Origin of the sequence: Streptomyces sp. NPDC006140 (assembly GCF_040628815.1) — a bacterium.
In the GTDB taxonomy this organism is placed as follows: Bacteria; Actinomycetota; Actinomycetes; order Streptomycetales; family Streptomycetaceae; genus Streptomyces.
The window spans coordinates 512,868-569,859 of the sequence record NZ_JBEXTS010000002.1; the positions used below are offsets into that span (position 1 = coordinate 512,868).

The 56,992-nt window shown below is 72.1% G+C and carries 50 protein-coding genes and 1 pseudogene (1 of these 51 running past the window's edge); 30 read left to right on the forward strand and 21 right to left on the reverse strand.

The window, feature by feature from the left end:
* The 3 genes and pseudogenes from ABZ386_RS07570 to htpG form a co-directional block, all read left to right on the forward strand.
* Positions 1–387, forward strand: a pseudogene (locus ABZ386_RS07570) (hypothetical protein); the annotation flags it as partial.
* Between the two features lie 216 nt (positions 388–603).
* Positions 604–1,323: a class F sortase gene (locus tag ABZ386_RS07575; RefSeq protein WP_358964122.1), complete on the forward strand. Its 720-nt coding sequence runs from the start codon at positions 604–606 to the stop codon at positions 1,321–1,323.
* A 104-nt stretch (positions 1,324–1,427) separates the two neighbouring features.
* Positions 1,428–3,326 (forward strand): molecular chaperone HtpG, encoded by a 1,899-nt coding sequence (htpG, locus tag ABZ386_RS07580; RefSeq protein WP_356670665.1) that lies wholly within the window; start codon positions 1,428–1,430, stop codon positions 3,324–3,326.
* A gap of 247 nt (positions 3,327–3,573) precedes the next feature.
* On the opposite strand, the gene ABZ386_RS07585 is transcribed toward htpG, so the two are convergent.
* From ABZ386_RS07585 to ABZ386_RS07595, 3 genes are all read right to left on the reverse strand, one after another.
* Complete coding sequence (locus ABZ386_RS07585) at positions 3,574–3,825, reverse strand: twin-arginine translocase TatA/TatE family subunit (protein WP_351336549.1); 252 nt, start codon at positions 3,823–3,825, stop codon at positions 3,574–3,576.
* On the reverse strand, positions 3,813–4,478 hold the full coding sequence (locus tag ABZ386_RS07590) for a hypothetical protein (RefSeq protein ID WP_356670667.1): 666 nt from the start codon (positions 4,476–4,478) through the stop codon (positions 3,813–3,815). Before ABZ386_RS07590 ends, ABZ386_RS07585 begins: the two co-directional genes overlap by 13 nt.
* Positions 4,479–4,576: 98 nt before the next feature.
* Entirely contained in the window at positions 4,577–5,152 is a 576-nt protein-coding gene (locus ABZ386_RS07595; RefSeq protein WP_114250436.1) for a TerD family protein, read from the reverse strand.
* Positions 5,153–5,280: 128 nt separating this feature from the next.
* Between ABZ386_RS07595 and ABZ386_RS07600 the strand changes: the two genes are divergently transcribed.
* Both ABZ386_RS07600 and ABZ386_RS07605 read left to right on the forward strand, forming a co-directional pair.
* Complete coding sequence (locus ABZ386_RS07600; RefSeq protein ID WP_351336544.1) at positions 5,281–5,667, forward strand: BlaI/MecI/CopY family transcriptional regulator; 387 nt, start codon at positions 5,281–5,283, stop codon at positions 5,665–5,667.
* Between the two features lie 12 nt (positions 5,668–5,679).
* A complete protein-coding gene (locus ABZ386_RS07605) occupies positions 5,680–6,849 on the forward strand; it encodes a M56 family metallopeptidase (protein ID WP_358964125.1) in 1,170 nt (389 codons plus the stop codon).
* A 19-nt stretch (positions 6,850–6,868) separates the two neighbouring features.
* Here ABZ386_RS07605 and ABZ386_RS07610 read toward each other — a convergent pair whose 3' ends face one another.
* The 7 genes from ABZ386_RS07610 to ABZ386_RS07640 form a co-directional block, all read right to left on the reverse strand.
* Positions 6,869–7,888 (reverse strand): sporulation protein, encoded by a 1,020-nt coding sequence (locus ABZ386_RS07610; protein ID WP_355722958.1) that lies wholly within the window; start codon positions 7,886–7,888, stop codon positions 6,869–6,871.
* Between the two features lie 190 nt (positions 7,889–8,078).
* Positions 8,079–8,441 (reverse strand): hypothetical protein, encoded by a 363-nt coding sequence (locus ABZ386_RS07615; RefSeq protein ID WP_351336536.1) that lies wholly within the window; start codon positions 8,439–8,441, stop codon positions 8,079–8,081.
* A 51-nt stretch (positions 8,442–8,492) separates the two neighbouring features.
* Positions 8,493–10,961 (reverse strand): CBM35 domain-containing protein, encoded by a 2,469-nt coding sequence (locus tag ABZ386_RS07620; protein WP_358964128.1) that lies wholly within the window; start codon positions 10,959–10,961, stop codon positions 8,493–8,495.
* A gap of 100 nt (positions 10,962–11,061) precedes the next feature.
* Positions 11,062–11,886 (reverse strand): carbohydrate ABC transporter permease, encoded by an 825-nt coding sequence (locus tag ABZ386_RS07625; RefSeq protein ID WP_351336532.1) that lies wholly within the window; start codon positions 11,884–11,886, stop codon positions 11,062–11,064.
* Complete coding sequence (locus tag ABZ386_RS07630; RefSeq protein WP_351336530.1) at positions 11,883–12,809, reverse strand: sugar ABC transporter permease; 927 nt, start codon at positions 12,807–12,809, stop codon at positions 11,883–11,885. Before ABZ386_RS07630 ends, ABZ386_RS07625 begins: the two co-directional genes overlap by 4 nt.
* 2 nt (positions 12,810–12,811) lie before the next feature.
* Entirely contained in the window at positions 12,812–14,137 is a 1,326-nt protein-coding gene (locus tag ABZ386_RS07635; RefSeq protein ID WP_358964131.1) for an ABC transporter substrate-binding protein, read from the reverse strand.
* 54 nt (positions 14,138–14,191) lie between these two features.
* The gene (locus ABZ386_RS07640; protein ID WP_351336523.1) at positions 14,192–15,238 is read right to left on the reverse strand and encodes a LacI family DNA-binding transcriptional regulator; all 1,047 of its coding nucleotides are present in this window, start codon (positions 15,236–15,238) and stop codon (positions 14,192–14,194) included.
* A gap of 105 nt (positions 15,239–15,343) precedes the next feature.
* Between ABZ386_RS07640 and ABZ386_RS07645 the strand changes: the two genes are divergently transcribed.
* The 3 genes from ABZ386_RS07645 to ABZ386_RS07655 all read left to right on the forward strand — a co-directional run bounded on the left by ABZ386_RS07645 (position 15,344) and on the right by ABZ386_RS07655 (position 19,528).
* Complete coding sequence (locus ABZ386_RS07645) at positions 15,344–17,476, forward strand: alpha-galactosidase (protein WP_358964134.1); 2,133 nt, start codon at positions 15,344–15,346, stop codon at positions 17,474–17,476.
* A 103-nt stretch (positions 17,477–17,579) separates the two neighbouring features.
* Entirely contained in the window at positions 17,580–18,242 is a 663-nt protein-coding gene (locus tag ABZ386_RS07650; RefSeq protein WP_355725108.1) for a methyltransferase domain-containing protein, read from the forward strand.
* A 47-nt stretch (positions 18,243–18,289) separates the two neighbouring features.
* On the forward strand, positions 18,290–19,528 hold the full coding sequence (locus ABZ386_RS07655) for a SpoIIE family protein phosphatase (RefSeq protein WP_356504856.1): 1,239 nt from the start codon (positions 18,290–18,292) through the stop codon (positions 19,526–19,528).
* Here the strand turns inward: ABZ386_RS07655 and ABZ386_RS07660 are convergent.
* The 3 genes from ABZ386_RS07660 to ABZ386_RS07670 all read right to left on the reverse strand — a co-directional run bounded on the left by ABZ386_RS07660 (position 19,515) and on the right by ABZ386_RS07670 (position 23,676).
* On the reverse strand, positions 19,515–20,630 hold the full coding sequence (locus ABZ386_RS07660) for an acyltransferase family protein (protein WP_351337143.1): 1,116 nt from the start codon (positions 20,628–20,630) through the stop codon (positions 19,515–19,517). The two genes, ABZ386_RS07655 and ABZ386_RS07660, sit on opposite strands and share 14 nt — an antisense overlap.
* Before the next feature lie 238 nt (positions 20,631–20,868).
* Positions 20,869–22,503 carry a cellulase family glycosylhydrolase gene (locus ABZ386_RS07665; protein WP_355725102.1) on the reverse strand — a complete coding sequence of 545 codons (1,635 nt, stop codon included), beginning with the start codon at positions 22,501–22,503 and terminating at the stop codon, positions 20,869–20,871.
* A 72-nt stretch (positions 22,504–22,575) separates the two neighbouring features.
* Positions 22,576–23,676 (reverse strand): GDSL-type esterase/lipase family protein, encoded by a 1,101-nt coding sequence (locus ABZ386_RS07670; RefSeq protein WP_356504854.1) that lies wholly within the window; start codon positions 23,674–23,676, stop codon positions 22,576–22,578.
* Between the two features lie 244 nt (positions 23,677–23,920).
* Between ABZ386_RS07670 and efeU the strand changes: the two genes are divergently transcribed.
* The 7 genes from efeU (at position 23,921) to ABZ386_RS07705 (ending at position 34,149) form a co-directional block, all read left to right on the forward strand.
* Entirely contained in the window at positions 23,921–26,134 is a 2,214-nt protein-coding gene (efeU, locus tag ABZ386_RS07675; protein ID WP_358964140.1) for an iron uptake transporter permease EfeU, read from the forward strand.
* 50 nt (positions 26,135–26,184) lie between these two features.
* Positions 26,185–27,459 (forward strand): iron uptake transporter deferrochelatase/peroxidase subunit, encoded by a 1,275-nt coding sequence (gene efeB, locus ABZ386_RS07680; RefSeq protein WP_358964447.1) that lies wholly within the window; start codon positions 26,185–26,187, stop codon positions 27,457–27,459.
* Positions 27,460–27,681: 222 nt separating this feature from the next.
* Entirely contained in the window at positions 27,682–28,536 is an 855-nt protein-coding gene (locus ABZ386_RS07685) for an ABC transporter permease subunit (protein ID WP_351336508.1), read from the forward strand.
* Entirely contained in the window at positions 28,533–29,420 is an 888-nt protein-coding gene (locus ABZ386_RS07690) for a carbohydrate ABC transporter permease (protein ID WP_351336505.1), read from the forward strand. The genes ABZ386_RS07685 and ABZ386_RS07690 overlap by 4 nt, the downstream gene beginning before the upstream one ends.
* A gap of 17 nt (positions 29,421–29,437) precedes the next feature.
* A complete protein-coding gene (locus ABZ386_RS07695; RefSeq protein ID WP_351336503.1) occupies positions 29,438–31,087 on the forward strand; it encodes an extracellular solute-binding protein in 1,650 nt (549 codons plus the stop codon).
* Positions 31,088–31,130: 43 nt separating this feature from the next.
* Positions 31,131–32,186: a LacI family DNA-binding transcriptional regulator gene (locus ABZ386_RS07700; protein ID WP_358964448.1), complete on the forward strand. Its 1,056-nt coding sequence runs from the start codon at positions 31,131–31,133 to the stop codon at positions 32,184–32,186.
* Between the two features lie 22 nt (positions 32,187–32,208).
* Entirely contained in the window at positions 32,209–34,149 is a 1,941-nt protein-coding gene (locus ABZ386_RS07705) for a DUF2264 domain-containing protein (RefSeq protein ID WP_358964143.1), read from the forward strand.
* 5 nt (positions 34,150–34,154) lie between these two features.
* Here ABZ386_RS07705 and ABZ386_RS07710 read toward each other — a convergent pair whose 3' ends face one another.
* From ABZ386_RS07710 to ABZ386_RS07720, 3 genes are read right to left on the reverse strand one after another with little or no spacing between them, the layout of a single operon-like run.
* Entirely contained in the window at positions 34,155–35,648 is a 1,494-nt protein-coding gene (locus ABZ386_RS07710; protein WP_351336498.1) for a tripartite tricarboxylate transporter permease, read from the reverse strand.
* Between the two features lies 1 nt (position 35,649).
* Positions 35,650–36,189: a tripartite tricarboxylate transporter TctB family protein gene (locus tag ABZ386_RS07715; RefSeq protein WP_356504844.1), complete on the reverse strand. Its 540-nt coding sequence runs from the start codon at positions 36,187–36,189 to the stop codon at positions 35,650–35,652.
* A complete protein-coding gene (locus ABZ386_RS07720) occupies positions 36,186–37,169 on the reverse strand; it encodes a tripartite tricarboxylate transporter substrate binding protein (protein WP_358964449.1) in 984 nt (327 codons plus the stop codon). Before ABZ386_RS07720 ends, ABZ386_RS07715 begins: the two co-directional genes overlap by 4 nt.
* Before the next feature lie 745 nt (positions 37,170–37,914).
* Between ABZ386_RS07720 and ABZ386_RS07725 the strand changes: the two genes are divergently transcribed.
* From ABZ386_RS07725 to ABZ386_RS07760, 8 genes are all read left to right on the forward strand, one after another.
* Positions 37,915–39,261, forward strand: coding sequence for a hypothetical protein (locus ABZ386_RS07725; RefSeq protein WP_358964146.1), 1,347 nt, complete (start codon positions 37,915–37,917; stop codon positions 39,259–39,261).
* A complete protein-coding gene (locus tag ABZ386_RS07730; RefSeq protein ID WP_358964149.1) occupies positions 39,258–40,784 on the forward strand; it encodes a hypothetical protein in 1,527 nt (508 codons plus the stop codon). The genes ABZ386_RS07725 and ABZ386_RS07730 overlap by 4 nt, the downstream gene beginning before the upstream one ends.
* A gap of 325 nt (positions 40,785–41,109) precedes the next feature.
* Complete coding sequence (locus tag ABZ386_RS07735) at positions 41,110–41,361, forward strand: hypothetical protein (protein WP_351336488.1); 252 nt, start codon at positions 41,110–41,112, stop codon at positions 41,359–41,361.
* On the forward strand, positions 41,358–41,729 hold the full coding sequence (locus tag ABZ386_RS07740; protein WP_356614873.1) for a fic family toxin-antitoxin system, toxin component: 372 nt from the start codon (positions 41,358–41,360) through the stop codon (positions 41,727–41,729). Before ABZ386_RS07735 ends, ABZ386_RS07740 begins: the two co-directional genes overlap by 4 nt.
* 244 nt (positions 41,730–41,973) lie before the next feature.
* Entirely contained in the window at positions 41,974–42,495 is a 522-nt protein-coding gene (locus ABZ386_RS07745) for a hypothetical protein (RefSeq protein WP_358964152.1), read from the forward strand.
* A gap of 565 nt (positions 42,496–43,060) precedes the next feature.
* Complete coding sequence (locus tag ABZ386_RS07750) at positions 43,061–43,378, forward strand: hypothetical protein (RefSeq protein WP_356673859.1); 318 nt, start codon at positions 43,061–43,063, stop codon at positions 43,376–43,378.
* Positions 43,379–43,565: 187 nt separating this feature from the next.
* Positions 43,566–43,736 carry a DUF5670 family protein gene (locus ABZ386_RS07755; RefSeq protein ID WP_358964154.1) on the forward strand — a complete coding sequence of 57 codons (171 nt, stop codon included), beginning with the start codon at positions 43,566–43,568 and terminating at the stop codon, positions 43,734–43,736.
* Between the two features lie 85 nt (positions 43,737–43,821).
* Complete coding sequence (locus tag ABZ386_RS07760; protein WP_351336478.1) at positions 43,822–44,313, forward strand: hemerythrin domain-containing protein; 492 nt, start codon at positions 43,822–43,824, stop codon at positions 44,311–44,313.
* 78 nt (positions 44,314–44,391) lie between these two features.
* Here the strand turns inward: ABZ386_RS07760 and ABZ386_RS07765 are convergent, their stop codons facing one another.
* Positions 44,392–45,945 carry an alpha/beta hydrolase gene (locus ABZ386_RS07765; RefSeq protein WP_356672089.1) on the reverse strand — a complete coding sequence of 518 codons (1,554 nt, stop codon included), beginning with the start codon at positions 45,943–45,945 and terminating at the stop codon, positions 44,392–44,394.
* Between the two features lie 342 nt (positions 45,946–46,287).
* Here ABZ386_RS07765 and ABZ386_RS07770 point away from each other — a divergent pair, with 342 nt between their 5' ends.
* The 7 genes from ABZ386_RS07770 (at position 46,288) to ABZ386_RS07800 (ending at position 52,838) form a co-directional block, all read left to right on the forward strand.
* Positions 46,288–47,412, forward strand: a complete 1,125-nt coding sequence (locus tag ABZ386_RS07770; RefSeq protein ID WP_351336473.1) for a Gfo/Idh/MocA family oxidoreductase — start codon at positions 46,288–46,290, stop codon at positions 47,410–47,412.
* Positions 47,409–48,335, forward strand: a complete 927-nt coding sequence (locus ABZ386_RS07775) for a PmoA family protein (protein WP_351336470.1) — start codon at positions 47,409–47,411, stop codon at positions 48,333–48,335. Before ABZ386_RS07770 ends, ABZ386_RS07775 begins: the two co-directional genes overlap by 4 nt.
* Positions 48,329–49,090, forward strand: a complete 762-nt coding sequence (locus ABZ386_RS07780; protein ID WP_358964157.1) for a cupin — start codon at positions 48,329–48,331, stop codon at positions 49,088–49,090. Before ABZ386_RS07775 ends, ABZ386_RS07780 begins: the two co-directional genes overlap by 7 nt.
* Positions 49,091–49,157: 67 nt before the next feature.
* On the forward strand, positions 49,158–50,441 hold the full coding sequence (locus ABZ386_RS07785; protein ID WP_358964159.1) for an ABC transporter substrate-binding protein: 1,284 nt from the start codon (positions 49,158–49,160) through the stop codon (positions 50,439–50,441).
* Entirely contained in the window at positions 50,438–51,376 is a 939-nt protein-coding gene (locus ABZ386_RS07790) for a sugar ABC transporter permease (protein ID WP_358964162.1), read from the forward strand. The genes ABZ386_RS07785 and ABZ386_RS07790 overlap by 4 nt, the downstream gene beginning before the upstream one ends.
* Entirely contained in the window at positions 51,373–52,239 is an 867-nt protein-coding gene (locus ABZ386_RS07795) for a carbohydrate ABC transporter permease (RefSeq protein WP_351336459.1), read from the forward strand. Before ABZ386_RS07790 ends, ABZ386_RS07795 begins: the two co-directional genes overlap by 4 nt.
* 5 nt (positions 52,240–52,244) lie before the next feature.
* Positions 52,245–52,838 (forward strand): hypothetical protein, encoded by a 594-nt coding sequence (locus tag ABZ386_RS07800; RefSeq protein ID WP_351336457.1) that lies wholly within the window; start codon positions 52,245–52,247, stop codon positions 52,836–52,838.
* Between the two features lie 326 nt (positions 52,839–53,164).
* Here the strand turns inward: ABZ386_RS07800 and ABZ386_RS07805 are convergent, their stop codons facing one another.
* The 4 genes from ABZ386_RS07805 to ABZ386_RS07820 form a co-directional block, all read right to left on the reverse strand.
* Positions 53,165–53,866, reverse strand: coding sequence for a phosphatase PAP2 family protein (locus ABZ386_RS07805; RefSeq protein ID WP_351336454.1), 702 nt, complete (start codon positions 53,864–53,866; stop codon positions 53,165–53,167).
* 133 nt (positions 53,867–53,999) lie between these two features.
* A complete protein-coding gene (locus tag ABZ386_RS07810; RefSeq protein ID WP_358964164.1) occupies positions 54,000–55,073 on the reverse strand; it encodes an iron chelate uptake ABC transporter family permease subunit in 1,074 nt (357 codons plus the stop codon).
* The gene (locus tag ABZ386_RS07815) at positions 55,070–56,131 is read right to left on the reverse strand and encodes an iron chelate uptake ABC transporter family permease subunit (RefSeq protein ID WP_358964166.1); all 1,062 of its coding nucleotides are present in this window, start codon (positions 56,129–56,131) and stop codon (positions 55,070–55,072) included. Before ABZ386_RS07815 ends, ABZ386_RS07810 begins: the two co-directional genes overlap by 4 nt.
* On the reverse strand, positions 56,121–56,992 hold the 3' portion of the coding sequence (locus tag ABZ386_RS07820) for an AMP-binding protein (protein WP_358964169.1). 760 nt of this gene lie beyond the right edge of the window; 872 of the gene's 1,632 nt are visible here — the last part of the coding sequence; its start codon lies beyond the right edge, outside the window; the stop codon is at positions 56,121–56,123. Before ABZ386_RS07820 ends, ABZ386_RS07815 begins: the two co-directional genes overlap by 11 nt.

Sequence of the window (56,992 nt, forward strand, 5' to 3'; positions counted from 1 at the left end):
CACAAGCCGCGCGGCGGTGTCCACACGGGTGGCGGAGCCCTGGCCGCCGTGAACGCGGACGACGAGTGGGACAACCCCAAGCACGACCCGGACTCCCTCAAGGACGGCGAGCGCGGCGACGACACCTGGAACGACAAGCACGAAGAGGACCCCTTCGGGGACAAGCGCGACGAGCAGGGCAAGCACGACGACCACGGCAAGCGCGACGACCACGAGAAGGGCTTCGGACACGGCAAGCACGACAAGCCGCACGGCGGCATGCACACCGGTGGCGGCGGGCTGGCCGGCACGCCGGGCGTCACCGCCGGCGGGCTGGCGATGCTGGCGGTGGCCGGCACCGGCCTGTACGCGCTGCGGCGCCAGAAGGCCTCGCGGGGCACCGCGTGACCGATGCCTGACCTCATAACCGCCGCGGCCGCCGCACGTGTCCCTCGCGTCGCGGCGGTCCGGCTCGTCCGCCCGCGTGCCACGCCATGTCTGTGCCCGCGTGCCGCGTCCGTGCCCGTGGCAGTGCCCCCCGTGCCGTGCGGCCTGCCGCGTCCGTGCCCCGCGTTCCGCGTCCGCGTCCGTTCCCGCTGCCGTGCCCGAGTGAGGTGGTCTTCGATGGCAGCCAGCCCTCCTTCCCCCGACGCACCCGACCCCGCCCCGTCGAGGCGGCGGCTGCGCACCGCCGTGTCGGTGGTGTGGGCCGTGGCCGCCCTGGCCCTGGCCGTGGGCCTGCTCACCGGCCGCGGCGGGTCGACCGACGCCGGCGGCCCGCCGCTCGCCCCGCCGGCCGTCGCGCCCGCCGCCTCGGCCGCGCCCGCCGTCCCCGAGGCGCCGCCCGCGTCCGCGGCTCCGCCGCGGTCCGCCGCGTCCGAGGCCGGCGGTCTGCCGCGGTCCCGGCCGGTCCGCCTGCACATCCCCAAGATCGCGGTCGACGCGCCCTTCACGGATCTCGCCATCGGCCGTTCCGGCCAGCTCGACCCCCCTCCCGCCGACGACACCAACCTCGTCGGCTGGTACGCCGAGGGCCACTCGCCCGGCGAGACCGGGACCGCGATCATCGCCGGCCACGTCGACACCAAGACGTCCCCGGCCGTGTTCGCCCGGCTCGGCGAGCTGCGGAAGGGGGACCGGTTCCACGTGACGCGGGCCGACGGAAGCAGGGCGACCTTCGTGGTCGACGACGCGCGGTCCTTCCCCAAGGACGACTTCCCGAGCGAGCGCGTCTACGGCGACACCCCCGACCCCCAGGTCCGCCTCATCACCTGCTCGGGTGCCTACGACCGCCAGGCCCGGGACTACACCGAGAACCTGGTGGTCTTCGCCCACCTCGCCTGATTCCCGGTCTGCGGCCTGACTTGGTGTTTTACAGTGACTGCCACCAGTTCAAGTGACTGCCACCAGTTCAGGCGACTGTGGGACCTGTGAGGTATTCGCGAACCATGACGACCGAAACGTTTGAGTTCCAGGTAGAGGCCCGTCAGCTGCTCCAGCTGATGATCCACTCGGTCTACTCGAACAAGGATGTCTTCCTGCGCGAGCTCGTCTCCAACGCCTCCGACGCGCTCGACAAGCTGCGTCTGGAGAAGCTGCGGGACGACTCGCTCGACGCCGACGTCTCGGACCTGCACATCGAGATCGACGTCGACAAGGAGGCCCGTACCCTCACGGTGCGGGACAACGGCGTCGGGATGTCGTACGACGAGGTCGGACAGCTCATCGGCACCATCGCCAAGTCGGGTACGGCCACCCTCCTGAAGGAGCTGAAGGAGGCCAAGGACGCGGCCGGGGCCGAGGGGCTCATCGGCCAGTTCGGTGTCGGCTTCTACTCCGCCTTCATGGTGGCGGACGAGGTCACGCTGGTCACCCGGCGCGCCGGCGAGGGCCAGGGCACCCGCTGGAGCTCCCGCGGCGAGGCCACGTACACCCTGGAGACCGTCGACGACGCCCCGCAGGGCACCTCGGTGACGCTGCACCTCAAGCCCGCCGACCCCGAGAACCAGCTCCACGACTACACCTCGCCGTGGACGATCCGGGAGATCGTCAAGCGGTACTCGGACTTCATCACCTGGCCGATCCGGATGGTCCCGGAGGCGGGCGAGGGCGACAGCGCGCCCGAGCCCGAGACGCTGAACTCGATGAAGGCCCTGTGGGCGCGCTCGCGCGAGGAGGTGTCCGACGACGAGTACCACGAGCTGTACAAGCACATCAGCCACGACTGGCGCGAGCCGCTGGAGACGATCCGGCTGCAGGCGGAGGGCACCTTCGAGTACCAGGCCCTGCTCTTCGTCCCCTCGCACGCCCCGCACGACCTGTTCACGCGGGACTTCCGGCGCGGGGTGCAGCTGTATGTGAAGCGCGTCTTCATCATGGACGACTGCGAGGCGCTGCTGCCGCCGTACCTGCGCTTCGTCAAGGGTGTCGTCGACGCGCAGGACCTCTCGCTCAACGTCTCCCGCGAGATCCTGCAGCAGGACCGGCACATCCGGATGATGCAGCGCCGCCTGACGAAGAAGGTGCTGTCCACGGTCAAGGAGTTCATGACCAAGGACGCCGACCGCTACGCCACGTTCTGGCGCGAGTTCGGCACGGTCCTGAAGGAGGGCCTGGTCACCGACTCGGAGAACCGGGACGCGATCCTCGCCGTCGCCTCGTTCGAGACCACCCACGCCGACGACGAGCCGACCACGCTGGCCCGGTACGTGGAGCGGATGAAGGACGGCCAGGAGGACATCTACTACCTCACCGGCGAGTCCCGGCAGAGCATCGAGAACTCCCCGCACATGGAGGCGTTCCGCGACAAGGGCATCGAGGTCCTGCTGCTCACCGACGCGGTCGACGAGGTGTGGGTCGACGCCGTGGGCGAGTACGAGGGCCGGAAGCTGCGGTCCGTCGCCAAGGGCGAGATCGACCTCGACGCCAAGGGGGAGGAGCAGGCCGGCGAGGAGCGGGAGAAGCAGGCCGAGGAGTTCGCCGGGCTGCTCGGCTGGATGCGGGAGCGGCTCGACGAAGACATCAAGGAGGTGCGCCTGTCGACGCGCCTCACCGTCTCCCCGGCCTGCGTAGTCTCCGACGCGCACGACCTGACCCCAGCCCTGGAGAACATGTACCGGGCCATGGGCCAGGAGGTGCCGCGCACCAAGCGGATCCTGGAGCTCAACCCCGGCCACCCGCTGGTGAAGGGCCTCAACCAGGCCTACCAGGAGCGCGAGGACCGCACGGAACTGGAGGAGTCCGCGGACCTGCTCCACACGCTGGCGGTGCTCGCCGAGGGCGGCCAGCCGAAGGACCCGGCGAAGTTCGTCAAGCTGGTGTCGGACCGCCTGGAGCGCACGCTGTAGCCGAGGGACGGACAGCGGTCGTCCGGGGCGGGTCAGCCGTGATCCGGGGACGGATCAGCGGCCGCACGGGCGCGGGTCAGCGGTGGTCCGGGGACGCCGGCGGTGGTGCGGAGCCGGGTCGGCGGTCGTCCGGGGCGGGCTGGCGGTGGTCCGGGGACGGGTCAGCGGCCGTCCGGGCGCGGGTCAGCGGTGGTCCGGGGACGCCGGCGGTGGTGCGGAGCCGGGTCGGCGGTCGTCCGGGGGCGGGTCAGCGGTGGTCCCGGGCGTCCGCCGCACGGGTGCCGGGCGGGGTCGGGGCGGAGCCCGGCGGGACGATCTCGCCCTGGACCACCCGCGGCGCGGGGGCCGTGCCCGCCTCCTCGTCGCGCGCGGCGCGGGCCTCGGCCTTGAGGATCCGCGCCGACTTGCCGGCCGAGCGGGCCAGCTCGGGCAGCTTCTTGGCCGCCAGGACGGCTATCACGACGATGAGGATGATCGCGAGCTCGCTCAGTCCGAACATGGTGTCCTGTCCTTTCCCGCCCGGGCCGGGCACGGCGCGAGCGTATCGGGCGGGGAGCACGGCGTGACCGCCGCCTCGGGGTACGGGGTCAGGTGCCGGCGCAGGTGGGGCAGCATGCCGTGGTCGAGCAGCGCCTGCCGCCAGGCCTGCCGGGCGTGCTCCACATGGTCGGGCGCCGGCGGGACGGTGGGTCTGCCCAGGGCCGTACGCAGCACCGCGGCCAGGGCGACGAGGCCGGTCACGGCCGCCACGAGCGCCAGGGTCCAGCCGGCCGCGACGAGCGAGCCGGGCAGCGGGCCCGGCGCGCCGGCCACCTGGAGCAGGCCGCCGAGCAGCAGCAGCGCCCCGGCGGAGACGGCCGACACGAGCGGGGTGAGCACCGCGAGGGCCGGCAGCAGGCTGCCTGTGCCGAGCGGAGGCGGCGTCTCCCGCCGGGCCGCCCGCCGTACGGCGAGATAGGTCCGGTACGGCTCGCCGGCCGCCGCGGTGATGGCGTCGGCGTGGGCGAGCGCGTGGGCGCGCAGGTGCGCGGCGGCCCGGCCGGTCGGGTCGGGGCGCAGAGCGCCGCGGATCTCCGCGCTGCTCATCGCGAGGTGCAGTACGGCTTCGAAGTCGGCGCGGTCCTCGGGGCAGAGGCTGGACGGTACGGCCACATGGTCTCCCGGTCGGTTGCTGAGGCCGCCGCCGGGCCCGGCCACGCGCTGGCGGGCCCGGCGGCGCGGTCGGTCCGTGTCAGACGTTCACGTCGACGTCAGACGTTCACGCCGAAGTCGGACGCGATCCCGGCCAGGCCGGAGGCGTATCCCTGGCCGACGGCCCGGAACTTCCACTCGGCGCCGTGCCGGTACAGCTCGCCGAAGACCATCGCGGTCTCCGTGGAGGCGTCCTCGGACAGGTCGTAGCGGGCGATCTCCTGACCGCCCGCCTGGTTGACGACCCGGATGAAGGCGTTGCGGACCTGCCCGAAGCTCTGGCCGCGGTTCTCGGCGTCGTGGATGGAGACCGGGAACACGATCCTGTCGATCCCTGCGGGCACGGCGGCGAGGTTCACCTTGACGCTCTCGTCGTCGCCCTCGCCCTCGCCGGTGAGGTTGTCGCCGGTGTGCTCGACCGAGCCGTCCGGGCTCCTCAGGTTGTTGTAGAAGACGAAGTGCTCGTCCGAGGGGACCTTGCCGGAGGCGTCGAGGAGGAGGGCGGAGGCGTCGAGGTCGTAGTCGGTGCCGGTGGTCGTGCGGACGTCCCAGCCCAGGCCGACCAGGACGGCGGTGAGGCCCGGCGCCTCCTTGCTGAGCGAGACGTTGCCGCCCTTGGACAGGGAAACTCCCACGAGGTACTCCTTCTTGACGAGTGCGGTCCCTTAAAATCTACAGCACTGTAGAAGGCCCAGGTTCCGGTCCGGCGGGTCTATACGATGTCCGCACGGGCGCCGAAGGGCGGCGGAAGGGAGGCAGGGCGGTGACGGATCCCCGGCAGCGTCCCCGGCGGGGACAGGGCGAGCTGGAGGCGCTGGTGCTGTCGGCACTGCGGGAGGCGGACGGTCCGGCCACGGCCGGCTGGGTGCAGGAACGTCTTGGCGGCGACCTCGCCTACACGACGGTGATCACGATCCTGACCCGGCTGCTGGGCAAGGGCGCGGTGACCCGGGAGCGGGTCGGCCGGTCCTTCGCCTGGACGCCCGCCTCGGACCACGCGGGCCTGGCCGCCCGCAAGATGCGCAAGGTGCTGGACGCCGAGAACGACCGCGGGGCCGTGCTGGCCAGCTTCGTCACCGGCCTCGACCCGGACGACGAGCGGCTGCTGCGCGACCTGCTGGATCAGGCCCACGGCGAGGGGGAAGACTGAAGCCTCATGGGGGTGTTCGTCTTTCTTCCGCTGGTCCTGCCGCTCACGGCCTGGCCGGTCGCGCGCCTGGCCGAGCAGCATCTGCATCCGCGTACCGCGACCCGGCTGCTCACCGTGCTGGCGGTGGTGCTGGCGCTGTGCAGCACCGTGTGCCTGGGGCTGGTGATGGTGGTCGGCACCGCCCAGCTGCCCGGCAACCCGCTGCCGGACGGCTGGTCGGACCCCGAGGTGCGGGCGGCGGTGCCGTACGACGAGGTCGTCGGCAAGGCCGCGATTCCCGCGCTGTGCGCGGTGGTCGCCGCCTGCGCCCGGACGCTGTGGCGGCACGCCCGGGTGCGCCGCCAGGCCCACCGCGCCCTGACCGGCCTGCCGGACACCGAGGTCGCCGTCCTGCCCGACGCCGTCCCCTACGCGTACGCGCTGCCCGGCGGGCGGCGGGGCGGCTCGCCCGCGGATGCGCGGCCCGGTGGCGGGCGGACCGGTCCGCCCATTGATGGGCGCCCGGGCGGTGGCCGCACCGGCCCGCGCGCGTCTGCGCGACGCGGCGGTGGCCCGGCCGTCCCGCACAGGCATGGGCGGCCCGGCGGTGAGCTGACCGATGGCGGGCGCACCGGCGGTGGGCGGCCCGGCGAGGGTGCTCGGCGTGGCAGGGCCGGCCGCCGTGCCCGGGGCCCGCGTGGGGGGCGTGTCGTGGTGAGTACGGCCCTGCTGGACCGGCTCGGGGCGGCTGAGCGGCGGGCGCTGTTCGCCCATGAGCGGGCGCACCTCGATGCCCGGCACGACCGGTTCCTGCTCGCCGTGCAGCTCGCCGCCCGGGCCAACCCGTTCCTGCGGCCGCTGCGCACCGCCGTGGCGTACACGGCCGAGCGGTGGGCCGACGAGGAGGCGGCCCGGGCGATCGGCAGCCGCCGCACGGTGGCGCGCGCCATCGGCACGGCCGCCCTCGTCTCCCGGGGCACCCCGGTCTCCACGCTCGCGGGACTCGCCGCGCCGGGGCCGGTGCCCCGCCGCGTGGCGGCGCTCCTCGGCCCGGCACCGGCCGTGCGCACCTGGCCCCCGGCGTTCACCTCCGTCGGCCTGGCGGCCTGGGGCGCGGCCGCGGGAACGGCCGTGTCGGCGATGTCCTCCGCGAACTCGGCCGTGACGATGGTCCTCATCCTGCACGCGGCCACGCCCCTGTGAGGGCCCCGCCCCTACGGCGTCAGCCCTCCTCGTCCTCCTCGCCCTCGAAGAAGTCCCCGACCTCGTCGACGACTTCGCCGGCGACCATGCCGCCGACGACCCCGACCGCGAGTCCGGCCGCGCCCGCCGCGACGGCGGTGCCCATGCCGGGTCCGGAGCGGTGGCCGTCATGGTGATGCCCGTCGTGCCCGTGACCGCCCGGGCCGAACGCGGCGGGGGAGCCGTGGCCCAAGGGGGCGGCGTAGCCCGTGGGGGAGCCGTACGACGCCCGGTGCTCGACCAGCTGCCGCATCCAGCCGTCGACGATCGCCGGCCAGTCCTGCTGCCCGACCCCCTCGTGGGAGACGGTGAAGCGGGTGAGCGCGTCCTGGCCGGGCGACAGGAAGCCGCCCCGCTTGTCCGCCTCCAGCACCACCTCCACGCCCCCCGGGTTCGCCAGGAACGTCAGCTCGATCTCGTTGACCTGCTGCGCGTAGGCGGGCGAGGGGACGAGCTCGATCTCCTGGTAGAAGGGCAGCCGCTGGCCCGTGCCGCCGATGCGCCCGTACTCCAGGTCGGCCGACCGGAAACCGAACCCGAGCCCGCCGAGGGCTTCGAGCACGGCCTCCTGCACGGGCAGCGGCGCGACGGTCAGCTGGTCCAGGTCGCCCTTGTCCTTCGCGCCCGCCACCGACAGCTCGGTGCGCACCCCGAGGATGATGCCCAGGCTCTGGCCGTGCAGTTCCGTGACCGGCGTCTCCCACGGCACGGTCACGCTGAACGGCACGCTGCGCTGCTCGCCCTCGGCGAGCCGGAAGCCGCCGCCGACGGTGAAGCGGTCGAAGGCCACGACCCCCTCGCTCTCACCGCCCTCGTGCTCGGCCTCGACCCGGGCCACCAGCTCCAGGGTGATGTGCTCGATGTCGAAGTCGGCCTTGCCACCGACCAGGTGGACCTGGCCGGTGAGCGTGCCGCCCGGGCGGACGGGGGCCGGGTCGAGAACCGTGTCGACCGTGGGGCCGCCCACACCGAGCGCGCCGAGCAGTCGTTTGAACACCATGGTGGCGTCCACTCCTTCACGTGCGTGTACTGGCTTCTACAGGCATGTAGAAGCATAGGGGTGCGGGTGACGGGATGTCATGCGGGGCCCCCGGGCGGGGCGCGCGGACGTTACGGGACCGGCCGGAACACGACAGTGCCGCAGTCCGCCTCCCAGGCGGACTGCGGCACTGTCACGGGCCGACCCGAGGTCAGCAGTTGCGCACGGGATCGGTCTCGCTGTAGATCGCGGTGTCCTTCATGTAGCCGAGTTTGCCGTTGTCGGCCACGGTCAGCAGCCAGCGGGTCGGGTGCGGCCCGCCGACCCAGGCCTGGCCGTCCAGCTTGCAGTAGAACCAGCTGGGGTTGGAGTGCATGTATCCGACCACCTTGGTGGGGTCGGGGTAGATGTGGTTGTTGCCGATGTATCCGTACACCGCCGCGCCGGACACGTTGCGGCACCAGGAGCGGATGCCGTCCCCGTCCGCCCAGCAGTTGTCGGCGGCGGAGGCGCTGGGCGCCATCGCGACGCCCAGGCCGGTGGGTGGCGGTATCCCGGTTGCGGACGATGCCATTCGATCCTCCGCAACCGTCACTCCGTCAACCGTTACCCCTCATCGCACGGGTCAGCCCACGACCCGGCCCAGCTCGATCCGGTCGATGTTCGGCGCCCAGGCGCTCGCGTTGCCGAACGTCACCGTGTTGGCGCCCTTCTTCAGGTCGACCGGGACGCCGACGGTCCAGTAGTCGTCCCAGCTCCAGGTGTTCTTGAAGGTGACCTTCACCGGCGCACCGGACCCGACCGTGATGTCGGCGGTACGGGACATGATGTCCGTGTTGTAGGCGTGGCCGTTGTCCCGGCGGTCGTTGTGCGCGTAGTGGACGACCAGCAGGTAGCGGCCGGAGCGGGGCGCGTCCACCGTGAACTCCGCGGTGCTGGAGGGGCTGTTGCCGAGCCAGCCGATGTACGAGCCGGCGGAGGCGTGCGGGGAGTCGACGAGCTTGGCCCCGCCGGCGAGCGTCGCCGAGGCGCCCTCGTAGGAGAGGGTGCCGGTGGCCGAGCCGTCGCCGGTGACGTCGAGGGAGCGCACGGCGGCGTGGCCCGACGTCATCGCGATCCGGTTGTTGCCCGCGACCAGGTAGAGCCGCAGCGGCCGGCCGGGCGCCGCCGTGACCGTCTCGCCGTGCAGTGCGAGCTTCACCGCCGCCGTGGAGCGGGGCGTCACCGTGTAGTAGCCGTCGCGCGGGGCGTAGACGTCGAAGACCGCCTTGTCGCCCGAGCGCAGGACCAGGGCGCCCGTGCCCACCCCGGCGGACGACGCGTAGTCGTACGACGGCCGGCCGCTGATGTCCGCGAGCGTGGCCTCGTACGAGGCGGAGGCCGCGCCCGTACGGGTCGTCAGGTCGATCCGGTCGAGGGTGACCTCGGCGTCGCCCTTGGACAGGGTCAACTGATGTGTGCCCGCCTTCAGTTGGAGGGTGACGTCCTTCTTGGCGCGGTAGGTCCAGTTCTCCGTGGAGGGGTAGGAGACCGTCACCGGGTCGGCGCCGTCGACCGACAGCTTCTGGGTGGCCGGGCCGCCGGACTGGTTGCCGTACAGGATCGCCAGGTCGTACGTGCCGTCCTTCGGCACCGTCACCGAGAAGGCCACCTTGCTGCCGGGCTGGTTGAGGGAGCCGACGTCCTTGGTGCCGGAGGCCGCGTAGCCGTTGGCGTTCTGCACGGTGCCCTGCGTGTAGACCTTGCCGTCGGTGATGGCCGCGTCCTCGGCCTCGTACGACGCCGACCACGGGACGGAGGCCGCGGCCGGGGTGCCCGAGCCGCCCGGGGTGAGGACGATCCGGTACGCCGACATCTTCTGCATCCCGCGCAGCGGGACCGTCACCGAACCGTCGTCCGCCACCTTGACCTTGGTGCGCGCCAGGACCCGCGGCGCCGCGTGCTGACCCTCGTAGCCGGACCAGGCGGCCTCGGCGACGGTCGCGGTCACCGTGCGGCCGAACACGGAGCGGGGGACGTTGCGCACGACCACGTCCGAGTCGCCGGCGGAGCCGCCGAGCAGCACCTGTGCCTGGCGGCGGGAGGTGTCGAGGGAGGCGAGTCCCTGGAGGGTGTCGATGGTGTTGGGCTGCGGCGGCGTCACCTTCACGGTGTTCCCGGTCAGGCCCGCGTACCAGCGGAACAGCCACCAGCCGCCGTTGGGGATGTTGGAGCGCACCACGTGGCCGCTGAGGTTGCCGGCGGCGTCCCAGTAGGCCATGTTCGCGTACACCTTGTTGCGTTCGAACATGGACACCCACTGCACGAGCTGGCCGGGCACGGACAGGTCGCGGCGGTTGGCGTACTCGTCGATGTTGATCTTCAGCGGGGCGATGCCCGCCTCGCGCTCCAGCTTGCGGTAGTCGTCGTAATGGGCCTGGAAGTCGCGCAGCGAGCCGGAGCCCAACTCGTGCCAGGTCATGATCTGGGGCAGCACGTTCTCCCGCTTGGCGAAGGCGAGGAAGTCCTTCAGCAGGCGCGTGTGGTAGGCGGCTTCGTTGGGTCCGGCGATGCGCGCGTCCGGGTCGATCGCGCGGATGCGGTGGTACACCGTCTTCCAGTCCTGGAAGAACCGGTCCCGGTTCTTCTCGTACTGCGCCTGGTCGGCGACGTCGAGCTTGTACCAGATCTGGTCGGGCTCGTTGAACGGGATGTAGACGAAGCGGTCGCTGTTCGGGTCGGCCGATATCTCCTTGACGATCTTGTCGACCTTGGGGAGGTAGTCGTCGATGCCGAGGTCCTCGTAGGGCCACTTGGCGTAGATGTCCTGCATCATCACGTTGATCTCGCCGCCGCCGTTGCGGAAGAACGACTTCGAGACCGTGAGCGCGTCGCCGTTGGGGTGCTGGGCGCCGCCCTCGGGCTTCTGCGAGACGCTGGTGATCTTCAGGGGCGCCATCGCGGCGTCGCTAGGCACGCCGTCGTCGCTGAGCCCGTAGAGGGAGCCGTTGGCGCCGAGCATCACCGGGCCCTCGGAGGACTTGAGGTCGACGGTGAGGCGCTGCGGTTCGGCCGCGGCTGCCGCGGATCCTGCCGCGGGGAGGGTGGCTGCCATGGCGGCTGCTCCAAGTAGTGCTGTGATCAGGGCGGTTCTGGTACGGGATCTCGGACGGACTCGCGTGCGGGCGGGGGTGATCACGCTGCTGGACCTCCAGTCACTTGACGGCTCCACTGGTGATTCCGGACACGATCTTTCGCTGGCCGACGAGGAACACGGCGACCATGGGCAGGCTCATCACCACGACGTACGCGAAGACGAGATGCCAGTTGTTGAGGTAGAGCTGGGCGCTGGCGACCTGGTAGAGGTTGAGCGGCAGGGTCGCCCGGTCTCCGCCGCCGAGGACGAAGAACGCGTAGAAGACATCGCTCCAGGCGTAGAGCATCACCATGATCGTCGCGGTGGCGATCACCGGCCGGAGCAGGGGCAGCACGATCCGCCAGAAGATCCGTGACGGCGACGCCCCGTCCATCCGGGCCGCCTCCTCCAGTTCCATGGGGATGGCCCGGATGAAGCCCGTCATGAAGAAGATCGACGTGGACAGGTACATGCCGGTGTACACGGCGATCATGCCGGGGCGCGTGTTCGCCAGGCCCAGTTGCCGCAGCTCCATCACGATGGTGATGACGGCGGGCGGCAACAGCAGCCCGCTGATGCACAGCGCGTACGCCGCCGAGACCAGCTTGGACTTGCGGCGGGCGAAGACCCAGGCGGCGCCCGCCCCCAGGATCAGCACCAGAACCACCGAAGGCACCACGACCAGCAGCGAGTTGAGGAAGCCGCGCAGCATCTCGCCCTGGCTGACGGCGTCCGCGTAGTTGGCGGAGGGCTGCCAGTGCCGGGGCAGGTCGAGGTTCGGCTTGATGGCCTCCGCCTGCGGCTTGGCCGAGGTGACGGCCACCAGCCACAGCGGCACGCCCACGGCCAGGGCGGCGAGCAGGACGACGAGGGACGGGCGGCCGTACCGCCACACCGCGGTCACAGCAGTTGCTCCCTTCGCCGCAGCCCCACGACCAGCGGGATCGCCACCGCGACCACGACCAGGAACAGGACGAGACTCATCGCGGAGGCCTGGGCGTACAGGCCCTGCCCGAAGATCCGGAACATGTAGATGTTGAAGACCTCGGTGGAGGCCGCGGGGCCGCCGCCCGTCGTGGCCTGCACGATGTCGAAGGTGTTCATCGAACCGATCAGCGCCGTGGTGACGTTGAAGGTGACGGCCGGCGCGAGCATCGGCCAGCGCACCGACCAGAAGGTCCGCCAGGGCCCCGCGCCGTCGCACTTCGCGGCCTCCAGCATCTCGCCGGGAATGCCCTTGAGCCCGGCGAGATAGATCAGCATCGACAGGCCCATCCACTTCCAGCCGTGGATGAGCGTGACGATCACCAGCGTCCAGGTCGTCGACCCCAGCCACGGGACGTCCGTGCCGAGCACGGAGTTGAGCGCCCCGTCCTGGTCGAGCAGCGCCTGGAAGACATAGCCGGTGGCCAGGGCCGAGATCAGCACCGGCAGGAAGAAGACGGCCCGGAAGAACCGGTTGAAGCGGCTGTCGTCCTCCAGCAGCAGCGCCAGCACGAGCCCGAAGCCGTTCTGGAACAGCGCCGCCAGCAGCGCGTACACCAGGGTCGTCCGGATCGCCCGCAGCAGCGAGCCGTCGTCGGCGATGGTCCTGAAGTTGTCCAGGCCCGTGAACGCGATGTCCGCGTGGTACGAGGACCAGTTGGTGAACGGGTAGTAGAAGTTCAGCAGGTTCGGCACCAGGAAGAAGCCCGCGAAGACGACGATCGCGGGGAGCGCGAACCACCAGGGGTGGTGCACGGCGGCGCGCGGGAGCCGCCCCACCCCTTTGGGTGTGCCGTCGGCGGATGCCCGCTGCTTGCGGGTGCGTACGACCGTGTCCGCCATGGTCAGAACCCGGGGGCGCCCTGGGCCTTGGCCACCTGCGCGAACTGGTCCTGGATCGCCTGCGCGACCTGCTGCGGGCTCTTCTTGTCGAAGATCATGTCGGCCAGGTACAGGTGCGTGTCGGGGGCGACGATGGCCTTGGCCTGGAAGACGCCGATGGCCTTGGGCAGGGCCGCGACCTGGGCCTTGGACGTCTCGGGCAGTCCGTCGGGCGTGGGCACGGACGGCTGCACGGAGGGGATCTTCATCGTCCTGATGTAGTCCGGGTAGTCCGGGCCGAGCCAGAAGGCGAGGAACTGCCGGGCCGCGTTCTGCCGTTTCTCGTCACCGGTCTTGAAGGCGACGACACCGTTGGTCTGGTCGGGGGAGTACAGGCCGGTGGCCGAGGAGTTGGCGACGGGGAACCAGCCGATCTTCCGGTCGATCTCGGCGGTGGAGTACTTGGCCTGCAACTGGCTCTGGAAGGAAGTGACGTTGAGGACCATGCCGGCCTCGCCCTTCCACAGCGCGTCGGCCTGCCCGGTGAACGTGCCGGTGCGGTAGTTCTTCTGGGCGAGCCCCGCGTCGAGCAGCTTCTCCTTGTACTTCTTGATCGCGCCGACGACGACCGGGTCGGTCCACTTCTTCCTGCCGGCGTTCAGATCGGCCCACCACTGCTTGTCGAGGTCGGTGAGCTGGACCTGCATCTGCCACTGCAACGGCCACTTGTCGCCGCCGGCCTCGTAGAAGGCGGCCGCGTCGGTCTTGTCGACGACCGTGCGGCCGAGGGCGAGCAGGTCGTCGTAGGACTGGGGGAAGTCCTTCTCGCTCAGCCCGGCCTTCCTGAAGACGTCCTTGTTGTAGTAGACGCCGAGCATGGCGGGGCTGGTGACGATCGCCGCGTACCGCTTGCCGTCGATGACGCCGAGGGACCTCTCGGTGTCGCCGAGCTCGGAGACCCACGGCTCACCGTCTAGGGTCAGGAGGTTCTGCTTGGGCTGGATGAACGGCAGCGTGGAGATGGACGGCTGCCAGAACATCAGGTCCGGGCGGTCGCCGGAGGCCAGCTTCGTCGGCACGTTCTGCTCGTAGAGGTCCGGGATCGCCTGGGTGTCGACCGTGGCGCCGGTGGCCTTCTCGAAGGCGTCGATGACCTGCTGGGGCGCGTTGACCGTGTTCTGCGCCGTCCACATGGTCAGCTTCACGCCGTCGAGGCGGGCGGTCGGGTTCACCGCCGTCTGTTTCGCGTCGTCCGAACCGGAGTCCCCGGCGGTCGGATCACTGCACGCGGTGGCGGCCAGGCCGGCGGCGCAGATCAGCGCCAGGGCGGGGAGAGCTCTTCTCTTCATCACGTGCCTTTCCGAAAGCAGGCGGTTCGGATCAGGAACAACTGCTGGACTGGATCAGGGTGTTCGGCGACCGGCGGGCGGCGGGCCCGAGCTCTCCCGCACCACCAGTTCCGGCACGGACACCGGATGCGGGGCGACCGGCGCCGACTCCTCCAGCACCCCGTGCAGCAGGCCGAACGCGGCCCGCCCGAGGCCGGTGAAGTCCAGGCGCACGGTCGTCAGGGACGGGGTGAGGAACGCGGAGTGCGGGGCGTCGTCGAAACCGGCCACGCTCACCTCGCCCGGCACCGGGCGGCCCGCCTCGTGCAGGGCCCGCAGCACACCGAGCGCGAGATCGTCGTTGCCGCACAGGATCGCGGTGACGGACGGGTCCTTCGCGAGCTTCAGACCCGCTGCGTGACCGCCCGCCGGGCCCCAACTGCTCTGCACAGGGCGGGGTTCGGGAGCGCCGGCCTCCTTGAGCGCCTGCCGCCAGCCGCTGGTGCGGGCGCTGGTGCGGCGGGTGCTGGACGGGATGGCGACGTAGTGCACGGTCTCGTGGCCGAGGGCTAGCAGATGGCGGGTCGCCTGGTAGGCGGCCTCGCGGTCGTCGGCCCACACCCAGGGACTCTCGCCGGCGGGCGGGCTCGCCGGGGTCTCGACCACACCGACGACCGGCAGCCCGGCGGGCACGGCACCCAGCGCCCGCACACCGGCCGGATCGTAGGCGATCACGATCAGTCCGCCGCCCGCGTCCGCCGCGCGCTGCACCTGCGCGGCGACGGCCGCGTCCTCGGCGGACTCCAGGACCCCGATCCCCACCGCGTACGACGCCGCGCGGGCCGCCTCCTCGATGCCCTGGAGGATCGAGGCGTAGCCGTAGTGGGTGGTGTTCGCGGTGAGCACGGTCACGGCCCGGCTGCGGCCGCTGGCCAGGGCCAGGGCGGTCGCGTTGCGGCGGAAGCCCAGCTCGTCGATGGCGGCGAGCACCCGCTCCCGGGTGGACGGCCGGACGCTGGGATGGCCGTTGATCACCCGCGAGACGGTCTGGTAGGAGACGCCCGCGGCGGTCGCGACGTCCCTGATGCTCGCCGGGCGCCTTGTGTGACCGGTCACATTCATGCGAGGATTGTGACCGGTCACACTTGGGTCGTCAAGAGACCGTAACGAGGGATTCACGCGGACCGCCGCTCCCGGCAACGGGGCGGGGCCAGGAGGGGGAGCACCTTGACCGGCACGGCGGATGCGGCGCGCACAGCCTCCAACCAGCGGCAGCACGAGTTCACTTGGGGGCACGAGGCGCTCGGCGTCCGGTTCGCGGTGGCCGCCGACGGGACCCTCCGGCTGGTCCGGCTCGCCCGCCCCGGCGACGAGCGGCCCGCCGACCCGGCCGCCGCCCTCCCCCTCGTGGAACTCACCGCCCTGGGCCACGGCAGCGGCTGGTCCGGCCCCCGCTTCACCGGCACGGCCTTCGGGTCGCGGCTCGCCTACCGGGCCCACCGCACGGGCAGCCGGGACGGCTGGGAGTGGCTGACCGCCGAACTCCACGACCCGGACACGGGGTTGACGGCGTTCGCCGAACTCACCTCACCGACCGGACTGCCCGTCCTCCGTTCCCGCGTCCGGCTCCGCAACGACGGCCGCGAGCCCCTCGTCGTCCAGTCCGTCAGCAGTCTCCTGCTCGGCGGCCTGCCCGCCCCGGACGCCCTCGACGTCCACCGGGCCCGCAACGACTGGCTCGCCGAGTGCCGTTGGTACACCGAGCCGCTGCGCGCGTCCGTCGCCGACATCAACACCGACGTCCACGAGCACGACAGCCGGGCCGCCCTCGTCCTCACCGGGCGCGGCAGCTGGCCCACCGACGGCCATCTGGCCATGGGCGCCCTGACCGAGCGGTACGGCGGCCGGACCTGGGTCTGGCAGGTGGAGTCCCCGGCCGGCTGGCGCTGGGACCTCGGCGAACGCGCGCACGGCACCTACCTGGCGCTCAACGGCCCCACGGACGCGGAACACCAGTGGCGGGTCCGGCTCGCCCCCGGCGAGGAGTTCACCACCGTGCCCGGCGCCCTGGCCCTCGGCCCGGACCTCGACGCCGCGCTGGGCGCCCTGACCTCCTACCGCCGGGTGATCCGCCGCCCCCACCCGGACCACACCGCCCTGCCCGTCGTCTTCAACGACTATATGAACACCCTGATGGGCGACCCGACCACGGCCAAGCTGCTGCCGCTGATCGACGCCGCCGCCGACGCCGGAGCCGAGTACTTCTGCATCGACTCGGGCTGGTACGACGACGACACCCGGGGCTGGTGGGACAGCGTCGGCGCCTGGCAGCCCTCGCCGCGCCGCTTCCCCGACGGCGGCATCCAGGCGGTCCTGGACCGGATCCGGGAGCGCGGGATGGTGCCCGGGCTGTGGCTGGAGCCCGAGGTCGTCGGGGTGCGCAGCCCCGTCGCGGCCGAGCTGCCCGGCGAGGCGTTCTTCCAGCGCGACGGCGTGCGCCTCACCGAGCAGGGCCGCCACCAGCTCGACCTGCGGCACCCGGCCGCCCGCGCCCACCTCGACAAGACGGTCGACCGGATCGTCGGCGACTGGGGCGTGGGCTACCTCAAGCTGGACTACAACATCGTCGTCGACCCGGGCACCCAGGCCCCCGGCGACCTCGCACCGGGAGCGGGGCTGCTCGGCCACGCCCACGCCTACCTCGACTGGCTCTCCGGCGTCCTGGACCGCCACCCGGGGCTGGTCGTCGAGAACTGCGCCTCCGGCGGCATGCGCATGGACGGCGCCACCCTCGCCGTCGCCCAGCTCCAGTCCACCAGCGACCAGCAGGACCCGCTGCGCTACCCGCCCATCGCCGCCGCCGCGCCGACCGCGGTCCCGCCCGAACAGGGCGCCGTCTGGGCCTACCCGCAGCCCGGGTTCGACGACGACCTGATCTCGTGGACCCTCGGCGGGGCATTGCTCGGCCGCATCCACCTCTCCGGCCACCTCGACCGCATGGCCGACCGCCAACTGGCCCTCGTCCGGGACGCCGTGGAGGTCTACAAGTCGATCCGCGGGGACCTCGCCCGGGCCCTGCCGTTCTGGCCGCTCGGCCTGCCCGGCTGGACGGACGAGTGGCTGGCCCTCGGCCTGCGCGTCCCCGGCGAGGCGGTGACGTACCTGTCGGTGTGGCGGCGCGGCGGGCCGTCCGGACGGCGCCTGCCGGTCCCGCACCTCGCGGGCGGCGCCGTCCGCGCGGACGTCCTGCACCCCACCGCCGCGCGGGCCGGCGAGGCGCTCTGGGACGGTGACGCGCTGACGGTGACCGTGCCGCGCACACCCGGCGTGCTGCTCATCCGGCTCACACCGGAGGCGTAGGGAGCCTCGGCCGGTTCCCCGGCCCCCGGGACGCTCGGCCGGCCGGCGGACGGGCCGGGATAATCGCTCGCCGCCGCCCGGGGCGATGGCTAGCCTCCCGCGCGTGGACACCACCGATCCCAAGGACGTCGTCCGGCGCGGGTACGACGCCGTCTCCCGGCGCTACGACGAGGTCTACGGCGCCGGGACGAAGTACGCGTCACTGCTCGGCGACCTCCGCCGGCGTCTGCCGGCCGGCGGCAGGGTGCTGGACGTGGGCTGCGGCAGCGGGGTGCCGGTCGCCCGCACCCTGGCCGCCGCCGGGCACCGGGTCACCGGCATCGACATCAGTGAGGTGCAGATCCGCCGGGCCCGGGAGCGGGTGCCCGACGCGGACTTCCGGCACGCCGATGCCACCACCGTGTCCTTCGAGCCCGCGTCGTTCGACGCCGTCGTCTCCCTCTACGCCCTGATCCACATCCCGCTGCCCGAGCAGCCGCCCCTGCTGCGGAAGATCGCCGGGTGGCTGCGCCCGGGCGGGTGCTTCGTGGCCACCACGGGGCACGGCGCGTGGACCGGGACCGAGGAGAACTGGCTCGGGGCCGGGGCTCCGATGTGGTGGAGCCATGCGGACGCCGCCACGAACCGTGCCTGGATCACCCGGGCCGGTCTCGTCATCGAGCGGGAGGAGTTCCTCCCGGAGGGCGCGGGCGGCCACACCCTGTTCTGGGCGCACCGCCCCGACAGCGAGGCCGGCCGGTGGGCCCGGACGGCGGATCGCTCGTAGATTGGTAGGGGCGGGCAGCCGCGCTCGCGGACCGAAGAGAGCGCGCCATGGCAGCGGACATCGACTTCACGGCCTTCTTCGACGCCACCCCGAGCCCGTACCTGGTGCTGGACACGGACCTGGTGATCCGCTACGCGAACCGGGCCTACCTGGAGGCCACGAAACGGACCGGTCCGGAGTTGATCGGGAAGTACTTCTTCACCGCCCTCCCCGCGAACCCCGGCACCGCAGCCGACGCGGAACGCAACCTCAAGGCGTCCCTGCGCCGGGTGCTGGACACGGGAACCCCGGACACCCTGGTCCTGCAGCGCTACGACATTCGCGCCCCCGGCCGGCCGAGCGGGTACGAGGAGCGGTGGTGGTCCACCATCCACACCCCGATCCCGGCCCCGGACGGCACGGTCGCCTGGATCGTCCAGCGCTCCGAGGACGTCACCGCCTTCATCCGGTCGGGCCGGGCCCGCCGCCTCACCGAGGAGTTCACCGAACGGGAGAAGGGCATGGCGGCCGAGCTCTACGTGCGCGCCCGCGAACTGCATCGGCTGAACCAGGAACTGCGCGAGGCCCACAGCCGCGCACGCCAGGTCGCCGTCGCCCTGCAGGAAGCCATGCTCCAGGACCGCGACCTGACCCGGCACGACGACAACATCGCCGTGCGCTACCTGCCCGCGACGCGATCGCTCAACGTGTGCGGCGACTGGTACGACGTCGTCGACCTGCCACCCGACCGCTACGCCGCGGCGGTCGGGGACGTCGTCGGCCACGGCCTGCAGGCCGCAGCCGTGATGGGCATGCTCCGCAGTGCCCTGAGCGCGGCCATCCGGGCCATCCCCAGCCCCGCCCAGGCCCTGGAGGTCCTCGGCCTGTACGCCCGCTCCGTCGACGGCGCGATGGCGGCGACCGCGGTCAAGGTACTCATCGACACCCGCAGCCGACTGCTCATCTACAGCAACGCCGGACACCTGCCCCCGGTCCTGCTCCATGCCGACGGAACCTGCGAGCTGCTGGACCAGGCCACCGACCCGCCGCTCGGCGCCCGGCCCTACCACGTCCCCCGGCCCCAGGCCGGGCTGCCCTACACGCCGGGCGACACCCTCGTGCTCTACACCGACGGGCTCGTCGAGCGCCGCGACGAGGACATCGACGCCGGCCTGGGGCGCCTGACCTCGGTCCTCTCCCGGCACAGCGGCCTCGCGCCGGACTCCCTGGCGGACGCCGTGCTGGACCGGCTCGGCGTCACCAGCGGAGCGCCCGACGACATCGCCCTGGTCGTCATCCGGCTGTGACGCCGTGAGGCCTGCCGGAGGCGTTCCGCTCCCGTGCCCCCTCGCGCGCGTCCCGGCGGAACGCCCACGCCAGGTCGGGCTCCACCACCCAGCGCAGCAGCCGCCGCACCGGCGGGGTGCACAGCGCCGTCACGACCACGGCGGCGACGACCGTCACGACGATCTCGCCCACGGGCCGGTGCACCCACGCCGGGTCGTACCAGCCCCAGAACTTGGACCCCTGGGCGACGAAACCGTGCAGCAGGTAGCCGTACAGCGTGCCCGCGCCCAGCGCGGTGAACCAGGTCCGGCGCCCCGGCACCCAGGCAAGGAAGCAGGCCACCAGGACCAGCGAACAGCCGAAGATCACCAGCGTCATCACCGGCCCGTACCAGGAGGGCGCGGCGAGTTCCTCGGCGCTGTCGCGGTGGTAGAACCAGGCGCCGGTCATGCGTGGGACCGCCCAGTAGGCCACGGCGACCGCGCAGGCGAACACCGGCACGGCGAGGATCCGCACCGCGCGGCGGCGCACCAGCTGGAAGTGCTCCGGCTTCAGCAGCAGCCCGAGCACGAAGTACGGCAGGAACTGCAGCGTGCGCTGCAGGTCGAGGTCGTTGCCGATGGACGGGGAGAGCGTCGCCAGCATCGCGACGAGGAGGGCGAGCGGCAGCGGCCACCGCACCTGCCGCCACACCGGCGTGGTCAGGCGCCAGATGAACAGCGCGGCCAGGAACCAGGTCAGGTACAGCGGATCCAGCAGGCTGACCGGACGGTCGGGTTCCTGGTCCGTCCACCGGGTGAACAGGGTGTACGCCGTCTCGAACACGACGTACGGAACGGCGAGCCCGGTGACCAGACGCCTGATCCGCCCCGGGCCGGCGTCGAAGGAGCGCGAGAAGTAGCCGGAGACGATGATGAACGCCGGCATGTGGAAGGCGTACACCACCATGTAGAGGGCGCTGACGGTGCGGCTGCCGTCCCGCAGCGGTTCCCAGGCGTGCCCGATTGCCACCAGCACGATCGCCAGGTACTTGGCGTTGTCGAAGAAGGCGTCGCGCTGCCCGGCCGGCTCCCTCGCGGGCCGCTCGGTCCGTTCCGGCGCGGTGGCGGGGACCGGGCGCATGCGCAGGGTGTCCTCGCTCATCGCGCCCCCTGAGCGGTGTGCGGGGAACCCGGGCGGGAGCGTGCGCGTCTGGCCGGAGATACGGCTGCGGGGTGCCGGTGCGACATCCCCGCCGCCTGACCACTGCGGGGCGGCGTAAACCGCCCACGTGGGTGGTGTAGTACGGATCACACCGATGGCGAGGGTGCCGCCGGGCCCGGGGCGCACGGGGTCCGGCGGCACGTCGCAGGGTGCCGTGTCAGCTCACGGAGCAGTCGGAGCCGTTCAGGGTGAAGGCCGTCGGGCTCGGGTTCGCGGTCCCCCGGGTGGCCGTGAAGCCGAGGGTGACCGAGCCCGCCGCGGGGATCGTCGCCGTGTACGAGGCGGCCGCGACGCTCACCTGGGAGCCGCTCTGCGTCGCCGTTCCGCCCCAGAGGTTGGTGATGCGCTGGCTGTCCGGGAAGGTCCAGCGCAGCGTCCAGCCGTTGATCGCCGACGCACCGGTGTTGCGGAGGGTGATCTCGCCCTGGAAACCGCCGGGCCAGCTGCTCGTCACCCGGTAGCCCACGCCGCAGGCCGACGGTGACCCGCCGGGCGAGGTCGTGACCGTCACCGTGCCCGAGCGGGGCGAGCGGTTGCCGGCGGCGTCGCGGGCGTAGACGGCGAAGGTGTGCGCGGTGGCCGGGGACAGCCCGGTGACGGTCGCCGTGGTCGTCGCCGTGGTGGTGGCGACCGTCTCCGTGCCGCCGCTGATCCGGACGACGTCGTAGCCGGTGACGCCCGCCGTGTCGGTGGAGGCCGCCCAGGTCAGGGTGACGGACGAGGACGTCACCCCCGAGGCCCTCGGGGTGCCGGGGGCCGTCGGAGGAGTGGTGTCGCCTCCGCCGGAGGAGTAGATCGCGGCCTCCTTGGCGGTGGCGGCGATGCCGTTCGCCCCGTTGAAGAGCCGCTGACCCCAGGACGTGAGCTGGTTCGGGTCGAAGTTCGTGACCATGTCCAGGTACTCGACCCCGCCGCCGTTGCCGCTCCACGACCAGCCGAGATAGCCGAGGCGGAGCTGCTGGGCGACGGCCAGGATGGTGTCCTCGTCCGGGTTGCCGTCCGAGTGGTCGTGCCCGAACTCGCCGACCACGATGGGGAGTTTGGCGGTGACGAAGCGGTTCAGGTAGTCGGTGATCTCGGCGGCCGTGTCGAAGACGCCGTACATGTGGATCGAGAAGACGGTGTTGGCGTCCGGGTCGGCGGCGAAGACCGAGGCGGCGTTGTCGCGCATGGTGAACGCCCAGTCCTGGCCCCAGTTGGGCGCGTCCACCATGATCGTGTGGTCGAAGCCGGCGCCCCGCAGCTTCTGGATCGCCGCCTTGGTGTCGGCCGTCCACGCCGAGTAGTTCGTGTTGCCGTACGGCTCGTTGCCGATGTTGACGATGACGTAGTCCTCCTGACCGGTCAGCGCGCTCTGCACGCTGATCCAGTAGTCGGCGGCGCGGGAGAGCGTGACGGCTCCGCTCTGCTCGCCGTAGCCGGTGGTGTCGTGCACCTCCAGCACGCAGATCAGCCGGTTCTGCTTGCACTGGGAGACCACGTTCGCCACGTCGGCGGTGTCGTTGCGGGTCCAGCGGTCACCGCTGGAGAGGACCACGCGGACCGTGTTGGCGCCCTTGGCCTTGATGTGGGCGAGGGAGCTGATCCGGTCCGCGTACCAGGTGTGCGCGTGGTTGACGCCGCGCATCACGAAGTCGTTCCCGGAGGCCTCCAGCAGCCGGCCGTTCTCGACGCGGAAGCCGGTGGGGGCCGCCTGCGCCGGGGTGCTGAGGGAGAGGAAGGAGAGGAGGAGTCCGAGGAGGGCGGCGGCGACGACGGCCGGCCGGGGGACGGAAGGCGGGCGGGGTCTCATGGCGGCTCCAGAGGTGGGGTGAGGTAGGGGTGGGGCCTGTTGCCGTGTCAGTTCCTGGTCGTCTTCGCCGGGTCAGTTCCCGGTGGCCTTCGCCGTGCACGTGACCGTGGCCGCCGGGGTCCCGGCCGTTGCCGGGGCGGTGGCGACGAAGCCGAAGGTGGCGCTCGCGCCGGGGGCCAGCGCGCCGTTCCACGCCGCGTTCGTGACGGTGGCCGTGCCGTCGGCGGCCGTCGTGAGCGTGCCGTTCCAGACCTGGGTGAGGCGCGCGCCGCCCGCCGGGACGACGGTCGCGGTCCAGCCCCGGACAGCGGCGGCGGAGGTGTTCGTCACCGTCACCTCGCCCTGGTAACCGCCCTGCCAGGAGGAGACGGCCCGGAAGCGCGCGGTGCAGGAGGCGGGGTTCTCGCCGGGGCCGCCCGGGCCCCCCGGGACGCCCGCGTCGAGGACCGCCGCCAGGGCCGGGAACCAGCGGGCGGCGATCTTCGCGTCGCCCGAGGCGTTGGGGTGCACGCCGTCATAGGTGTCGGTGGCCGTGCTGAAACCCGTCCACTGGTCGACGACGGTGACGGGGGAGCGGTCGGTGCTCGTCGCCCGCGCCCAGGCGGGGATCCGCGCGTTGAAGTCGGTGACCCGCTGCGCGCAGGCCGCGCAAGTGCTCGGATTCATCGGGATGAGCTGCGCGACGAGGATCCGCATGTCCGGGTTGGAGGCCCGCATCTGCGCCACGAGCTTGGTGTAGGCGGCCAGGATGCGGTCGGGGGCGATACTGCTCCACACGTCGTTCGTGCCGAAGTGCATGACAACGATGTCCGGACGGGTGGCCGCCAGCCGGCCGGGCAGCAGGTCCCGGTCGGCGACGTTGGTCACCAGCTCACCGCCGTGCCCCTCGTTGTCGCCGTCGTGCGCCTGTCCGCAGCCCTGGGGCGGGAGGGTGCCGACGAAGTCGAGATCCTTGTAGCCGCTGTCGACCAGCCGGTTCCACAGCACCGCCCGCCAGCAGCCCGGCGAGCCGGTGATCGAGTCGCCGAGCGGCATGATGCGGACGGGGTCCGCCGCGGGGGCGGCCGTGGCGCGCGGGGCGAGCGTCAGGCCGAGGGGGAGGAGCAGCGCGGCCAGGAGGCCGAGGAGCGGGACGAGTCGTAAGTGCGAGGACGAGCGGCGGGTTCTGGGCATGGTGGTCCCTTCCCTGGGTGAGGTGGGAGCGCTCCCACATCATCAAGCCATCGTTGTCATTGACGCGTCAAGAGGAGTGAGCTGGAACAGCCGGCGGCTGTCGCGCGGACTTTTGCCGGGCCATGAGGCATTCATGACCGGATGCCCAGAGTTCCGAGGTCATGATGGTCCGCGTCAGTAAGGCATGCCTTGGCTAAGTCACTTGAGGGTGCGTCGGGGCACGGGGCCGGGAGGGTCGCGGTACATGTGGGACGACGCGTTTCCGAGTTTCCTGATCGGACTCAGGGAAGGACTGGAAGCCGGCCTCATCGTCTCCGTGCTGGTCGCCACCCTCGTGCGGGCGGGCGCCAAGTCCCGTCTGCCGCAGGTGTGGACGGGGGTGCTGGCCGCGATCGCGCTCTCCCTGAGCTTCGGCGCGGTCCTCACCTTCACCGCCGCCTCCCTCTCCAGCACCGCCCAGGAGGCCTTCGGCGGCACGCTGAGCATCGTGGCCGTCGCCTTCGTCACCGCGATGGTGTTCTGGATGCGCCGCTCGGCCCGCAACCTGGCGGGCGAGATCAAGGAGAAGGTCACCGAGGCGCTGGCGATGGGCGCGGGTGTCCTGGTGCTCACCTCGTTCCTGGCGGTGGGGCGGGAGGGCCTGGAGACCGCGCTGTTCCTGTGGACCACGGCCCGTGCGGCGAACGAGTCGGCCGGGCCGCTGGCCGGCGCGGGCGTCGGGCTCGTCCTGGCGGCGGGCCTGTGCTGGGGCCTGTACCGGCGGGTGCTGCGCATCAACCTCACCCGCTTCTTCACCGTCACCGGCGCGGTGCTCGTCGTCATCGCCGCCGGCGTGCTCGGCTACGGGCTCCGCGACCTCCAGGAGGGCGGGGTCCTGCCCGGCGGGACGGCCTACGCCTTCGACCTGAGCGGCAGCGTGGACGCGGGGTCCTGGTACAGCACCCTGCTCCAGGGCGTGCTCAACCTGACGCCGACGATGACGTGGCTCCAGGTGGCCGGGTACGCCGGGTATCTCGCCGTGGTGATGACGCTGTTCGTGCGGGGGGTGTCGGGGGTGCGCACCGCCCGCGGCGCGGGGGCCGCGGGGGTCGCTCCCGACGGGCGCGCGGTGGCTGCCGGACCGGCGCCCGCCGGCCCCGCCGAGGGTGCTGCCCCGGGTCGGCCCCAGCCCGCCGCGGCGGCTCATGCCGCGTCCGCGGCCTCGGTGTCGGCCTCCGCAGGGGAGGACGTCCCGCCACGGTCCGGGAACGCCGCGCCGAACCAGTCCGCCGTCCCCGCACCGGCCTCACCCCGCACCCGACGCCGCCCCGCCTGGCTCCTCCCCGTCGCCGTGGTCGTCGTGCCCGCCGTGCTGGCCGGGCTCGTCGTCGCCCTGGCGCGGCCGAAGCCCAGTGGGGGCGAGACCGTCGCCGTCTCCGAGACCGACTGCGGTCAGGGGTTCACCGCGCCCCGGCCGGGACGGCAGACCTTCCAGATGCGCAACACGGGCGACAAGACGTCCGAGGTGTATCTCATCGACCCGGCCACCAACGCGGTCTACGGCGAGATCGAGGGCCTGGCACCGGGCACCACGCGGGATCTCGTCGCCACCGTGGCCGGCGGCAGCTACGCCTGGCGCTGTGTGCCCACGGACGGCAAGGCCGTGACCTCCAAGGCGGTGCGGGTGGCCGGCGCCGCCGGCAGCACGGCCGTCGTCCCCGTCTCCGAGCGGGACCTCGCCGCGCCGCTCAAGGCCTACCGCGCGTATGTGGACCGGGGGTTGGCCACCCTGGTGCGGCTGACCCGCAGGCTCGACGACGACATCCGCTCCGGCCACCTGGACACCGCCCGCACCGACTGGCTCACCGCCCACCGCACCTACGCCTCCCTGGGCGCCGCCTACGGCACCTTCGAGGACTTCGACCAGAAGATCAACGGCCGGCCCGACGGTCTGCCGGGCGGGGTGCACGACAAGGACTTCACCGGTTTCCACCGGGTGGAGTACGGCCTGTGGCACGGGCAGTCCGCGGCCCAGCTCAAGGGACCGGCCCAGCAGCTGGCCGACAACGCCGACGGGCTGCGGAAGGCCTTCCCGCACCAGGACTTCGACCCCTCCGACCTGCCCCTGCGCGCCCACGAGATCCTGGAGAACACCCTCCAGTTCGAGCTGACCGGCGACACCGACCAGGGCAGCGGCACCGGACTGGCCACCGCCGACGCCAACCTCGCCGGCACACGCGAACTGCTCACCGTCCTCAGGCCGTTGCTCACCACCCGCGCCCCGCACCTGCTCCCCACCGTCGACGCGGACATCGCCCGTCTGCAGGCCCTGCTCGACTCCGAGCACCGCGCGGGCCGCTGGACCCCCGTCGCACGGCTCGACCGGACCGCGAAGGCCCGGATCGACGGGGCCACCGGTCAGCTTCTCGAAGACCTCTCCCCGGTGCCGGACCTGCTCGAGATCAGGAAGTCCGCGTGAGCACCGAACGCCACCCGCACCGCTCGGAACACCCCGAAGGGAACGCCCCCATGCCGTCCGCCGACACGCCCCCGCCGGGCTGCCCCGCCCACACCGGCCGCCGTTCCTTCGTCAAGACGGCCCTGGGCGCCGGAGCAGCCGGAGCCGTGCTGGCCGGAGGCGGGTTCGCGCTCGCCGAGGCCGGCAGCGGTACGGCCCGGGCCGCCGAGGGGACGGCCGCCGGCCCGGTGGCCTTCCACGGGCCCCACCAGGCCGGGATCCTCACCCCCGCGCAGGCGGCTGCCACGTTCGTCTCCTTCGACGTGATCGCCGACGACCGCAAGGAACTCGCCGAGCTGCTGCGGACGGTGACGCAGCGGGCCCGTTTCCTCACCTCCGGCGGCACCCCCGCCGACCTCGGCGTCGGCGCCCCGCCGTCGGACAACGGCATCCTCGGCCCGGTCGTCCCCGCCGACGCGCTCACGGTCACGGTAGGCGTCGGCGCCTCCCTGTTCGACGACCGCTACGGACTCGCCAAGGCCCGGCCGCGCCGGCTCACGCCCATGCGGACCTTCCCGAACGACGACCTGAACCCGGCCGAGTGCCACGGCGACCTGTCGCTGCAGCTCTGCGCGGCGCGGCAGGACACCGTGCTGCACGCGCTGCGCGACATCGCCAAGCACACCCGGGGCGCGATGCAGATCCGGTGGCGGATCGACGGGTTTCAGAACGGCCCCCGGCCCAGCGGGACCCAGCGCAACCTGCTGGGCTTCAAGGACGGCATAGCCAACCCGGACGTCGCCTCGGCCCGGGAGATGGACCACCTCGTGTGGGTCGGGGCCGGGCAGGGCGAACCCGGCTGGGCGACCGGCGGCAGCTACCAGGTCGTCCGGATCATCCGCATGCTCGTCGAGTTCTGGGACCGGGTCTCGCTGAACGAGCAGGAGCTGATGTTCGGCCGGCGCAAGGACACCGGCGCCCCGCTCGACGGCGCCAAGGAGACCGACAGCCCCGACTACGCCAAGGACCCGCACGGCACCGCCATCCCGCTCGACGCGCACATCCGCCTCGCCAACCCCCGCACCCCGGCGACCGACGACTCCCGCATCCTGCGCCGGGGCTACAACTACGACCGGGGCGTCGACAACGTCGGCAACCTCGACATGGGCCTGGTCTTCTGCTGCTACCAGCAGGACGTGCGGCGCCAGTTCGAGGCCACGCAGACCCGGCTGATCGACGAACCCCTCGTCGACTACATCTCCCCGACCGGCGGCGGCTACTTCTTCGCCCTGCCCGGCGTACGGGACTCCTCCGACTGGCTGGGCAGGGGACTGCTCTCGGCCTGACCCGGCGTCACCCGACGGGAAGTCCCGTGTGTGTCAGAAGTGTTGACCACGCAGTGAAAGCGTTTTAACTTCCCCTCACCGGACACGCCGAGGTGAGGGGGAGCCGTGGCAACTGCCTTACGGGAACCAGCAGGTGTGAAGGGGGTGGACCCGGATCGCCGTCGCCCCGCAAGGATGAAGCGCTCGCGAAAAGGTTTTCAGAGCCGGTCGCTGTTCCTGCTCATGCTGCCCGGTCTCGCCTACTTCCTGCTCTTCCACTACGGCGCCCTCGCCGGCAACGTCATCGCGTTCAAGGAGTACGTGCCGTTCGACGGCCTGTGGGGCAGTCCCTGGGTGGGGCTCGGCAACTTCCAGCGCATGTTCGAGGACGCGGCGTTCTGGGACTCGGTCCTCAACACCCTCTGGATCGCCGTCCTCCAGCTGGTCTTCTACTTCCCGGTGCCGCTCGGCCTCGCCCTGCTGCTGCACACCCTCACCTGGTCCTCGGTGCGCCGGTTCGTGCAGTCGGTGGCGTATCTGCCGCACTTCATCTCGTGGGTGATCGTCGTCGCGCTGTTCCAGCAGGTGCTCGGGGATACGGGCTTGCTCAACAGTGGTCTGAGCGGGGCCGGGCTGCACACCGTCGACATCATCGGCAACCCGGACGCCTTCCAGCCGCTCGTCGTCGCCCAGGTCATCTGGAAGGACGCCGGCTGGGGCACGATCATCTTCCTCGCCGCGCTCGCCCAGGTCGACGAGCAGCAGTACGAGGCGGCCGCCATCGACGGCGCCGGACCCTGGCGGCGCTTCTGGCACGTCACCCTGCCCGCCATCCGTCCGGTGATCGTGCTGCTGCTCATCATGCGGCTCGGCGACATCCTCTCCGTCGGCTTCGAGCAGATGCTGCTGCAACGCGACGCGGTCGGACCGGAGACCGCCGAGGTCATCGACACCTTCGTCTACTACCAGGGCATCGTCGGCGGCGACTACGGATTCGCCGCTGCCGCGGGCCTGTTCAAGGGGCTCGTCGGCGCCCTGCTCGTCTACGCGGCCAACAAGGTCGCCCACCGCCTCGGCGAACAGGGGGTCTACCGGTGAGCGCGTCCGTCCGTCCCGGCTGGATGGAGAGGCCCAGGCCGCTCACCCAGGCCGCGAAGGTCCTCGCCCTGGCCGCGGTCGTGCTGCTGGTGTGCGTGCCGTTCCTGGTGATCGTGTCGACGTCCCTGGCCTCCACGCAGGAGGTCGTCGACAACGGCGGCTGGGTGCTGTGGCCCACGGAACCCTCCCTCGACGCCTACCGCGACATCTTCGACGGCGGCATCGTCACCCACGCCCTCGGCGTCAGCGCGGGCGTGACGATCGTGGGCACCCTGCTCAGCCTCGCCTGTACGGTGACCCTGGCCTACGCGCTGTCCCGCCCCGGTGTCTTCGGCGGCAAGCCCGTCCTGCTGCTGGTGCTGTTCACGTTCCTCTTCCCGCCCGGCATGATCCCGAGCTTCCTGCTCGTCAAGGAACTCGGCCTGCTCGACTCGTACGCCTCGCTCGTGCTGCCCGTCCTGGTCAACGTGTTCAACCTGGTCGTCCTGCGCGGCTTCTTCCAGTCCATCCCGGAGGAGCTGTACGAGGCGGCCCGGCTGGACGGGGCGGGGGACTGGCGGGTGCTGGTGTCGGTGGTGCTGCCGCTGTCCAAGGCCGCGCTCGCCGTCGTCGGCCTGTTCTACGCCGTCGCCTACTGGAACTCCTGGTTCTACGCCTCGCTGTACCTGGAGAGCGACCACTGGCCGCTCCAGCAGGTGCTGCGCACCTATGTGGTGGCGGGCGCCGGGCTCACCGACGCGACCACCGGCGAGGCCACCGTCACCGCTCCGCAGACCGTGCAGATGGCGGTGCTCGTGATCGCCACCGTGCCGATCCTGCTCGTCTACCCCTTCCTGCAGAAGTACTTCACCAAGGGCGTGCTCACCGGCGCCATCAAGAGCTGACACGAGGTGGTTCACCCATGCCCCGCATGTCCCGACGCACCCTCCTGCGCTCCATGGCGGCGGGCGGTGCCGCCGTCGCCGTCCCCGGTCTGCTGACCGCCTGCTCCTCGGAATCCGGCGACGGCGACGTCTCCAACGCCGGGAAGAAGCTCGCCCCCTGGCCCGCCTACCGGCCCGCCGCCGGGCCCGAGCCCGACCTGGCACCCACCGACTCCGGTGTCCAGGCCGGATACACCTCCTACCCCTCCGACCTGGTCAAGTCGGTCTCCCGCACCCCGGGCGACGGCTCCACCGTCCGCGTCATGACCGTCTCCTTCGGCACCCCGCCCAAGCCCGCCGCGCAGAACCGGTTCTGGGCCGCCGTGGAGAAGGCCCTCGGCGTGAAGATCGAGTACACGATCATCTCCCAGGCCGACTACCAGAAGAAGATGGCGACCGTCATGGCCGGCGACGCCGACGCCCTGCCCGACATCATCAACATGTTCTCCGGCTTCACCCTGCCCCGCGAGGCGCAGTTCGTGCAGCGCCGCGCCCAGGACCTCACGCCGTACCTGTCGGGCGACGCGATCACCGACTACCCCAACCTCGCGGGCATCCCCACCCACGCCTGGCGCGACATGGGCCGCATCGGCGGCCGCATCTACGGCATCCCGCTGGAACGCCCGCTGCCCGGCTCCACCCTCTGGATCAACCAGGACATGTTCGCCGACGCGGGCATGAAGGAGGGCTGGACCGCCGCGGACTTCACCGCCGTGGCCAGGCGGGGAACCCGCGGGAAGACATACATGCTCGGCGCCGCCAACGGCTCCCTGTTCGGCAACGCCTTCCACTCCGCCGCCCACAACGCGCCCCAGCGCTGGGCCGTCACCAAGGACGGCACCTTCCTGCCGGCCTGGGCCGACGAACGCTACAAGGCGTCGATCGACTTTCAGACCCAGCTGCGCAAGAACGGCTCGTACCACCCCGACGCCACGTCCATCTCCCAGATCGACCTCACGACCCTCTACTACAACGGCACCGTCGGCTCCATGCAGGACGGCTTCGGCGCCTACCTGCCCAAGTACCGCGAGTCGCAAGGCAAGATGACCCCGGCGGCGGCCCTGCCCTACAGCGTCGGCGGTGAGCCCGGCGGCATCGTCGCCGCCCGCCGCTCCTTCGGCTACACCGTCCTGAAGCAGGCGAAGAAGGAGCGCATCGAACTGCTGCTGCGCATCCTCGACTACCTCGCCGCGCCCTTCGGCAGTCAGGAGTGGGAACTCGTCCACTACGGCGTCGAGGGCGTCCACTTCACCCGCGGCAAGGACGGCTCGCCCGAACCCACCGCGCTCGGCGAGGTCGAGAACAACACCAACCTGCCCCTGAAGTACCTCGCCGAAGGCCCTCAGGTGCTGTTCGTCCCCGGCATGCCCGACGCCGTGCGCGCCCTGCACGCCTGGCAGCGCAAGGTCGTCCCGCACGCCATACGCGACGCCTCCTTCGGGCTCCAGTCCGCGACGAACAACGCCCAGGGCGCCACCCTCAAGACGTTCCTGGACGACACCGTCACCGGGATCATCGCCGGGCGCCTGCCCCTGTCCGAGTGGGACGCGGCGGTGAAGAGGTGGCGGAGCAGGGGCGGCGACAGAATGGCCGAGGAGTACGCGAAGGACTACGCGGCCAACACCTGAACAGCGGTGGCCGGAAGAGGGGATGCGGGGGATGGGGAACGACATGGTGCCCAAGGGACGGGTCACGATCCGCGAGGTCGCCGAGCGGGCGGGCGTGTCCACGGCCACCGCCTCCCGCGCGCTCAGCGGCAACCACCCGGTGCCCCCGGCGACCCGGGCCCGGGTGCTGCGCGCGGCGCGCGACCTGGACTACGTGGCCAACGCGCACGCCCGCGCCCTGGTCGGCGGCGGCCGCAAGATGGCCGCCGTCGTGGTCCGCCAGGTCACCAGCCCCTTCTACGCCCAGGTCGCCGAGGGCGTGGAGGCCGAGGCCGCCGACCGCGGCTGGCTCTGCGTGGTCGGCGCCACCGGCGGCGACGCCCAGCGCGAGATGGAGTTCGTGCAGCTCATGCGGGAGGAGGGCGCCCGGCTGGTGATCCTCGTCGGCGGGGTCGTCGAGGACGACGCCTACCGCGAACGCGTCGCCCACTACGCCCACGCCCTGGACTCCTCCGGCGCCCGGCTCGTGCTCTGCGGCCGGCCCGCGCCCGACCCCGGCATCCCCGCGCTGGTCGTGGAGTTCGACAACGAGGCAGGCGCCCGCGCCGCCACCGGCCATCTGCTCTCCGCCGGGCACCGCCGGATCGTCTTCCTCGGCGGGCTGCCCGGCAACACCGCACTCGACGCCCGCGTGGCCGGCTACCGGGCCGCCCTCGCCGAGCACGGCCTGCCGCCCGAGGCCGCGCACGTCGTCGACTGCGGCCTCGGCCGCGCGGCCGGTCATCGGTCGATGACCGAACTCCTGAAACGCACAAGGGAGTTCACGGCTGTCTTCGCCGGGGACGACATGGTCGCCGCCGGTGCCCTGCGCGCCATCGCCGACGCCGGGCTGAGCGTGCCCGGGGACGTCTCCGTCGTCGGCTACAACGACATCCCGCTCGCCGAGGACTTCAACCCGCCGCTCACCACCGTCCGCACCCCCGCCGAGGAACTCGGCCGCGCCGCCGTGCGCATCGCGCTGCGCGACCCCGAGCACGCCGCCGGGGCCCACCACCTGCTCGGCACCCACATCGTCGTCCGCGACAGCGTCGGCCCGCCCCCGCCCGGGCGCGCCCTGTGACCAACGGAGGAACCGCACCCGCATGAGCGCGCCGCACGTGTCGCTCCCCGACCCGACCCACCTCCCCAACCTGCCGCACCTGCCGCCCCCCGACCCGCTGACCTCGCCGTACACCGGCTGGACCCGCGCCCACTGGGAGGCGATCGCCGACCGACTCCTCGACGCCCTGACCCCCTACGCCTCGCCGGGCCTGGCCCAGTACCGGCTCCCCGGCCCGCCCAGCCACTCCGGGCCCTGGTCCGACGGGCTGGAGGGCTTCGCCCGCTCCTTCCTGCTGGCCGCGTTCCGCATCGCGGGCTCGGGCGGGCAGGGGGTGCCCGGCCTGATCGAGCGGTACACGGCCGGGCTCGCGTCCGGCACCGACCCGCGCAGCCCCGACCACTGGCCGCCCATCACCGACCGCTCCCAGCCCATGGTCGAGGCCGCGTCCGTCGCGATCGCCCTGCACGAGACCCGGCCCTGGATCTGGGACCGGCTCGACGACCGCGTACGGCAGCGGATCGCGGACTGGCTGGGCGGCTTCGTCGGAGCGGTCGTCAACGACTCCAACTGGCGGCTGTTCCAGGTCATCACCGAGGAGTTCCTCGCCTCCGTCGGCGCCCCGCACCGCCGCTCCGAGATCGACGCGGGCCTGGCACGCCTGGAGGACTGGTACCGGGGCGGCGGCTGGTACACCGACGGCGACGGCCGCAAGTTCGACTACTACAACGCCTGGGCCCTGCACCTGTATCCGGTCCTGTGGGCCCGCATCGCCGGGCCCCGCGCCGACCCCGGGCTGGTGGCGGCACACCGGGCACGCCTGCGGGCGTTCCTCCTCCACCACCAGCACTTCTTCGGCGCCGACGGCGCACCGGTCCACCAGGGCCGCTCCCTCACCTACCGGTTCGCCACGACCGCGCCCCTGTGGGCCGGCGTCCTCGCCGACGCCACCCCGCTGCCGCCCGGCCGCACCCGCCGCCTGGCCTCCGGCGCGCTGAAGCACTTCGCCGAGCGCGGTGTGCCGGACGCCGAGGGGCTGCTCACCCTCGGCTGGTACGGGCCCTTCCTCCCGGTCACCCAGCGGTACTCGGGACCGGCCTCACCGTACTGGGCGAGCAAGGCCTTCCTCGGCCTGCTCCTGCCGGAGGACCATCCGGTGTGGACCGCCCCCGAGGAACCAGGCCCGGTCGAGACCGCCGACGTACGCCTCGCGTTACCGGCCCCGGGCTGGCTGCTGCACTCCACCGCGGCCGACGGGATCGTACGGCTCGTCAACCACGGCAGCGACCGGCTGCCGCCCCCGCCCGCGCAGGCCGACGACAGCCCGCACTACGCCCGGTTCGCCTACTCCAGCGCGACGGCGCCCGAGACACCGGCGGACCGGGCCCCCGACAACCACATCGCCCTGCTCACCCCCGACGGCACCCCAAGCCCGCGCGGCCGCATCCACCCCCTCGGCGTCGAGGCCGGCCGGGCCGCCTCCTGGCACCGGGCCGTGCTCCCGGGCAGCGCCGAAGGCCACCGCATCGAGACCGTCAGCGTCGTGCACGGCCCCTGGGAGGTGCGGGTGCACCGCGTCGACGCGCCGCCCGGCACGCCCGTCCGCGAGGGCGGCTGGGCCGTCGCCGACGACACCGCGCCCCCGGCCGCCCGGACCGGCCCCGGCTGGGCGCTGGCCCGGCGCGCGGACGGAACGACCAGCACGATCGCCGGCCTGCACGGCTGGCAGGACGCCCCGGCGGCCGTGGCCCACGCGGCCGGCACCAACGCCTACGGCCACCACTCGGCGACCCCGTACCTCACGCTGCCCGCCCACCCGGGCGGTACCCACCTCCTGGTGACCCTCGTCGTGCTGAGCGCCGACCCGGAGGTGAACGACGGCGACCCGCACGCGCGGTGTTCAGGAACGCGCGTACGGGTCACCGGGGCCGGGGAGGTGGAGATCCGCTTCCCGGACGGCACCCGGGAGCGGGTGCCGCGCTGACCGGGTCAGGCCGCGGCGCGGCTCCGCGTCACCGCCTTCTTCAGCAGCGGCCAGGCCAGCAGCAGCACGATCACCGCGTACACCGTCACCGCGAACGGCGTGTTGACCAGCCCGGTGACGCTGCCGTCGCTGATCTGGAGCGCGCGCCGCAGCTGCTGCTCGGCGTTCGGGCCGAGGATCACCCCGATGACGGCGGGCAGCACCGGCAGGCCGTAGCGGCGCATCCCGAAGCCGATCAGGCCGATGATCAGCAGGATCACCAGGTCGATCACCTCACCGCCGACCGCGTACGCGCCGACCGCCGCGAAGAACAGGATCCCCGCGTACAGGTACGGCCGCGGGATGCGCAGCAGCTTCGCCCACACCGGCGCCAGCGGCAGGTTGAGCGCCAGCAGCAGCACCATGCCGACGAACAGCGAGGCGATCAGGCCCCACACCAGGTCCGGTTCGCGCTCGAAGAGGAGCGGGCCGGGCTGGATGCCGTACTGCTGGAACGCGGCCAGCATCACGGCCGCGACCGCCGTCGTCGGAAGGCCCAGGGTCAGCATCGACACCAGCGTGCCCGCCGCCGAGGCCGACGCCGCCGACTCCGGCCCCGCGACCCCCTCGATGGCACCCTTGCCCCACTCGTCCTTGTGCTTCGACAGGCGCTTCTCCGTCACGTACGACAGGAAGGTCGGTATCTCCGCGCCGCCCGCCGGGATCGCGCCGAACGGGAAGCCGATGAACGGGCCGCGCAGCCACGACTTCCAGGTGCGGTTCACATCCCCGCGCCCCAGCCACGGCCGGCCCACCGGGATCGGCTCGGGCGGCCTGCGCCGCAGGTGCGCCGCGACCCACAGCGCCTCGCCGATCGCGAAGAGGCCGACCGCGACGATGACGACGTCGATGCCGTCGGCCAGTTGCAGCGAGCCGAAGGTGAGGCGCTGCTGGCCGGTCATCTGGTCCAGGCCCACCAGCCCCAGCGTGAGACCGATCAGCAGGGAGGCCATGCCCCGGACCCGGGACGAACCCAGCACCGACGTCACCGCGATGAACGCCAGCACCATGATGGCGAAGTAGTCCGGCGCGCCGATGTCCACGGCCAGCTCGGCGACCGTCGGTGCCAGCGCGACCAGCAGGATCGTGCCGATCAGACCGCCCGCGAAGTGTCCGACGGCGGCCGCCGCGAGGGCCTGGGCGCCGCGTCCGGACTTGGCCATGGGGTTGCCCTCCATGGCCGCCACCACCGCCGCGCTCTCGCCGGGCGTGTTGAGCAGGATGGAGGTGGTGGAGCCGCCGAACATCGCGCCGTAGTAGATGCCGGCGAACATGATGAACGCGCCGGTCGGGTCGAGCCCGTACGTCACCGGCAGCAGCAGCGCGACCGCCATCGCCGGGCCGATGCCGGGCAGCACGCCGATCGCCGTGCCGAGCAGCACGCCGATGACGGCCCACAGGAGGTTGATCGGTGTGAGGGCCGTGCCGAAGCCGTCCAGGAGGGAGTTGAGGGCGTTCATGTCACAGCACTCCCATCAGCGGACCGCCGGGCAGGGGCACTCCGAGCAGGTTGTTGAAGACGGTGTAGGTGACCAGGGAGAGCCCGGCCGCGATGAGCGGGTCGCGGTCGGTCCGGCGGCTGCCCAGCGCGAACGCCGCGCCCCAGAACAGCAGCGCGCCCGCGACGGGGAAGCCGAGCGGCTCGATCAGCACGGCCGCGCCGAGGAACACCCCGGCCAGCAGCAGCACCGTGCGCCAGTCGGCGGGCTCGGACAGGTCGACGTCCTCGCCGCCCTCGGCCTGGCCCCGGCCGCCGCGCAGCACGTCCACGGCGAGCAGCGCGGCGATCACCAGCAGCCCCGCCCCGACCACGACCGGCACGGTCTTCGGTCCGACCGGGCCGCGCTGGGCGATGTCGACGTCCATGGTGAGCGCGTCGGTCAGCACGAGCACGCCCAGCGCCAGCAGCAGCGCGCACACGCCCAGCTCGGAGTGCTCCCGCAGCCACGAGCGCTTCTCGCCGCCCCGCGCGGGCGGAATGTCGGTGGTCTGCGTCGTCACAGTCCCAGCTCCTTCAGCACCGAAACCACGCGCTTGTCCTCGGCGTCGAGGAACGCGCCGAACTCCTCACCCGTGAGGAAGGCGTCGTCCCAGCCGTTCTGCTCCAGGGACTTCCGCCACTCCTCCGAGTCGTGCAGTTCCTCGATCAGCCGCACGAGCTTGTCCCGCTCGCCGTCGGTCAGGCCGGGCGGGGCGACGATGCCGCGCCAGTTGGTGAAGCTCACGTTGTACCCGGCCTCCTTCAGCGTGGGCGCGTCCAGCCCCTCGACGCGCTCGGGGCCGGTGACCGCGAGGAGACGCAGCTCGCCCGCCTTGATCTGGTCCAGGTACTCGCCGACGCCGGAGACACCGAAGGCGACCTTGTTGCCGAGGATGGAGGCGAGCAGCTCGCCGCCGCCGTCGAAGGGGATGTAGTTGACCTGCTTCGGGGGGATCCCGGCGGCCCGGGCCATCAGCATCGGCGCGAGGTGGTCGGGCCCGCCGGGGGAGGAGCCGCCGCCCACCGGCAGCTTGCCCGGGTGCTCCTTCCAGGCGCCGATCAGGTCGTCGATCGTCTTGTACGGGGAGTCCTTCGCGACCACCACCACGTCCTGCTCCTCGGTGAGCCGGGCGATCGGTGTGGTGTCGCCGAGCGTCTTCGGCGCGTTGTTGGAGCGGACGGCGCCCACGACCCCGAGGCCCATGGACATGGCGAGCTTGCCGTTGCCGTGCTCGCTCACCAGCCGGCTCAGGCCCACCGTGCCGCCGGCGCCGGGCAGGTTGAACACCTCGATGTTGTGGGTCAGTCCGGCGTCCTCGGCGTTCTTCGCGGCCGTCCGGGCCGTGATGTCGTAGCCGCCGCCGGGCGTGTTCGGGACCATGAAACGCAGGCCCGGGATCTGTGTGCCGGTCTCGGTGCCGCTGCCGGTGGTCACCAGCGGCGGACCGACGAGCACGAGCACGGCGGCCCCGAGCAGGGCGAGGGGAGTGCGCAGGCGCACGAGTGCCACCACCTGTCGGTACGTCGATGCGGGTAGGTAAAGGCCCTGTGGGGGAGGGTGACGTGGGCCACATGCTGCACCGGACGCCGATGGGCTGTCTCGCTTGCGGAACCAACGGAGGTTTTGGTCATTGCGGTCGCGGGTGCGACCCGGGTGACGCGAGGTTCCGCGGCCGTACCTGCTGGAGCGCAAGCTCGAGCAGCTGGAAGCTCAGCATGCGCGGATGCAGGCCGGCCGGGCGCCGAAGCGGGTTGGCTGATCGAGTGCCGGTGTCTCAGGTGCAGTGGTCAGCCTGTCAGTTGAGCGGACCGCCCGGGGCAGGGGCGCTACTCCCGCTTCGTCGACATTGCGCAGCCTGACGCGTCTCGATGACCGGTCCTCTCTGAGAAAAGGGGCACCGGTCGGGATCACTCATGCACGGGGCGGTGTGGTCCCCGAGGCGTGCGACGGCCCCGGTTCCTCCAAACAGGTACCAGGGCCGTCGCACGTCTGACCGTTCCGTAATAGCGAGCCAGCCGTGTAGGGGTTTGAGACCACTGCCGGAGAGCCCACCGCATGAGTACGCCCGAGCCCAGGCGCCTGCGGCGTTGATTCCGCGCGCAGGCCCGAGCGAGCGCCACTGCAGGCTGAAGTCGCCGTATCGATGGACAAATCCAGGTAATGCCCCGGACACTGGGCTGGGCCAATGGAGGGGGTGTCCTTGATTGCTGAAAACGCATCAGGCGCAGTTCTCGTGGATCAGACCATGCTCGCCGATGCCGCCCGTCTGCTGCAGAACGTCCCGCACGGCCAAGCCTTCGCGGCCTATCTGGTGGACACAGGATTCGACTCGGTACTGACCGCGCAGCTGGAGGCCCGGCTCCGGGCCGTGCCGGTGACGAACGCCGAGCGCCTGGCCGATCTGTCCGCTCTCTGTGATGCATTGTTGCTCTACGACAAGTTGTATGTCCTCCGCTGCGAGACCCCGCCGGACGCCGAGGACCTGCAACTCCGCAACGCCCTGATCGACCTGGGCATCGTCGAGGAGATCGACGTCGCCGAGCATGGTCCCGCCATCGCGAGCGAGCTCGTGCTGTTTCTGGCCGCGACGGACGGCGAGGCCGTTTCCTCATTGCTGGAGGACATCGCGGCGGTCGTGCGCGGCAGCCTCGCCGAAGAGGACGGAGCCGGGGTGTACAGCAGGACCACGAGCATGATCGACGCGTTCCGTGACGGTATGGAGGGCCGCGACTTCGGCCGGGACCACCTGGCAGAGGCCTCCCTGACAGCGGTCGTCCGCCCGGTTGTCGCCGAAGTCCAGTTCTTCGGTAGTGGCTCCATGTTCAGCGCGGTGTCGACCCTTCGCACCTTCGTCTACTGGCGCTTGGCAGCTCGCCTCGGTCTGCCCATGTACCCCTCGAGTCGCAGGCTCCCGTCCTACAGGGCGATCACCCAGTACGTCGACCACTCCCTGCGGGAGCAGGCCTATAGTGCTGTCGCGGAGGCGTTTCGTACCACCGTGTCAGAGGTGTACGAGACTGAGGCGACCGTGCCCATCTATCTGCCCCCGGGCGCCGCCGTCTTCCTGGACACCCTGCGCGAACGCCGATCGATGTCGGACAGCCTGCTCTTGATGCGTAAGCGGTACCGGCGCCTGCGCGACGCCTTCCGCAAGCTTCAGGAGGACTCCGCCGTCGCACCGACCCTCGGGGAGTTGCACCGCAACAGGCGACGGTTTGCGGCGGTGCTGGAAGAACTCCGGACGCCTGACGGTGCCACCTCCGCCGTGCTGGAGACCTCGATCGATCTACTGCCCGACATCGTCAAAGCCACGGCGAACCCACTTGATGTGACGGGCTACGGTGAAACCCTCATCCGCACGCCGGTGACCTGGATCCAGGACTGGTGGCGCAAGCGCCCCTACCGGCTCGCCTTCCAACTCCGGGACCACCTACTGGAGATCGCGAACTACCAGGACCTGCTGCACGATGCCACCGGAGTGCGCATCTCGGAGGCGGAGATCCAGGCATACGCGCAGATCCTGGAGGACGAGGGCCACTACCCGACGGCACGCCGCCCGGGCCCTGTCGCGGACGACGGCGCGAACTCATGACGGAACCGTCGAACGCCGGGCCGGGCCGGCGATCGCGCCGCAAACGGTCGATATTCGCGCCCGGCGAGGTGGTGCACCTGAGCGAGTCGAGCCTGGCGCGGGACGACTACGCTGCGTTCAGCGCGGGCCACCGTGTCGCTGTATGGCACCGCATCGGGGTCGTCCACAAGGACCTGCACCCGAGGCACATGTTCTTCGATCCGTACACCGGGCAGACCACACTCATCGACTTCGGCGCATCGGATCTCAATTGGGTCGTCGACCCAGACCGTATGTTCCAGGACATCGTCATGGTGCGCCAGACGATGGGCAAGTCCTGGACGCGCGGCTTTCTCGCCGGGTACGCGAGAACCAGCCATCTGCTGACCGACCCGAAATACCCGGGATTCACCGACGCCGTGCTCGCCCGAGCCAACGGCCAGATCGGTTCGATCGCCAGGCCGGCGCAGCCGGTGTTCACGAACGCCGACTGCGTTGCGCTGCTCACTCCGGTTCTCGACCTGAGCAGCGGGTTCCCTCGACTCACGGGAGACGTGCCCGACGCCGTAGTGCCACCGGAGGATCTCGCCATCGTCCGGTGTGCACTCCTCTTCGCCGAGGTCGGACGTGCAGAGCGACTGCTCGCCGGCAGGTCCCCCGGAGGTGCTGTCGGCCAACTGCTCGCCGCCCTCACGAAGCGGACACAGCGCCGGGCGGAGGCAAATCTGCTGGGCGCCAGGATGTCCACCCTGAGTGTGCTCGACACTTCGCGGAACGATCCGGCGGTCTTGCGCTGCTTGGCCGGCATGACCGACATCTACGACTGGCTGGCGCTGCGGCTGGACCGCCCCGCCGCCCCGACTGAGCCCGCGTTCGTCAACGGCGTCCACGCCGCCCAGCTCTCACTCGAATTGCTTCAGCACCGGACATGGCCGTTGACCGAACTGGAGTCTCAGGAACTCAAGGTCACCTCGCGACACCGACAGCTCACGTGGTACGCACCAATGCTGGACGCGCTGCCCGACGACGAGCGCTATCGCCCCATGGTGAACTATCTGGCATCCCGCGTCACTCTCTACGAGGCGATGTTCCGCGAATCGCGAGACCCGGCGCAACGAGCGAGCAACCGCTTGTGGTCGGCGAACTGGCGAGCGCTCGCTCTGTCGAGGATCGCCCTGCACACCTACCTTCACGCCTTACGTTCCGGCACCGTCGTGGAGGCGTCGCAGGAAACGGCCGTCCAGACGGCGAAGGCCTTGGCGGCTCTGAACGCGGGGGTCGTGCGCTCCAACCGGTCCGCGGCAATGAACCTGCACGGATGGTTGGCACTCGCTCCTGGTGTCACCCCCCTCTCAAAGTACTACGTCCGTTTCACCGACGAACTGCGCGAGGCCTATACGATCATGAGCCTGATCGAAACCGAGCGGCCCGATCTGGCAGCGCTGGCGGCGAGCGAGCAGGTCTCCGCCGTGCTCGCCAGAGGCCCCGTGCGCGGCGACGACTTCGATGCACTGTTGGTCTGGGGCATCGACCCGGACCACTAAAAGAAGGCTGCCAACCGCTTCAGTCGATTGCCGTCGGCGGAGCCCTCCCCCGAGCCTCGTCGGCAGCAAGCCGGTGAAATGGCAGTTGGCCCCGCACGAGGCCGAAGCCAGCGGCGTGGGAGCCTCAAGGCCAGTGCCCTCACCCTGCCAGGTCTGCTCGGCTCGACAAGTATGCCGCCGCTCGCGGGTGACCGGCTGGACCGACAACGGTTCTACCCGGCGTCGGCGATGCCGTACGAAGCCGGGGCTGCCGCAACATCCACTCCTTCCAGTGACTGCGCCCGCTATCCTCGAGTCGCGTGCTACCACCCTGCTACCATGAGGTGTGACCACGAAGAAACAGACCCAGGTCCGGCTGGCCGAAGACGTGCTGGAGGCCGGCAAGGCTGCTGCACGCTCCCGCTCGCTGGATTTCAACAAGTACGTAGAACGGCTCATCATCGAGGACACCACCGGCGCCCGCGCCGCCGGCATGGCAGCCGCGCAGCGGCTCATCCAAGAGCACGGCACGTTCCTCGACGACCTGGAGCAGCAGCTCGACGCCCCCTACGACCAGCAGCCAGGCGCTGCCGCGTGATCCTTCACGTCGACGAGTCCTGGGTCCTCGAAGTGGCGGAGCGGGCCGGGCATCGTGACCCGGCCGCCGACGACTACGGCGTACCCATCGCCGCCGTCGCCCGCCACCGTGGCGAACTCCTCGACACACCTGTCTACGACGGCGCTTTCGCCCGCGCCGCTGCCCTGGTGCACACTCTGGGCCGCTGCCGTTGGCTGGAGCGCTCCAACCTCACCGTCGCCTGCGCCGTCGCCGTCATGTACCTAGAGGCCAGCAACATCCCCGTGAACCCCACCCGCGAACAGCTCACGGCACTCGCCCACGAGCTCAACAACCCCCGCTGCACCGCCGACCGGATCGCATCCTTCTTGCGCACCTGGAAACCCTGAGGCCCGGACTTGCTGTTGCGCCTTCGGGTCCCGCCAGGTTACTGACAGGCGCGGGCGTTAGGCGATCGGGGCACGTCCTCCGCGTCGCGCCCGCGCCGTGCGTTCCGCTTTCCCGCCGTCCGCTCTCTCGCTCGCCGTTCGCTGGACACCCTGTGCTCGCCGAGGGTGGCAGGCGTTCGCCGGCCATGGGCGGGACTTGGCGCCAATAATGCGGTGTGGTGACCCGAGCGGCGCGAAGGAACAGGTGGCCCGAAGTGAGAAGCGGCACCCGGCGCTGACCGGCGAGCGCCGGCCGGTGATCGGCGTGCGGGTACGCCGATCGAGCCGGAGCCCGCGCGCGGCGTCATGGCGACCGGCCCCGCACGCCGTACTGGAGGACGTCGTGCTGCCCTGCACGTGGCCGGAGTTGGAGCGCCTCGCACAGATCGCAACCGGCTGGGCCCGGGCCCGGATGTACGTACGCGACCTCGGTGGCGCCGAGCCGGACCAGCGCCTCGTGCTGTGCCTGCGCGGCGCTCCCGGGGCCGTACAGGTCGAAGGCCCCCTGACCCCCGTCGCCGATACCCTGACCGCCCGGATCCGCGATGCTGCACTGCGCGTCGCCGCAGTACACCGCGCGGCCGGCCATCCACAACAGGCGCAGCTGTGGCGCACCCGGGCCCGCCGGATCCTCAAGGGCAGCAGCGCCCCCGCCGTAGCCGGAGCGTGCGGGCCGCCTCGGCCGGGCTGCGCCCCTGCCCACCTCGGCAGGCGGCGCGCGGGCTGAGCGCCGGTGCCGGAGGCCTACCGACTGGCCGTGGCCCTCACCACCAGGCCACCACCCAAGGCCTGCGGTCGGGTATGGGCGGAAGCGGTCATCCGCCAAGCCCGACGCACCCGGGAAGCCCGGCAGGCCAGCGCCGACAACTCGCGGGCCTGTGACCGCGCCGAGGACTTCAGTCCGGTCCCCGAGGAGCCGGCGAAGGCCGTGGTGGGAACGGTGGTCGGCCGGAGCGCGCGGGCACGCGCGAGGACCAGGCCTTGAACGGCGCGGTCGCCGCTGCTGAGCTGCCACGGCCGGCGGCTGAGGATGGCCGCTCCCCGGGGAAAAGCCCACCAAGTCCCTGGTCGATGAACACCGTGGGCAGCGCGCTGCCGACGGCCAGGCCGGCGTGCGACCGAAGGTCGTGGCGGGTGGAAAAGCGCGACAGCGGCGGAGGGTGCGCCTTCCGGCTGATCTTCGTCTCCTGGTGGCTCTGAGTCCGGTTGCGGGGCTGTGGGAGCGGCTGTCTGGCTGGCAGCAGGACCAAGTCACGCCGGTCGTAAAGGCTGAGCCGGGGCGGCAGGCGGGCATGCTGGGGCAGCAGGAGGCGGCTCTGCGGCTGCTGGCCGACCGGCTCACCGGCCGGCTGGAGGAGGCCGGCGGTGAGGCCCTGGTCCGCACGCCGTACGGGCGGCTGATCCGCCGCGCCCTGGTGCAGCGGCCGGCCTGCTCCGACCAGCGCTGTGACGACGGGATCCGGTTGGACACCGGCGGCGACTGCGCCAACGTGATCCATATCCGGCGCGCCCGCCGGGCGAGGATCGCGGCGGAGGTCGAATCGGGAGCTGCCTGGTCTCAGTGGGCGCGAGCGCCGCCAGGTCGCGCGTCTGCTCAGCCCTCGAAGTGAGACGGACGGTGGCCGCCGCGCGCGGGTTGGTGTGGCTCCAGGTTGGTAGGTCGTCGTGCCGAGAGCCTGCACGACGGCTGAGGTGGGCCGCGTACGCATATGCCCCGGTCGGTGGTGGACAAACCCACGAATTCGACTGTGTGTTCGTCTGCCGATGGGGCACCAGGGGGAGCGGAGGTTGATAACCATGGTTCCCCTGCTTCTTGTCCTGCTGCTGGCCCTGATCCTGTTCAGCGCGGGTTTCGCGCTCAAGGCCCTGTGGTGGATCGCGGTGATCGTGCTGGTGCTGTGGCTGCTGGGCTTCGTGATCCGCACGGCGGACAGTGGTGGCCGTAAGGGCCGCTGGTATCGGTGGTAGGCGTACAAAGATAGACGTACAAAACGTCCTAAATGGGGTAAAGGGATGTGGCTCGATTCTCTCGTATGAAAGGCGTTCCTGTTCCATGGCCGATACACAAGATGTCGTCGAACTCATCCTCCGGGACCACCGGCGCATGGAGGACCTGTTCCGCCGGATGCGGAGCGTCGAAGCCGACCGGTCGGGCGCGCTGCGGGAGTTCTCGGACCTGCTGGTCGCGCACGCGCTGGCCGAGGAGGCGAAGGTCTACCCGGCGCTCAAGCGGTACAAGAACATCGACGACGAAGAGGTCGAGCACGGCGAGCACGAGCACGACGAGGGCAACAAGGCCCTCCTGGAACTCCTCCAGGTCGAGGAGGTGGGCTCCGACGAGTGGGACGAGAAGCTCGAGGAGCTGGTGCAGGCCGTCAACCACCACGCCGACGAGGAGGAGCGCACCATCCTCAACGGCGCGCGCGAGAACGTGGCGATGGAGCGGCGCGAGGAGCTGGGCCGGGCGTTCTGGCAGGAGCGCGAGCGGCAGCTGAAGGCCGGCTGCGGTTCCGTGGACCACGTGCGCAAGATCGTCGAGTCGTGAGGGGAGCGGGCCGGTCCTGATGACCGCCGCCGAGAACGCCGGAGCCCGGGCCCGCACCGGTCCGGGCTCCGGCTTCGGCTATCGACTCGGCCGTGCCGCGCAGTCGAGGTCCCGGGCCGGCAGGCGGCCCGTGGCCAGGTAGGCGTTGACCGCGTCGTCGACACACGGCACGCCGTAGACGCCGTACACCGCGTGCTGGTCCGCGCCGCGCAGGGTGACCAGGCGCGAGGAGGGCCACATGGCGCGCACCGCCTTGGCGCCGACGTAGCCGGTGCGCGGGTCTCCGGTGGCGTTGACGAGCAGCGCGGGCAGGTCGTCGCGGACCGTGGTCGGGCGTTCCCGCGGCGCGTCCCAGAAGGCGCACGGGTTGATGTTGTGGGTCACGGGCGCGAACAGCGGATCCTGTGCCCGGGTGCGCTGGACGTCACGCCAGTAGACCTCCGGGTCGCGCGGGGCCGTGCCGTCGCCGCACAGGATCGCCGTCTGCACGCTGCCGTAGTGCGAGTCGGTACCGGTGAGCACGAAGTCGAGCACCCCGGCGAGCCAGGGGGACGGTGTGACCCGCTGCCCCCGGGAGGCCCGCAGCATGTCCCGCATTCCCTGCGCGAACTCCCCGTAGGCGGTGTCGTTGTGCTGCGACAGGCCGTTGAAGGCGACGATGGGCATCACGTGCCCGTCCACCCGGTGGTCGCCGAGCCGCAGCGGGGACCGGTTGGCGGCTCGGCGCACCTCCTCCACGGCTGCCAGCACCTCACCGCGCGTCCCGCCCAGGCCGTACGTCGTGTCGCGGGCGGCGGCCCAGGAGGCCCAGCCCTGCAGCGCCCGGCGGTTGGCCCGCTCGATCCCCAGCAGCAGCCGGGGGCCGTAGCGCTCCGGGTCGATCACCCCGTCCAGGACGACCCGGTCGGTGCGGCCGGGGAACATGGTGGCGTACACCTCGCCCAGATAGCTGCCGTAGGAGTAGCCCAGGTAGGAGATGCGCCGCTCGCCGAGCGCGGCCCGGATCACGTCCATGTCGCGCGCGGTGTTGCGGGTGTTGATGTGGGGCAGCACTCCGCCGGCGTTCTTCCGGCAGCGCTCGGCGAGGTCCTTCGAGAAGGCGGCCGTGCGCTCGAAGCCGGCCCGGTCCTCACCGGCTCCGCGGAAGGCCGAGCCGTTCGGCCAGCGGCAGTCCAGCGGTGTGCTGCGGCCGACGAATCGGGGGTCCACTCCCACCACGTCGTAGCGCGCGCCGACGTCCTTCATCGCCTTGCGCACCCACGGCGGGTCCCCGAGCGTCTGCCCGCCCGGTCCGCCGCCGTTGAGCAGCAGCGGGCCGACGCGGCGGCCGGTGTCGGTGGCGGGGATCCGGGAGATCGCGACGGTGATCGTACGGCCGCCGGGGTCCGCGTAGTCCAGCGGCACGGTCACGTCGGCGCAGCGGGCGCCGGCCTGTTCCAGTTCCTTGCCGGTCGGGTCGTCCGGGCCGAGCACGCAGCTCTTCCAGGTCAGGCGCTGCTGGTGGTAGCGGGCGAGGGGGTCGGAGCCGGGGGCGCGCTCGGCGGCCGTGGCGGGCAGCGCCGTGAACGCGAGAGCCCCGGCGGTCAGGGCGAGGGCGGCTCTCCTCGCGGTTCCCGGGAGGCGGGATAACACGTGGGTGTCCCTTCTGTCGCGGATGGCCCCCTCCCCGGCATGGCAGGGTCATGCCGGGGAGGGGGTCGTGTGTGACAGAACGGTAGGGAGGGGCCGCCGCGCGATCACTCCGGCTGGCGGCCGGTTCGCGGTGGGGTATGCCCCCGTAAGGAGGCGGGGGAACGCCGTTTCCGCGGCCGCGACGCACCCCGCCATCTCCGCCCCAAGCTGGGAGAACGCGCGCGCAGACCTTGTGCAGGTCCGTGCAGGGGGGTTGTCCAGACATTCTCTCGCGCCTAGGGTCACCTTCCGAGTGCAAGCGCTTTCCAAGCGTGTGTCCGCCGGCCGTCCGAGGAGCGCCGCATGTCCGTGTCCCCAGGGTCTCCCACCCGCCGCCGCGTGGCCGTCGTCGGCACCGGAGCCATCGTCAGCGGCAGCCACCTGCCCGCGCTGCGGGCCCACGCCGACCGGGTGGAACTGGTCGCCGCCGTCGACGTGGACCAGGAGCGGCTCGACGCCTTCCGCGAGCTGGCCGGCGAGCAGGTCGCCGGGTACACCTCGGTGGACGCGATGCTGGACGCCGCACGCCCCGACCTGGTCCTCATCGGCACCCCGCCCTCCCTGCACCGGGACCAGACGGTGGCAGCGCTCAAGGCCGGTGCCTGGGTGCTGTGCGAGAAGCCGCTCACCCTGTCGCTCGCCGAGTACGACGAGATCGCCGCCGCCGAGGAGGCCTCGGGCGCCTACGCGGCGGTCGTCTTCCAGCACCGCTACGGCTCCGGCGCCGTACACGCCCGCGAGCTGATCACCAGCGGCGAACTGGGCGCCCCGCTGGTCGCGCACTGCCAGACCACCTGGCACCGGGACGCCGCCTACTACGCGGTGCCGTGGCGCGGGAAGTGGGCCAGCGAGGGCGGCGGCCCCACCATGGGCCACGGCATCCACCAGTACGACCTGATGCTGCACCTGCTCGGCGAGTGGGAGGAGATCCGCGCCATGGCCGCCCGGCTCGTCCACGACACCGAGAGTGAGGACGTCTCCACCGCCCTGGTGCGCTTCAGGAGCGGCGCCCTCGCCACCGTCGTCAACAGCGTGCTCTCCCCGGACGAGGTCAGCCGCATCCGCATCGACTGCGCCGACGCCACCGTCGAACTCACCCACCTGTACGGCCACAGCAACGACAGCTGGGTCTACACCCCGGCCCCGCACGTCGCCTCCGACCGCGCCATCGCCTGGCGCACCCCCGCGCACGACGTGCCGAGTTCGCACACGGCCCAGCTCGGCGCGCTCCTCGACGCCTACGACAGCGGCACCCGGCCACCGGGCAGCGGCCAGGACGCCCGCGCCACCCTCGAGTTCGCCGCCGCCCTGTACAAGGCGGCGTTCACCGGCCGATCCGTGCACGCGGGGGAGATCGGCCCCGGCGACCCCTTCTACGAGGCCATGCACGGTGAGTACCCCGACTGGGCCCCCAAGGAGCGCGCATGAGCATCCGCGTCACCCACACCCACGGCGAGGACATCGCCGTCACGGCGGCGAACGGCACGGAGATCCTCCGCTACGTCTACCGCCCCGACCCGGACCCCTTCGAGTCCCGCAAGCCCTACGCCCACCCCGTGCGCACCCTGTCCGGCCGCACGGTCACCGGCTACCGGCCGAACGACCACCGCTGGCACAAGGGCCTGCAGATGACGGCGAGCCATCTGTCCGGCCAGAACTTCTGGGGCGGCAACTGCTACGTCCACGGCCAGGGCTACCTCCCCCTGCCGGAACGGGTCGGCTCGATGCGGCACGACGGCTTCTCCGCCTTCACCGTCGACGAGGACCGCCTCTCCTTCACCGAGGACCTCACCTGGATCGAGAACGGCGGCCAGGAGTGGGCGCGCGAGGTGCGGGCGCTGACCGTGCACTCGGTGGACGAGGAGACCGGCTCCTGGGCCCTCGACTGGTCGATCCGGCTCACCAACACCCGCTCCGAGCCCCTGGCCTTCGGCTCCCCGACCACCGCGGGCCGCGAGATGGCCGGCTACACCGGACTCCAGTGGCGCGGCCCGCGCGACTTCACCGGCGGCACGGTCTTCGCCCCGGACACCGACGCCGACGCCGGCAAGCTCATGGGCAGCCAGGGACCCTGGCTCGCCTTCACCACCGAGCACGACGACGTCGACGGCCACTCCACCCTGGTCTTCGCGCACGCCCCCGAGAACCTCGACGAGACGTCCGCGATCCACGAGTCCCACTGGTTCGTCCGCTCCGAGCCGTTCCCGACGGTCGCCTTCTCCTGGGCGTTCTTCGAGGAGTTCGAGCTGCCGCCGGGCGAGTCCTTCGCGTACCGCTACCGCATCGTCGTCGCCGACGGCGCCTGGGACCGCGACCGGGTCGGCACCCACCTCGGGAGCCTGCCGTGGTGAACGAACCGAAACCGGCTCTCCCGCACCCGCTGCCCGGAGCGGTCGGGCTGTCCCACCTGAGCGCCTACGACTGGGAGGCCGCCGACGGCGTCTGCGGCGGCAGCCCCCATCTGCACCTGGTGTGCACCGAGGCCTACGTCGTCACCGGCGGCCGGGGCGCCGTGCAGACGCTGAGCCCCGACGGCTACCGGGACATCCCCCTCGCGGCCGGATCCGTCGCCTGGTTCACGCCGGGCACCGTGCACCGCATGGTGCAGGGCGGCGATCTGCGCATCACCGTGCTGATGCAGAACAGCGGCCTGCCCGAGGCCGGTGACGCCGTCTTCACCTTCCCGCCCGAGGTGCTCGCCGACCCGGAGAGGTACGCCGCCGCGGCGGCCCTGCCGCCCGGCACCGGACCGGAGACCGCGGCGGCCGCCCGGCGCCGCAGGGACCTCGCCGTCGAGGGCTACCTCGCCCTGCGCGAGGCGCTCGTCGCCGGGGACAACGGCCCCTACCGGGAGTTCCAGCGGGCCGCCGCCCGCCTCGTGCGCGACAAGGTGCCCACCTGGCGCGCCCTGTGGCAGGCGGGCGCCCTCGCCACCGCCGAACGCACCGGCGCCCAGCTCGACGCGCTGGCCGCCGGCGAGCCCGCCTACCTCGGCGAGGCCACCGCCCACGAGGCCGCGCCCACCCGGCTCGGCGGCTTCGGCATGTGCGGCCGCCGCGACGAGTACGCGCTGCCGGGCACCACGCTGCCGTACCAGGCGGAGTAGCCGCTCACCGAGCGAGGGGGGACCTGGGGGGTCTCGACCCATCTCCGAGGAGAGGAGTGACCTCGGCATGCCCGGACACAGGACAAAGGGGTTCTGCGCGTCGGCCGCCGCACTGGCACTGTGCGCCGTGCTGGCGGGCTGCTCAGGACCCGGCGAGTCCGCCGGCGGCGGCAAGGTCGTGCTGCGCTACACGTGGTGGGGCAACCCCGACCGCGCGGAACGCACCGAGCAGGCCGTCGCGCTGTTCGAGAAACAGCATCCGAACGTCGACGTGACGACGTCGTTCTCCGGCTACGACGCCTACAAGCAGAAGCTCGCCACCCAGGCCGCCGGCGGCGACGCCCCGGACGTGATGCAACTGGACTACCGCCAGATCGACCAGTACGCCTCGGGCGGCGTCCTGCTCGACCTCGGCAAGCAGAAGTCCGTCCTGCGCACCTCCGAGATCGACCCGGGACTGCTCGCCACCGGCCGCGTCGACGACGTCCAGTACGCCATCCCGCAGGGCCGCGGCACCGAGACCGTCGCCTACGACGTCCAGACCTGGAAGAAGTCGGGCGTGCCCCTGCCCGGCAAGAGCTGGACCTGGAGCCAGTGGGCCGACACCATGCGCGCCCTCGCCAAGAAGACCGGCAAACCGGGGGCGACCGACCCGGGCCAGAGCGAGGACGCCTTCGAGGTCTGGCTCCGCGGCCGGGGCAAGTCCCTCTACACCGAGGACGGCGGGCTCGGCTTCACCGCCGACGACCTCACCCGCTGGTGGACCTTCACCGACAAGCTGCGCCGCGAGGGCGCCGTCTCACCCGCCGAGCAGACCACCCAGCTCGACGGCTCCGTCGAGAACACCCCGCTGGGACGCGGCAAGTCCGTCACCGACGCCAACTGGGACGCCCCCGCGAGCGGTTTCCTCGCCCTCGTCCCGACCGGCGTCGCCCTCGCCCCCATGCCGACCGGCGAGGACGGCACCCCCGGCCAGTACTTCAAGCCGTCCATGTTCCTCGGCGTCTCCGCCCACACCGCCCACCCGGAGGAGGCGGCCCAGCTCGTCGACTTCATGATCAACGACCGGGAGGCCGCGAAGATCCTCGGCGCGAGCCGCGGCATCCCCGTCAACGAGACGATCCGCGACGAGACCGGCCCGCGGCTGAAGGACTTCGACAAGACCATCGCCGACTACCAGGCATCCCTGGAGGGCAAGCTCAAGGACCCGCCCCAGGCCCCGCCCGCGGGCGACAACGCCCTCCAGAGCACCTTCCAGCGCGACTACGACCAGGTGTCCTACGCGCGCATGTCGCCCCGCGAGGCGGCCGAGAACTACATCACCGAGGCGAAGGCGGAGCTGAGGTCATGACCACCACCGCGATCCCCGCGGAGGCGAAGCGCGCCCCCGCACCCGCCCCGCAACGCCGCCCCAAGCGCGAACGCGAGGGCGCCGCCTGGGTGTTCCTCTCCCCGTGGGTCCTCGGCGCGATCGTCCTGACACTGCTGCCGATGGCCGTGTCGCTGTACCTGTCGTTCACCGACTACGACCTGTTCACCCCGCCGAAGTGGGTGGGCCTGCGCAACTACGTGCAGATGTTCACCGAGGACCCCCGCTACTGGCGCTCGGTCGTGACCACCCTGACATACGTCGTCATCGCCGTGCCCCTGCAACTGGCCCTCGCCCTCGTCGTCGCGCTCGCCCTGAAGGGCATGAAACGCGGCAAGGCCTTCTACCGCTCCGCGTTCTACGCGCCCTCCCTGCTCGGCGCGTCGATGTCGATCGCCCTGGTCTGGCGGGCGATCTTCAACGACGGCGGCACCGTGGACCACCTGTCCGGCACCGGCGGCTGGGTCAACAAGCCCGGCTGGGCACTGCTCGCCGTCGCCCTGCTGACGGTGTGGCAGTTCGGCGCGCCGATGGTCATCTTCCTCGCCGGGCTCCAGCAGATCCCCGCCGAGCTGTACGAGGCGGCGGCGTGCGACGGGGCCTCGAAGTGGCGTCAGTTCCTGTCGGTCACCGTGCCGATGCTCTCCCCGGTGATCTTCTTCAACCTGGTCCTGCAGACCATCCAGGCCTTCCAGGTGTTCACGCCCGCCTTCGCGGTCAGCGCCGGCAAGGGCGGACCCGCCGACTCGACCCTCGTCTACACCATGTACCTCTACGACCGCGGCTTCGTCGCCTCCCACATGGGATACGCCTCCGCCATGGCCTGGGTGCTGCTCGTCGTGATCGGCGCCGTCACGGCGGTGCTGTTCCGCACCTCGCGCTCCTGGGTCTTCTACGCCTCCGAGGGGGACCGATGACCGCCGTCCCGACCACCGCGCCCCGCAAGCCCGTTCGCTGGGGCCGCCTCGCCCTGCACCTCGGCTGCCTGGCCGCCCTGCTGGTGATGCTCTACCCGCTGGCCTGGCTGCTGGCCACCTCGCTCAAGCCCGCCGACGAGGTCATCGCCAGCCTGAACCTGCTCCCGAGCCACCTGGAGTGGTCGAACTACTCCACCGCCCTGGAGGGCGTGAACGACGTCTCCATCTGGCGGCTGCTCGGCAACTCCCTGCTCATCGCGGGCGGCGCGGTCCTCGGCAACGTCATCAGCTGCTCGCTGGCCGCCTACGCCTTCGCCCGGCTGCGGTTCCGGCTGCGCGGGCCGCTGTTCGCCTTCATGATCGCGACGATCATGCTGCCGCACCACGCGGTGCTGATCCCGCAGTACATCATCTTCAACCAGCTCGGCCTGGTGAACACCTACTGGCCGCTGATCCTGCCGAAGTTCCTCGCCACCGAGGCGTTCTTCGTCTTCCTCATCGTGCAGTTCATGCGCGGGCTGCCGCGCGAGCTGGAGGAGGCGGCCCGGATCGACGGCTGCGGACCGTTCCGCAGCTTCTTCCAGGTCGTGCTGCCGCTCACCCGGCCGGCCCTGATCACCACCGCCATCTTCACGTTCATCTGGACCTGGAACGACTTCTTCACCCAGCTCATCTACCTCTTCGACCCGGACAAGTTCACGCTGACGCTCGCGCTGCGCTCGTTCGTGGACGCCTCCAGCACCTCCGCGTTCGGCCCGATGTTCGCCCTGTCGGTGATCGCGCTGCTGCCGATCGTGCTGTTCTTCCTCGCCTTCCAGCGGTTCCTGGTGGAGGGCATGGCCAGCTCCGGACTCAAGGGGTGAGCGGGATGCGGACACGTGAGGCCGGCGAGGTGTTCGGGCCGCGCATGACCCTGTTCGCGGACGTGCTGAGCGTCGGCCTGGCCACCTCGGTGGCGTGCCTGCCGCTGGTGACGGCCCCGGCCGCGCTGTCGACGGCGTGCGCCGTGCTGCGCGGGGCCGGTCAGGACCGGCCGGTCACGGCCGGACGGTACGTCGCCCTGCTGCGTGAGCGCCTGCGCGCCGGGGACCTGCTGGCGGGAGCCGTCGCGCTGGCGGGACTGCTCCTGCTCGCCGCGGACCTGGCCCTGGCCGGGGCGGGGCTGCCCGGGGCGCCGCTGTTCGCGGTGGCCGCCGCCGGCATCGGCACGTGCGCCGCGGTCGTCGGCCTGCGCGCGTGCGGGCGCCCCGAGTCGGTCACCGACTGGCGGGCGGCGCTGCGCGGGGCCGCCCGGGACGCCGTGGCGGACGTGGGCGGCAGCGGCCTGGTGCTGCTCGCCGTGGCGACGGCCGCGCTGTGCGCCTGGATGCTGGTGCCGCTGGCCTTCCTGGTCCCCGGGCCGTTGGCCCTGGCGCTCACGGCCGTCGACATCCGGCGGTCCGCCGCCGTTGCCGTCCCCTAGCCGGGAGTCGAGGGGCGCTCAGCTGGGCAATCGAGGGGCGTCTTAGCCGGGAGTCGAGGGGCGCTCAGTCAGGCACCAAGGGCCGCTCAGTCAGGCACCAAGGGCCGCTCAGCCGGGCAATCGAGGGCCGCGCAGCCGGGCAATCGAGGGACGGCTTAGCCGGGCAATCGAGGGACGGCTTAGCCGGGCGAACGAGGGGCGCTCAGCCGGGCAATCGGGGGCTCCGCCGGGCGTCGAGGGGCCCTCGGGGCGGCTCGGGTGAGCGCCCCGAGGAGGCGGTCATCCTCCTGCCCTGACCTCCCGTGGCGCGAGGGGCGGGTCGCCGCTCAGCGGCGCAGGGAGTCCGCGATGCCGATGCGCGGCCAGGAGCGGGCGGCCGCGAGGAGCGCCTGCGTCTTCGCCGAGGGAGTGGCGGCTGCCGCCGCCAGTGCCGCCGCGGCGCTCGCTATGCCGAGGACCGCGCCCGCGGCCACGTCGCCCGGGTAGTGCACGCCGGTGTGGATGCGGGAGTAGCCGACGGCGCCCGCCAGCGCCCCGAGCGGCACCGCCGCCGGGGGCAGGACCACGCCGACGGCGGTGGCGAAGGCGACCGCCGACGCCGTGTGCCCGGAGGGGAACGAGGCCGACGTCGGCATCTTGACGTGCCGGTCCACCGTCACCCGGGCGGCCTCCCGGTCCGGCCGGGCCCGGCGCACCAGGCGCTTGCCGAGCAGGTTGGCGGAGGCCGAGGCCACGGCGATCGCGCCGACGCCGGCGAGGGCGGCCCGGCGCGGCCGCTTGCCGGCCAGTGCCAGGGCGGCGGCGATGCCGAACGAGATCTTCGAGTGGTCCGCCGCGTGGGACAGGTGGCGCAGCGTCCGGTCGAGGGTGGGCGTGGGGGTGGCGGCCACCGCCGCGTACAGGGCGCCGTCCACGGCCCTGAGATCGCCCATGACGGCGCCCAGGAGCCGGCGGGGCCCGCCCGAGGGCTTCCCGTCCTTCGGGAGCGGACGGAGGGCGTCCGCGTCTGTGGTCGTCGGATCGGTCATGTGCTTCTCCCCGCAGTGGCCTTCCCAGCAAGGTACCGGCTCACGCCGGGCGCACGCTCGGCACCCCCGCGAGCCGGTACCTGCCGAGTGCCCAGGTGACGCCGGGCCATCTGCCCCGATGTGGCCCCTCTGCTCAGATGCGGCCGGCCCGTCGCTGGCGGCGCAGCAGGAGGCCCAGGTACAGGCCGCCGACCACCGCGGTCACGACGCCGACCGGGAGCTGGGCCGACTCGTGGAGGTGCTGGGAGGCGAAGTCCGCGGTGACCACGAGCAGGGCGCCGGTGCACGTGGCGGCGAGGAGGTTGGGGCCCGGCTGCCGGGTGAGGCGCCGGGCCAGCTGGGGTGCGATGAGGGCGACGAACGGGATCGGGCCGGCCGCGGCGGTGGCGACCGCGCAGGCCGCCGTGGCCAGGACGAGCATCACCAGCCGGGTGCGCTGCACGGACACCCCGAGCCCGCCCGCGACGTCGTCGCCCATCTCCAGGATCTTCAGCCGGCCCGCCACGCACACGATGAGCGGCAGGACCACCAGCAGCCCGAGCGCGGCGGGCCGCACGTCCTGCCAACCCCGGCCGTTCAGGCTGCCGTTGAGCCACACCATGGCCTGCGTGGCCTCGGTGAACCGCGCCTTGGCCAGCAGATAGGCGTTGACGCCCTGGAGCAGGGCGCTGACGCCGATGCCGACGAGGACGAGCCGGAAGCCGTGGATGCCGTGCCGCCAGGCGAGGACGTAGACCAGGACGGCGGTCGCCAGGCCCCCGCCCACCGCCCCGAGCGCCACCTGGCCGCCGGTGCCGCCAGCGACCAGGACGACCAGCAGACCGCCGGTGGCCGAGCCGTAGGTGAAGCCGACGATGTCGGGGCTGCCGAGGGGGTTGCGGGACAGGCTCTGGAAGAGCGCGCCGCTCACCCCGAGGGCGGCTCCGACGAGGATGCCGGTGAGCAGCCGCGGCAGCCGCAGTTCGCCGACGACGAAGTCGGTCCGGCGGCTGCCGTTGCCCAGCAGGGTCCGGACCACGTCCGCCGGGGAGATCGCGTACTCGCCGGTGCCGAGGGCGAGGACGCCCACCCCGGCCGTGGCGGCCAGCACGAGCAGGCAGACCGTGAGGGCGCGCACGTCCAGCCGCAGGGACAGGCGATGGGAGCGGCTCCGTACGACGTGGGTCCGGGCGGGGAGCCCGGCGGGCGCGGGTGTGCGCGTCGTCATGCGGCCACCACCCTGCGGTGCCGGACCAGCGCGATGAACACCGGCGCCCCGACGACCGCCGTGACCACGCCCGCGTCGAGTTCGTCGGGACGGACGGCGACCCGGCCGAGGACGTCCGCGAACAGCAGCAGGGCCGGGGCCAGCAGCAGCGACAGCGGGAGCGTCCAGCGCTGGTCGGCGCCGGCGATCATCCGGGCGATGTGCGGGACGGCGAGACCGACGAATACCAGGGGGCCGACGGCCGAGGTCGCCGCGCCGCACAGCAGTGTGACGGCGAGCAGCCCGAGGAAGCGGGTGCGGTGCAGATGGGCGCCGAGTGAGCGGGCGGCGTCGTCGCCGAGGGCCATCGCGTTGAGCGGCCGGACCAGGCCGAGCGCCAGCAGCAGGCCCACGGCGACGAACGGCGTGATGGTCGTCAGCGTGGCGCTGTCGGCCCGGGCGAGCGAGCCCACGCTCCAGAACCGCAGCTGGTCCAGGGCCTGCGCGTCGAGCAGCATCAAGGTCTGGCTGATCCCGGTGAACACCGCGGCGATCACCGCGCCGCCGAGTGCGAGCCGTTCGGGCGTGGCGCCGCCGCGTCCGCCCGAGGCCAGCCCGTACACGAGCAGTCCCGCCACCACCGCGCCCGCCAGGGCGAACCACACCGAGGCCCACAGGCTGGTCAGGCCCAGCACGGTGATGGACAGGACGACGCCGGTGGCGGCCCCGGCGTTGACGCCGAGCAGGCCGGGATCGGCCAGCGGGTTGCGGGTGAGCGCCTGGATGAGCGCGCCCGCGACACCGAGGGCGGCGCCCGCGGCGATGCCGGCCAGGGTGCGCGGCACCCGCACGTCCCAGATGACGGAGGCGGCGGTCGAGCCGTCGTCGTGCCGCAGCGCGTCCACGACGACGGACACCGGCAGCGACCGCGAGCCGATGGCCAGGCTGAGCAGGACGGCCGCGAGGAGCAGCAGCAGGGCGGCCAGGACGGCGAGGGTGCGGGTGGAGGTCCGGCGGCGGGCGGGCGGCGCCGGGGAGGGCTTCTCCGGGCGGGCCGGAGCGGTGGTCTCAGCCGGCACCGCTGCCCTCCGCGCGCAGCAGGGCGGCGATCCTGCGGCCCAGTTCCTTCTTGTCGGTCTTGCCGACGGAGGTCCTGGGGAAGGCGTCGGCCACCTCCACCCGGTCGGGCAGCTTGTAGGCGGCGACGCCCCGTTCGGTGAGGAACGCGGCCAGCTCCCGCTGGGTGGGGACCGTCCTTCCGCGGGGCACGAGGTAGGCGCAGGTGCGTTCGCCCATGGTCGCGTCGGGCATGCCGACCACGGCCGCGTCGTGCACGGCGGGGTGGGCGAGGAGGTGGTTCTCCAGTTCCTCGGCGGAGATCTTGTCGCCGCCCCGGTTGATCTGGTCCTTGGCCCGGCCCTCGACGACCAGGTGTCCGGAGGGCAGGACGCGCACCAGGTCGCCGGTGCGGTAGTAGCCGTCGTCGGTGAAGGAGCGGGCGTTGTGCGCGGGCGCCCGGTAGTAGCCGCGCAGGGTGTAGGGGCCGCGGGTGAGCAGCTCGCCGGTCGCGCCGGGCGGCACGTCGTGCCCGTCCTCGTCGACCACCCGGATCTCGTCGGCCGGGGACAGCGGGCGGCCCTGGGTCCCGGAGACCAGCTCCGGCGGGTCGTCCAGGCGCGTGTAGTTGAGCAGGCCCTCGGCCATGCCGAAGACCTGCTGGAGGGCGCAGCCGAGGGCGGGTCCGACCCGGGCCGCGGGTTCGGCGCCCAGCTTGGAGCCGCCGACCTGGAGCAGCCGCAGCGAGGACAGGTCGGCCTCCTCCCACTCCACGGCGTCCAGCCACAGCAGCGCGATCGGCGGGACCACGGCGGTGGCGGTGACCCCCTCCCGCTCGATCAGCGCGAAGGCGTCCTCGGGGCTCGGGGTGGGGGAGAGGACGA

Bases quoted from the DNA above. Each gene is read 5' to 3' on its own strand.
- ABZ386_RS07575 (WP_358964122.1), top strand. From the start codon at position 604: ATGGCAGCCAGCCCTCCTTCCCCCGACGCACCCGACCCCGCCCCGTCG.
- htpG (WP_356670665.1), top strand. From the start codon at position 1,428: ATGACGACCGAAACGTTTGAGTTCCAGGTAGAGGCCCGTCAGCTGCTC.
- ABZ386_RS07585 (WP_351336549.1), bottom strand. From the start codon at position 3,825: ATGTTCGGACTGAGCGAGCTCGCGATCATCCTCATCGTCGTGATAGCC.
- ABZ386_RS07610 (WP_355722958.1), bottom strand. From the start codon at position 7,888: ATGGTGTTCAAACGACTGCTCGGCGCGCTCGGTGTGGGCGGCCCCACG.
- ABZ386_RS07615 (WP_351336536.1), bottom strand. From the start codon at position 8,441: ATGGCATCGTCCGCAACCGGGATACCGCCACCCACCGGCCTGGGCGTC.
- ABZ386_RS07620 (WP_358964128.1), bottom strand. From the start codon at position 10,961: ATGGCAGCCACCCTCCCCGCGGCAGGATCCGCGGCAGCCGCGGCCGAA.
- ABZ386_RS07630 (WP_351336530.1), bottom strand. From the start codon at position 12,809: ATGGCGGACACGGTCGTACGCACCCGCAAGCAGCGGGCATCCGCCGAC.
- ABZ386_RS07635 (WP_358964131.1), bottom strand. From the start codon at position 14,137: ATGAAGAGAAGAGCTCTCCCCGCCCTGGCGCTGATCTGCGCCGCCGGC.
- ABZ386_RS07640 (WP_351336523.1), bottom strand. From the start codon at position 15,238: ATGAATGTGACCGGTCACACAAGGCGCCCGGCGAGCATCAGGGACGTC.
- ABZ386_RS07655 (WP_356504856.1), top strand. From the start codon at position 18,290: ATGGCAGCGGACATCGACTTCACGGCCTTCTTCGACGCCACCCCGAGC.
- ABZ386_RS07660 (WP_351337143.1), bottom strand. From the start codon at position 20,630: ATGCGCCCGGTCCCCGCCACCGCGCCGGAACGGACCGAGCGGCCCGCG.
- ABZ386_RS07665 (WP_355725102.1), bottom strand. From the start codon at position 22,503: ATGAGACCCCGCCCGCCTTCCGTCCCCCGGCCGGCCGTCGTCGCCGCC.
- ABZ386_RS07670 (WP_356504854.1), bottom strand. From the start codon at position 23,676: ATGCCCAGAACCCGCCGCTCGTCCTCGCACTTACGACTCGTCCCGCTC.
- efeU (WP_358964140.1), top strand. From the start codon at position 23,921: ATGTGGGACGACGCGTTTCCGAGTTTCCTGATCGGACTCAGGGAAGGA.
- efeB (WP_358964447.1), top strand. From the start codon at position 26,185: ATGCCGTCCGCCGACACGCCCCCGCCGGGCTGCCCCGCCCACACCGGC.
- ABZ386_RS07685 (WP_351336508.1), top strand. From the start codon at position 27,682: ATGCTGCCCGGTCTCGCCTACTTCCTGCTCTTCCACTACGGCGCCCTC.
- ABZ386_RS07695 (WP_351336503.1), top strand. From the start codon at position 29,438: ATGCCCCGCATGTCCCGACGCACCCTCCTGCGCTCCATGGCGGCGGGC.
- ABZ386_RS07700 (WP_358964448.1), top strand. From the start codon at position 31,131: ATGGTGCCCAAGGGACGGGTCACGATCCGCGAGGTCGCCGAGCGGGCG.
- ABZ386_RS07705 (WP_358964143.1), top strand. From the start codon at position 32,209: ATGAGCGCGCCGCACGTGTCGCTCCCCGACCCGACCCACCTCCCCAAC.
- ABZ386_RS07710 (WP_351336498.1), bottom strand. From the start codon at position 35,648: ATGAACGCCCTCAACTCCCTCCTGGACGGCTTCGGCACGGCCCTCACA.
- ABZ386_RS07725 (WP_358964146.1), top strand. From the start codon at position 37,915: ATGCTCGCCGATGCCGCCCGTCTGCTGCAGAACGTCCCGCACGGCCAA.
- ABZ386_RS07730 (WP_358964149.1), top strand. From the start codon at position 39,258: ATGACGGAACCGTCGAACGCCGGGCCGGGCCGGCGATCGCGCCGCAAA.
- ABZ386_RS07750 (WP_356673859.1), top strand. From the start codon at position 43,061: ATGCTGGGGCAGCAGGAGGCGGCTCTGCGGCTGCTGGCCGACCGGCTC.
- ABZ386_RS07755 (WP_358964154.1), top strand. From the start codon at position 43,566: ATGGTTCCCCTGCTTCTTGTCCTGCTGCTGGCCCTGATCCTGTTCAGC.
- ABZ386_RS07760 (WP_351336478.1), top strand. From the start codon at position 43,822: ATGGCCGATACACAAGATGTCGTCGAACTCATCCTCCGGGACCACCGG.
- ABZ386_RS07770 (WP_351336473.1), top strand. From the start codon at position 46,288: ATGTCCGTGTCCCCAGGGTCTCCCACCCGCCGCCGCGTGGCCGTCGTC.
- ABZ386_RS07775 (WP_351336470.1), top strand. From the start codon at position 47,409: ATGAGCATCCGCGTCACCCACACCCACGGCGAGGACATCGCCGTCACG.
- ABZ386_RS07785 (WP_358964159.1), top strand. From the start codon at position 49,158: ATGCCCGGACACAGGACAAAGGGGTTCTGCGCGTCGGCCGCCGCACTG.
- ABZ386_RS07790 (WP_358964162.1), top strand. From the start codon at position 50,438: ATGACCACCACCGCGATCCCCGCGGAGGCGAAGCGCGCCCCCGCACCC.
- ABZ386_RS07795 (WP_351336459.1), top strand. From the start codon at position 51,373: ATGACCGCCGTCCCGACCACCGCGCCCCGCAAGCCCGTTCGCTGGGGC.
- ABZ386_RS07800 (WP_351336457.1), top strand. From the start codon at position 52,245: ATGCGGACACGTGAGGCCGGCGAGGTGTTCGGGCCGCGCATGACCCTG.
- ABZ386_RS07805 (WP_351336454.1), bottom strand. From the start codon at position 53,866: ATGACCGATCCGACGACCACAGACGCGGACGCCCTCCGTCCGCTCCCG.
- ABZ386_RS07810 (WP_358964164.1), bottom strand. From the start codon at position 55,073: ATGACGACGCGCACACCCGCGCCCGCCGGGCTCCCCGCCCGGACCCAC.